Origin of the sequence: Tepidibacter sp. Z1-5, from assembly GCF_037844525.1 — a bacterium.
GTDB lineage: Bacteria > Bacillota > Clostridia > Peptostreptococcales > Peptostreptococcaceae > Tepidibacter_A.
In genome coordinates, this window is sequence record NZ_JBBMMD010000002.1 from 1 (window position 1) to 57,671 (window position 57,671).

Annotated in this window: 48 protein-coding genes and 1 riboswitch (1 of these 49 running past the window's edge); of the genes, 44 read left to right on the forward strand and 4 right to left on the reverse strand. The window is 27.2% G+C overall.

The window, feature by feature from the left end; genetic code table 11:
• The 5 genes from WJW32_RS00010 to WJW32_RS00030 form a co-directional block, all read left to right on the forward strand.
• Positions 1 to 1,847, forward strand: a 1,847-nt coding sequence (locus WJW32_RS00010) for a pre-peptidase C-terminal domain-containing protein (protein ID WP_340253109.1), incomplete at its 5' end; no start/stop codon positions are given.
• 85 nt (positions 1,848 to 1,932) lie between these two features.
• Positions 1,933 to 2,517, forward strand: coding sequence for a hypothetical protein (locus tag WJW32_RS00015; protein ID WP_340253112.1), 585 nt, complete (start codon positions 1,933 to 1,935; stop codon positions 2,515 to 2,517).
• Between the two features lie 245 nt (positions 2,518 to 2,762).
• Positions 2,763 to 2,984, forward strand: coding sequence for a hypothetical protein (locus WJW32_RS00020; RefSeq protein WP_340253114.1), 222 nt, complete (start codon positions 2,763 to 2,765; stop codon positions 2,982 to 2,984).
• 612 nt (positions 2,985 to 3,596) lie between these two features.
• Positions 3,597 to 4,235 (forward strand): CPBP family intramembrane glutamic endopeptidase, encoded by a 639-nt coding sequence (locus WJW32_RS00025; RefSeq protein ID WP_340253117.1) that lies wholly within the window; start codon positions 3,597 to 3,599, stop codon positions 4,233 to 4,235.
• 208 nt (positions 4,236 to 4,443) lie between these two features.
• Entirely contained in the window at positions 4,444 to 4,659 is a 216-nt protein-coding gene (locus WJW32_RS00030; RefSeq protein ID WP_340253119.1) for a zinc ribbon domain-containing protein, read from the forward strand.
• A 576-nt stretch (positions 4,660 to 5,235) separates the two neighbouring features.
• On the opposite strand, the gene WJW32_RS00035 is transcribed toward WJW32_RS00030, so the two are convergent.
• Positions 5,236 to 5,544, reverse strand: a complete 309-nt coding sequence (locus WJW32_RS00035) for a hypothetical protein (protein ID WP_340253122.1) — start codon at positions 5,542 to 5,544, stop codon at positions 5,236 to 5,238.
• A gap of 146 nt (positions 5,545 to 5,690) precedes the next feature.
• Here WJW32_RS00035 and WJW32_RS00040 point away from each other — a divergent pair, with 146 nt between their 5' ends.
• The 18 genes from WJW32_RS00040 to WJW32_RS00125 all read left to right on the forward strand — a co-directional run bounded on the left by WJW32_RS00040 (position 5,691) and on the right by WJW32_RS00125 (position 28,014).
• A complete protein-coding gene (locus WJW32_RS00040; protein ID WP_340253124.1) occupies positions 5,691 to 7,412 on the forward strand; it encodes a HAMP domain-containing methyl-accepting chemotaxis protein in 1,722 nt (573 codons plus the stop codon).
• Positions 7,413 to 7,514: 102 nt separating this feature from the next.
• Complete coding sequence (locus WJW32_RS00045) at positions 7,515 to 8,681, forward strand: class I SAM-dependent methyltransferase (protein WP_340253127.1); 1,167 nt, start codon at positions 7,515 to 7,517, stop codon at positions 8,679 to 8,681.
• 120 nt (positions 8,682 to 8,801) lie between these two features.
• Entirely contained in the window at positions 8,802 to 9,818 is a 1,017-nt protein-coding gene (locus tag WJW32_RS00050) for a Wadjet anti-phage system protein JetD domain-containing protein (RefSeq protein WP_340253129.1), read from the forward strand.
• On the forward strand, positions 9,809 to 11,317 hold the full coding sequence (locus WJW32_RS00055) for a hypothetical protein (protein WP_340253132.1): 1,509 nt from the start codon (positions 9,809 to 9,811) through the stop codon (positions 11,315 to 11,317). The genes WJW32_RS00050 and WJW32_RS00055 overlap by 10 nt, the downstream gene beginning before the upstream one ends.
• Complete coding sequence (locus WJW32_RS00060; protein ID WP_340253134.1) at positions 11,307 to 12,059, forward strand: DUF6063 family protein; 753 nt, start codon at positions 11,307 to 11,309, stop codon at positions 12,057 to 12,059. The genes WJW32_RS00055 and WJW32_RS00060 overlap by 11 nt, the downstream gene beginning before the upstream one ends.
• The gene (locus WJW32_RS00065) at positions 12,043 to 16,470 is read left to right on the forward strand and encodes a hypothetical protein (RefSeq protein ID WP_340253137.1); all 4,428 of its coding nucleotides are present in this window, start codon (positions 12,043 to 12,045) and stop codon (positions 16,468 to 16,470) included. The genes WJW32_RS00060 and WJW32_RS00065 overlap by 17 nt, the downstream gene beginning before the upstream one ends.
• A gap of 193 nt (positions 16,471 to 16,663) precedes the next feature.
• On the forward strand, positions 16,664 to 18,235 hold the full coding sequence (locus WJW32_RS00070) for a glycoside hydrolase family 26 protein (RefSeq protein WP_340253140.1): 1,572 nt from the start codon (positions 16,664 to 16,666) through the stop codon (positions 18,233 to 18,235).
• A 65-nt stretch (positions 18,236 to 18,300) separates the two neighbouring features.
• Positions 18,301 to 19,074, forward strand: a complete 774-nt coding sequence (locus WJW32_RS00075; protein ID WP_340253142.1) for a YwmB family TATA-box binding protein — start codon at positions 18,301 to 18,303, stop codon at positions 19,072 to 19,074.
• A 16-nt stretch (positions 19,075 to 19,090) separates the two neighbouring features.
• Positions 19,091 to 20,344, forward strand: coding sequence for a UDP-N-acetylglucosamine 1-carboxyvinyltransferase (murA, locus tag WJW32_RS00080; protein WP_340253145.1), 1,254 nt, complete (start codon positions 19,091 to 19,093; stop codon positions 20,342 to 20,344).
• 56 nt (positions 20,345 to 20,400) lie between these two features.
• Positions 20,401 to 21,378 carry a stage II sporulation protein D gene (gene spoIID, locus WJW32_RS00085; RefSeq protein ID WP_340253147.1) on the forward strand — a complete coding sequence of 326 codons (978 nt, stop codon included), beginning with the start codon at positions 20,401 to 20,403 and terminating at the stop codon, positions 21,376 to 21,378.
• An 85-nt stretch (positions 21,379 to 21,463) separates the two neighbouring features.
• Complete coding sequence (locus WJW32_RS00090; RefSeq protein WP_340253150.1) at positions 21,464 to 22,231, forward strand: peptidoglycan DD-metalloendopeptidase family protein; 768 nt, start codon at positions 21,464 to 21,466, stop codon at positions 22,229 to 22,231.
• Between the two features lie 94 nt (positions 22,232 to 22,325).
• Positions 22,326 to 22,589, forward strand: a complete 264-nt coding sequence (gene spoIIID / locus WJW32_RS00095) for a sporulation transcriptional regulator SpoIIID (RefSeq protein WP_340253153.1) — start codon at positions 22,326 to 22,328, stop codon at positions 22,587 to 22,589.
• Between the two features lie 100 nt (positions 22,590 to 22,689).
• Complete coding sequence (mreB, locus tag WJW32_RS00100; RefSeq protein ID WP_340253156.1) at positions 22,690 to 23,694, forward strand: rod shape-determining protein MreB; 1,005 nt, start codon at positions 22,690 to 22,692, stop codon at positions 23,692 to 23,694.
• A 98-nt stretch (positions 23,695 to 23,792) separates the two neighbouring features.
• A complete protein-coding gene (locus tag WJW32_RS00105; protein WP_340253159.1) occupies positions 23,793 to 24,893 on the forward strand; it encodes a flagellar hook-basal body complex protein in 1,101 nt (366 codons plus the stop codon).
• 16 nt (positions 24,894 to 24,909) lie between these two features.
• On the forward strand, positions 24,910 to 25,704 hold the full coding sequence (flgG, locus tag WJW32_RS00110) for a flagellar basal-body rod protein FlgG (RefSeq protein ID WP_340253162.1): 795 nt from the start codon (positions 24,910 to 24,912) through the stop codon (positions 25,702 to 25,704).
• Between the two features lie 13 nt (positions 25,705 to 25,717).
• Positions 25,718 to 26,020, forward strand: coding sequence for a rod-binding protein (locus tag WJW32_RS00115; RefSeq protein WP_340253165.1), 303 nt, complete (start codon positions 25,718 to 25,720; stop codon positions 26,018 to 26,020).
• Positions 26,021 to 26,115: 95 nt separating this feature from the next.
• On the forward strand, positions 26,116 to 26,547 hold the full coding sequence (fabZ, locus tag WJW32_RS00120) for a 3-hydroxyacyl-ACP dehydratase FabZ (protein WP_340253168.1): 432 nt from the start codon (positions 26,116 to 26,118) through the stop codon (positions 26,545 to 26,547).
• Between the two features lie 528 nt (positions 26,548 to 27,075).
• Positions 27,076 to 28,014, forward strand: coding sequence for an AEC family transporter (locus tag WJW32_RS00125; RefSeq protein WP_340253171.1), 939 nt, complete (start codon positions 27,076 to 27,078; stop codon positions 28,012 to 28,014).
• A gap of 34 nt (positions 28,015 to 28,048) precedes the next feature.
• On the opposite strand, the gene yyaC is transcribed toward WJW32_RS00125, so the two are convergent.
• From yyaC to WJW32_RS00140, 3 genes are all read right to left on the reverse strand, one after another.
• Positions 28,049 to 28,558 (reverse strand): spore protease YyaC, encoded by a 510-nt coding sequence (yyaC, locus tag WJW32_RS00130; protein ID WP_277732030.1) that lies wholly within the window; start codon positions 28,556 to 28,558, stop codon positions 28,049 to 28,051.
• Between the two features lie 119 nt (positions 28,559 to 28,677).
• On the reverse strand, positions 28,678 to 30,705 hold the full coding sequence (locus tag WJW32_RS00135) for a phosphodiester glycosidase family protein (RefSeq protein WP_340253182.1): 2,028 nt from the start codon (positions 30,703 to 30,705) through the stop codon (positions 28,678 to 28,680).
• A gap of 27 nt (positions 30,706 to 30,732) precedes the next feature.
• On the reverse strand, positions 30,733 to 31,449 hold the full coding sequence (locus WJW32_RS00140; protein ID WP_340253185.1) for a tRNA 2-thiocytidine biosynthesis TtcA family protein: 717 nt from the start codon (positions 31,447 to 31,449) through the stop codon (positions 30,733 to 30,735).
• Between the two features lie 203 nt (positions 31,450 to 31,652).
• Between WJW32_RS00140 and WJW32_RS00145 the strand changes: the two genes are divergently transcribed.
• The 21 genes from WJW32_RS00145 to WJW32_RS00245 all read left to right on the forward strand — a co-directional run.
• Entirely contained in the window at positions 31,653 to 32,096 is a 444-nt protein-coding gene (locus WJW32_RS00145; RefSeq protein WP_340253188.1) for a COG2426 family protein, read from the forward strand.
• Between the two features lie 69 nt (positions 32,097 to 32,165).
• Positions 32,166 to 32,271: riboswitch (SAM riboswitch) on the forward strand.
• Positions 32,272 to 32,438: 167 nt separating this feature from the next.
• Positions 32,439 to 33,623 carry a methionine adenosyltransferase gene (gene metK / locus WJW32_RS00150; RefSeq protein WP_340253191.1) on the forward strand — a complete coding sequence of 395 codons (1,185 nt, stop codon included), beginning with the start codon at positions 32,439 to 32,441 and terminating at the stop codon, positions 33,621 to 33,623.
• A 528-nt stretch (positions 33,624 to 34,151) separates the two neighbouring features.
• On the forward strand, positions 34,152 to 36,374 hold the full coding sequence (gene recD2, locus WJW32_RS00155) for an SF1B family DNA helicase RecD2 (protein WP_340253194.1): 2,223 nt from the start codon (positions 34,152 to 34,154) through the stop codon (positions 36,372 to 36,374).
• On the forward strand, positions 36,371 to 37,087 hold the full coding sequence (locus WJW32_RS00160; protein ID WP_340253197.1) for a ComF family protein: 717 nt from the start codon (positions 36,371 to 36,373) through the stop codon (positions 37,085 to 37,087). Before recD2 ends, WJW32_RS00160 begins: the two co-directional genes overlap by 4 nt.
• Positions 37,088 to 37,103: 16 nt before the next feature.
• A complete protein-coding gene (locus tag WJW32_RS00165; protein WP_340253200.1) occupies positions 37,104 to 37,496 on the forward strand; it encodes a flagellar protein in 393 nt (130 codons plus the stop codon).
• 71 nt (positions 37,497 to 37,567) lie between these two features.
• Positions 37,568 to 37,849 (forward strand): flagellar biosynthesis anti-sigma factor FlgM, encoded by a 282-nt coding sequence (flgM, locus tag WJW32_RS00170; RefSeq protein WP_340253203.1) that lies wholly within the window; start codon positions 37,568 to 37,570, stop codon positions 37,847 to 37,849.
• A gap of 1 nt (position 37,850) precedes the next feature.
• Entirely contained in the window at positions 37,851 to 38,339 is a 489-nt protein-coding gene (locus tag WJW32_RS00175) for a flagellar protein FlgN (RefSeq protein ID WP_340253206.1), read from the forward strand.
• A gap of 15 nt (positions 38,340 to 38,354) precedes the next feature.
• Positions 38,355 to 40,478, forward strand: a complete 2,124-nt coding sequence (gene flgK, locus WJW32_RS00180; protein WP_340253209.1) for a flagellar hook-associated protein FlgK — start codon at positions 38,355 to 38,357, stop codon at positions 40,476 to 40,478.
• Between the two features lie 13 nt (positions 40,479 to 40,491).
• Positions 40,492 to 42,105 carry a flagellar hook-associated protein FlgL gene (flgL, locus tag WJW32_RS00185; RefSeq protein ID WP_340253212.1) on the forward strand — a complete coding sequence of 538 codons (1,614 nt, stop codon included), beginning with the start codon at positions 40,492 to 40,494 and terminating at the stop codon, positions 42,103 to 42,105.
• 375 nt (positions 42,106 to 42,480) lie between these two features.
• Positions 42,481 to 42,906, forward strand: a complete 426-nt coding sequence (fliW, locus tag WJW32_RS00190; protein WP_340253215.1) for a flagellar assembly protein FliW — start codon at positions 42,481 to 42,483, stop codon at positions 42,904 to 42,906.
• A gap of 1 nt (position 42,907) precedes the next feature.
• Positions 42,908 to 43,129, forward strand: a complete 222-nt coding sequence (gene csrA / locus WJW32_RS00195; protein WP_340253218.1) for a carbon storage regulator CsrA — start codon at positions 42,908 to 42,910, stop codon at positions 43,127 to 43,129.
• Between the two features lie 122 nt (positions 43,130 to 43,251).
• Positions 43,252 to 44,076 (forward strand): flagellin N-terminal helical domain-containing protein, encoded by an 825-nt coding sequence (locus tag WJW32_RS00200; RefSeq protein WP_340253221.1) that lies wholly within the window; start codon positions 43,252 to 43,254, stop codon positions 44,074 to 44,076.
• Positions 44,077 to 44,184: 108 nt separating this feature from the next.
• A complete protein-coding gene (locus tag WJW32_RS00205) occupies positions 44,185 to 45,891 on the forward strand; it encodes a motility associated factor glycosyltransferase family protein (protein WP_340253224.1) in 1,707 nt (568 codons plus the stop codon).
• 47 nt (positions 45,892 to 45,938) lie between these two features.
• On the forward strand, positions 45,939 to 46,985 hold the full coding sequence (locus WJW32_RS00210; protein WP_340253227.1) for an N-acetylneuraminate synthase family protein: 1,047 nt from the start codon (positions 45,939 to 45,941) through the stop codon (positions 46,983 to 46,985).
• Between the two features lie 17 nt (positions 46,986 to 47,002).
• The gene (gene neuC / locus WJW32_RS00215) at positions 47,003 to 48,136 is read left to right on the forward strand and encodes a UDP-N-acetylglucosamine 2-epimerase (RefSeq protein WP_340253230.1); all 1,134 of its coding nucleotides are present in this window, start codon (positions 47,003 to 47,005) and stop codon (positions 48,134 to 48,136) included.
• Positions 48,137 to 48,149: 13 nt separating this feature from the next.
• Positions 48,150 to 48,851, forward strand: coding sequence for an acylneuraminate cytidylyltransferase family protein (locus tag WJW32_RS00220; RefSeq protein WP_340253233.1), 702 nt, complete (start codon positions 48,150 to 48,152; stop codon positions 48,849 to 48,851).
• 108 nt (positions 48,852 to 48,959) lie between these two features.
• Positions 48,960 to 50,009: a glycosyltransferase gene (locus tag WJW32_RS00225; RefSeq protein WP_340253236.1), complete on the forward strand. Its 1,050-nt coding sequence runs from the start codon at positions 48,960 to 48,962 to the stop codon at positions 50,007 to 50,009.
• Between the two features lie 19 nt (positions 50,010 to 50,028).
• Positions 50,029 to 51,267 (forward strand): flagellin lysine-N-methylase, encoded by a 1,239-nt coding sequence (gene fliB / locus WJW32_RS00230; protein WP_340253239.1) that lies wholly within the window; start codon positions 50,029 to 50,031, stop codon positions 51,265 to 51,267.
• 28 nt (positions 51,268 to 51,295) lie between these two features.
• On the forward strand, positions 51,296 to 53,416 hold the full coding sequence (locus tag WJW32_RS00235) for a glycosyltransferase (RefSeq protein WP_340253242.1): 2,121 nt from the start codon (positions 51,296 to 51,298) through the stop codon (positions 53,414 to 53,416).
• 67 nt (positions 53,417 to 53,483) lie between these two features.
• A complete protein-coding gene (locus WJW32_RS00240) occupies positions 53,484 to 55,235 on the forward strand; it encodes a radical SAM protein (protein WP_340253244.1) in 1,752 nt (583 codons plus the stop codon).
• A gap of 12 nt (positions 55,236 to 55,247) precedes the next feature.
• Positions 55,248 to 57,671 carry the 5' portion of a glycosyltransferase gene (locus tag WJW32_RS00245; protein WP_340253246.1) on the forward strand. It continues 186 nt past the right edge of the window, so 2,424 of the gene's 2,610 nt are visible here — the first part of the coding sequence; it begins with the start codon at positions 55,248 to 55,250; its stop codon lies off the right edge, out of view.

The following is a 57,671-nucleotide window of genomic DNA, read 5'->3' on the forward strand; positions in this document are numbered from 1 at the left end:
AAGGAAATCAAGTAACATATTCTAATAATAGTAGCATTAAATCAGAAAAGATAAATATTCCTTCATTGAAAGAAGGAACATATTATATACAAGTTTATGGTAATAAGTACTATGATGAAAAGCCATATACATTAACTTATAATATAAAAGTAACTAGAGATGGATACGAAAATAATGGCTCTCTTGAAAAAGCAACAGTATTAAATGACAAATCCGGTACAATCAAAGGAAACATACATCATCCAAATGATTATGACTATTATAAGATACAATTAAGTGAAGATAGTAAGGTGGAAATAGATTTAACAAATTTGCCACAAAATTATTATTTAGCATTATTGAATGATAAAGGAAATCAAGTAACATATTCTAATAATAGTAGCATTAAATCAGAAAAGATAAATATTCCTTCATTGAAAGAAGGAACATATTATATACAAGTTTATGGTAATAGGTACTATGATGAAAAGCCATATACATTAACTTATTGTATAGGAGATGGAATTGATTCTATTGATAAATATACAATAAAAAATATAATAAAAGTTAATTACAAATACAAAGGTGATGAACAGTCTGTATATTTTTTAAATTCAGGAATTGAAAATGGAAAAATTAAATTTTATGAAGATACCATAGTTAAGGTTCAAACGTCATTAACACAAGCTATACCATATGTTATATCAAATGGTACTCTAGTACAAGCATTGACATTAGGTACTAACATACCAACAGCAAGTGATATAACTAAAAATACAGGCTTAAGAAGAAGTAAAAGAAGTATAGATAACTTTGATATTTTTTCACTTGAAGTAGATCTTGATAAAGTTGAAATTATGATTAAAGATTTTGTTTATAATGAAGCTTTTGGAATAAATAGGAACGATTTCACAGAGAATGAAATTAGAATGATAAATACAGGAATAGTAGCTGCTATAGGTTCAGATTATACTTTTGGAATAACTGATTTAACAAGTAAGCTAGAAGGAGAGGTATTTGAATTTTTTTCTGGAGAAAATATTGTAGAAAATAATAGAAATGATTATTATTATTGTTATGGAGAAACGAAAGCACATATTGCTGTAATGATATTAGCAGATGCTGAAAATGAAGTGATTAAGAAAAACTATGATTGGGTTAAAGATAGAATCAATAACTTAAGAAATATCAAAATATCGATACCTAAAATAGATTATAATTCAGCAAGAGTAGCAGTTGCTGGTGGAGGAGGAGTATGGGCAACAAGTGTAAGCACTACTGAAGTAGCCATTGGTGAAGCTGGAGCAACATTTGCTACTGGTTTTTATTTAGCGTCTCAACTTGGAGGATATAAAGCGAGTAAGAATTTACCTGATTCTCAACATAGAATGAATCGTGCTTCTAAAAAAAGTAGTTCAGGAATAAAAGAAGTTGCTAATAATAGATCAGAACTTGGTGAACTAGCAAAAGATCGTAATGGACATATGCAGAAAACACATGTTCAAGTTAATGATGTAGATATTAAAAATAGAAGCAAAAATAAACCTAATAGACCTGCAACAAGATGGAAAAGTAAAGATACATTATTTGATACATTAGAAGATGTATTAAAAAACAATAGTGATGATATTGCAGATTGGATAGATGGTAAAAATGGAGACTTTAATAATAGAAATGTAAAATTTATAACAGGTAAAAATGGAGAACGTAGATTAAGAATACAGTTTAGAGAAAATGATTCCTTAGGTTTTGGTTATAGAAATGAGCAAATAATTCCTAAAGAAGAAATTAAAAATGCTATATTTATTTTACAAGAAAGTCCTAATAAATATGGATTTGAATTTATTACAGGATATCCTTGTAAATAATTTATATATTTAGACTACTATGAAAGCTATAGTTTAGCATCTCAAATTATAGTTTCCAGAATGTATTATTAAAAGGAGCTGAATTATGATAGAAAATTTAGATAATAGGAAAAATAGATTAATAAAAGATTTAAAAAGTATCAAATTTAAACCTATATTAATAAGTAATCATCCTATATTGAAAATTAAAGAAGAAATGGTTAATAAGGTATATCAAGATGAAAATGACGTTAGAATTAAATGTTTTGAATTTGATGACGACTTTATAAATATATTAATAAATGAGTCGTTTGATAAAATATTCATACAATCTTTATTTCATACAGAGTCTTTGATTAATTTTTTTGAAGATAAATTTGTTGACTATGAACATATAAATGAATGTTATTATGAAATAAAAACAAATGAGAAAGATATAAAAGACACTTTTATACATCATTTTGAAGTTGGGGGTGCTATGAAAATTTTAGAAACAGAAGAAGAGTCTATAGAACTTTCTGAAAAATTATATAATGTTATTTGTGAGAATACAAATTCAGATTTATATCTTTATTTCACACCAGGAATATGGAACGATTATTTTTTTGGAGTAGCATGGGACGTAACATATATAATAGTAAATCTTACTACAAGAAAGCTATGGGTTATGTGCTTTACAGATACAGATTAATATAGAGTATTATAATTACAAAATGATCAAACTTTTTTACAAAACTAAATATAATTAAAATAATAAAGAGCTAAATTTTGATCAAACTTTTTTTCAAAATTTAGCTCTTATTTTTACGAAGAATCAATGCTTCCAAGAATTATTATGATCAAACTTTTTTATAAAACAACAAATTATATACATTTTTGTATATAATTACATGCTTTTTTTGTTTTTGCGATTGTATTCTACTTAAGCGAAAAATAATGGCTATTAAAATATATAGAAGAAAAAAAGGGAAAAGAACCTTAAGGACTAAAGAGAATGAGAATACTGAATCTTATGAGATTGAAAATTACAATTTAAGAACTACAGCAGATATAGGTGGATTAGATCGAGCTAAAGGACGGGTTGAAGTTATAATAAGAGATTTACCAGAAGAAAAGAAAGATAAAAAAATTGTAAATTATTGTAAAGATATCCTTTAATTATCATATTTATTATATAATAAATATGATAATTAAGGAAATCTATCATAATGGAATTTGATTTTTAAGGGAGGTATTTAGAATAAGGGGTAGCTAATATGTGTTAAAGATGTATTAAATAAGAGTAAATAATTCATATGTAGAAATAGTTTACGTTTGAAGGGTTAAGCATTATATTAAATTCAAGACATAGAAGTTATTCAAAGTGAAGATTACGAAATTATAGTTAAAAAGATTGTAAGCAGTATTAATAACTATATAAAAGAACAGGAGAAGGTGCGGTTGATTATGTAAACAAAGCAGAATACTCATAAAAAAATATTTGAATATAAAAATAATAATGTGATGAGGTGTAAAATGAAAATAAATAATTTTATAAAAAAGATTATAGATAAAAGTGAATATATATTTATATCGATTGGTCTATTGTTTATATGTTTTCTGATACAGTTACTTACAAATGTAATCCAAATTTTTTTGGGGATGCCATCCTTAGAAAAATTAATTACAGCAATTACATTGTTAATATCCTTTATATTAGTAGGAAAAATATTTTTCAATATTCACTATAGTGGGTTATTTGAAGAAATTAAATTGAGTAGATATGACTGCATGGATAATTTATTAATTACACTATTTTTTTCTTCAGTGGCTGCATTTATTAGTGTTTTGATATATCAAATTGATTTTATGATTAATCCAGATGTAACAAAATCGATTGGTTATTTTATCAAAAAATTAAATGATGCTGGGGTTTCTTATAATGATGCTGGTGCTTCTTATATGGATAATTTTTTTGATGTTTTAATTTTTATGATTTGGGTTGCAATTGCAGTAGGAGCTGAGGAAATTTTTTTCAGATACACTTTATATAAAGTTTTTGTTAAGGAAAAAGAGGATGTAAAAATTTTTATTATATTATCATCAATAATATTTGGACTTTATCATTTCACCAGTATATCTAGAGTTTTTGCAAGTCTAGCTACATCTATTTTTTTAGGAATTATATATATAATGACAAAAAATTTGTTGTATCCTTTTATTGCACATATTTTATGGGATTATTTTGTTTCAATATCTGGAAGTTTTATTGGATATTTTGAGTATTTCAATAATGTCAATATAAGTAAAGCGGTTTTTATTTGTGGATTTACAGAAATAATTATACTTTGTTTGTTAATTTTATTAAGTGCGTATGCATATTTAAAAAGAGGACATATTTTACCATTAAAAACTAGAAATAAAATATAGAATGTAAAAAAATAATTCTTCCATAATGACCAAAATCGTTTTTGTTGATAGAACATAAATTCTATATTCTATCTCATTATATATATTGGAATCTTCATCCTTATTAATAGATAATTATTGTACATATAATTAATAGAATAATATTCCATATATTCAATATTATGATATAATCATTTTGAATTACCAAATTAGATTAGGAGGGATTTTGATGGGAAATAAAGAGAAAAAAATAGATTGTTTAAGATGCGGAGAAGATATGGAGTATCTTAAACAATATAAGTTTGATTCACAAGATAATAATAGAGGGTTATTGAGTTCCTTGTTTGATGTTGAAGAACACTTGATACTGGATGTGTATGTATGCCCTAAGTGTAGACATACAGAATTTTTATATGCTGGAAAAGATAAATGGCTTGATATGTAGATAAGCTTACTGTTTATCCAACAGCTTCGGTTCTTGAAAAAGATTCTTTTCTAGGAAATAAGAATAATTATGAGTTAGAATTTGATAAAGATATAGAATATAAAAATCCTATAACACTTACTGTAGATGATTATGATAATTTAATAAACAAGACTTTTAAAATTGAAGTCAAATAAAAAACATATTTTATATTAAACCCATGTGATTTTAGGATGAAATCATATGGGTTTTGTGTTGTTATAGTTATTTATAAATTTAATGATTATAAATGGTTAAAAAAGTTCAGAAAATTCAGAAAAACTATTTATCTTTTCTGAATTTTCTGATATAATAATATTAACAAATACATAAAGAACAGGGGGATGATACCACCAGAGATAATAGGCAGAAGTTAAATTGAAATTTATAGAAAGGAGCATAAAAAAGAATATATAAAATCAAAAATAATTGAAAAATATTATAAATAAAGGAGTGAGTCCACCAAAGAATGAATAGTTCATACGATTTAGCAACATAAAAAGCTAATTCTTAGAGATAGATTTAAGAATTAGCTTTTTATGTTGCTTATTTTTATTTTTAACCTAAAAATTCAGGATTTTGTATATAATCTGAGCGAATTGCTTTTTGAAGTATTGTAAAATCTATTTTTTCATGGTCATGTTCTAGGTCACATTTATATTTAGATTTGCATTTTTCACATTCAATGTATTGATTAGAATCAGTTTTATCCCTTGTATCGAATAAAAAAGGAACATTAGAAGATTTATTTATAGATTCAATATTATTTGTATCTATTTTATATACATAAACATACTTTGCTTCGTATTTTAACGAAAAATCTTTGCCATTACAATTTGGACAGGATATAGATTTATTTATATTCAAAAGATCACCACCTTTTTCAGTAGTATTCCCATAATAAATTAAAAAATTATAACTAACACGTAGAAAAAATCATTGAATATAATGAATTAAAGAATGATACAAGCTAAGAAATATATTTAAAAATAGATAATAGGGGTGAATTGATAATGAAATTAAGCATAAGAAATAGATTATTCATATGCTTTGGTTTAATAATTACAATGATGATAGGATTAGGTATTTTTTCAATAAGATCAATGGATAATATAAATAAGGATTCTAAAGAAATGATGGAGCTATGGTTTACTGGTCTGAATTGTGTACATTCAATAAATGGAGATATAGCAGACTATAGAGGGAAAGAATATAGGCATATTTTTCTTACTGACGAAAAGGATATAATAGAAGTTGAAAAAGAAATGAAAATTATAAAAGATAATATATTAATGCATTTTGAAGATTATATGAAAACTGTTTATCTTGAAAAAGACAAAATATTAATAGAAGAATTAAAAAAAGAGATCAAATTGTATTTGGAAATAAGTGATGAAGTTGTTCAGTTAAGTAAAAATTCAAAAAAACAAGAAGCAAATACAATTATTTTAACTGAATCACTAGATGAATTCAAAAAAATTCAAGATATAGGATTGGAATTAGTGAAATATAATGAATATAATGCTCAAAATGATCATAAAGAGAGTACGCCAACATATGATAGTTTTAGAAAAACATCATTAACATTTATGTTTATAATTATAATCATAAGTATAGGGTTAGTATTGCTTATAAGTAAAAATATAAATAATAAACTTAAAATTACTATGAAAAGTTTAAAGGATACTAATGATTTTGATTTGAAATTCAATAAAGAATTACATGATAAAACAGAAAAATTTAAAAATAAAGATGAACTTTCAGATACAATATATGGATTAGCTGAAATGAGAAAATCTATTAGAAACATTATTATAAAGATAAAAGATTATTCAAATACTGTAGAAAATAATGCAAAGAATATGTATAACCGTATCAAAGAGACTTCAATAAGCTTTCAAGGCATAGCGGATGCAACTGATGACTTAGCAAAAGGTGCAACGGATCAAGCTATAAATGCAGAGCAAGCCGTATTAAAACTTGATAATCTTTCAAAAAATATAGAAATAACAGTGGAAAATTCAATTCAAATAGAAAAATATATAGATGAAATAAATAAAGTAAACGAAGAAGGTAATAAAGCCGTTGTAGGATTAAAAAAATCTATATCTGATAATATTAATATATTATCACAAGTAGTATCTCAAGTTGATACTCTTGATAATGAATCGAACTCAATAGGACAAATAACAGAAACTATAAAATCTATTGCAGATCAAACTAATCTATTAGCTTTAAATGCAATGATAGAAGCGGCAAGAGCAGGTGAAGCTGGAAAAGGATTTGCAGTAGTTGCACAAGAAATAAGAAAATTAGCAGATCAAGTTACTGATAATGTTGATAATATAGAAAAGACTATCAATAGTATTAAAATAGAAATTCATAGTACAAAACAAAAAATGTATGATTCAAAAGAGATAGTTTTAAATACAGAAAAAACATCTAATATGACTGAAGAAAAATTTGAATCTATCAGTAAGGCTATAACCCATATAGTTAAACAAATAGATAATTTAGTAAACAATATACAAAAAATAGACAATGATAAAAATGTAGTTGTAAACTCAATACAAGAAATATCGGCTGTTACAGAACAATATAGTGCGTCTACGCAGCAGATAAGCGCATCAATACAGCAACAAGCAGCTATAATAGAAGAAATATCTAATTCTTCAGATGAATTAGAACAAATTGCCAAAGAATTAAAAAATATAGTTGGTGAATTTAACCTATAATATTAGAAGTATTTGTACAACTCAATATGTTTGTACTTTAATAAATAAAATGATACTATATCATATATGAATACATTAAGATAAAGAGAAAGAGGATATGTTATGAATGCTAATGATTTAATTAAAGACATTATAGATAAGAAAGAACTTATTCAATTAGTTCTTAGTAATAAAAGAAACAAAGAACTAGAGTACAACAAAATAAACATAAGACCTATACAAATAAAGGATAACTTTATGTATCAGTTTACTTATGTATATTCTAATAAAGAAATACACAAAAATTTATCGCCTGAAGAAGCTAAAGATGAAATAATAAATAATATAAACGGAAATTTTAAACAAGCTCAGATGTATTGTGTTAATAATGACTATCAAATACTTGTAAATAAAAAACTAAAGGCTTCTGTATTAAAGAAAAAAGCAACTAAAAAGGCAGTTGATATATCTCATAACAGAAAGAAAAAATATATATTAGAAGAAGATGTTCCTTGTGATTTTCTTCAGTATCTTGGAGTTATGAATGAAAATGGAAATATTAAAAAACAAAAGAGAGATAAGTTTAGACAGTTAAATAGATTTTTGGAGATGGTCAAAGATGTAGAATCAAACTTTGATAAAAATAAGAAAATAAAAATTGTAGATTTTGGTTGTGGGAAGTCTTATCTTACATTTGCAATGTATTATTATCTTGTGAATATTGCTAAATTTAATGTAGAAATAGTAGGACTTGATCTTAAAAAAGATGTTATTGAGTATTGCAATAAGGTTGCTAAAGAGTTAAATTACGAGAATTTGAGCTTTCAGATAGGCAATATATCTGATTTTAATGAGTTTACAGAGGTAGATATGGTGGTAACTCTTCATGCTTGCGATATAGCTACTGACATGGCATTGTTTAAAGCTATTTGCTGGAATAGCAAGGTTATATTATCAGTTCCATGCTGCCAGCATGAATTAAATTCACAGATAAAAAATGATTTATTAAGTCCTATGTTAAAGCATGGAATAATAAAAGAGAGGTTATCATCTCTTGCAACGGATTCAATAAGAGCAAATCTTCTTGAAATACTTGGATATAAGACTCAAATATTAGAATTTATAGAAACGGAGCATACTCCTAAGAATCTTTTAATAAGAGCGGTTAAGTCTAAAGATGAAGTAGATAAATCTCTTGTAGATGAGTATAAAAAATTCAAGAAATTTTTAAATGCAAGTCCTTATTTAGAAAAGTTACTTGTAGAGAATGATGTAATATCGATAGATTAATAAATATAGAAAACACCCCCTTTGCTGAGAATTTCAGAAAAGGGGGTGTTAATATTTTTGTTTATAAATATAAATGATATAATTAAATTATGACAAAACTTAAAAAATTAGGTGATAAAAATGAATGAAAAAATACTATCTTTTCTAAGGTTGTGTAAAAAAACAACTATTTCTCTTAATGATTTTGAAAACTTATTTTCTGGAAGTATATCTTATGAAGAATTTGCCAAAGAAGTGTTAGAATTTGAAGAAAAGGATATAATTAGAGAAGTAAAAAAACACAAAAGAAATAATAAACCTATTTCTTTGGCTAATACTTATCGAATAAATAAAAGCTTTTTCAAAGAAAAGTTAATCAATGAGATTCAAGAATTTCAATTATATGCACATCCAAAAATTCAATTAAAAACATATCTATCTTTAGATGAATTACAGTGGGAAAATGATTTGAAATATATTATAAAAGTAGATAATTATTTAAAGGAAAATGGATTTCCTTTTGAGACAGTAACTCCTCCTGAGAGGTCTTTTCAAATTAGTGGAGATGAAAAATGGATTGATGAAAAGGGTGGTAAAAAAATCCTTGAAAGAATCGAAGTATGGGATGGTCTAAAAATAAGTAGTGTACCTGATCCTTTAATGATTTCAGTTAATCCATCTAATTTTTCTAAACCTGAACACATTCATTTGATTGTAGAAAATAAAGCAACTTATTATGCAATTTTAGAGGTTTTAGAAGAAACAAATTTAACTAGCTTAATATATGGATGTGGATGGAAAATATTATCTGGTATTCATATGCTTGAAAAACAACTATCATTACAGAAACATAAGCATAAATTATATTATTTTGGAGACTTGGACTTTGAAGGAATATCTATTTGGAATGGACTTAATGAAAAAAGGTATGTGAATTTGGCAGTTGATTTTTATAAATGCTTATTAAAAAAAGATTGTTCAAAAGGTAAAGAAAATCAGCAAAAAAATGAAGAGGCTATTTGTAATTTTATAAAGTTTTTTGATAAACAAGAACAAGAGAAAATTATATTTATTTTAGAAAATAAGGGATATTATCCTCAAGAAGCACTTACAAAGGAAGAAGTTCAACATATTTGGAGGAAAGGGATATGGATTTAAAAGGTATTACAGAAAATTATAGAGAACGAATTCAAAGAATTGCTTTATTTGATCCACTTTTTAAGCTTGAAAATAAAAAAGGAAAAGACAATAATGGAGATCCTATTGATTATTTTAGTTTAGGGTTATTAACACTTCTATTCTTTTTTGAAAATATGTTAATGAGAAATAAAAAAACTGGAGTTAAAGAGCTTGCAGAGTTTTTTAAAGAAATCAACAAAGATGAGATACATGTTGATAACGATGGTTTTGAAAAAATTGCTAGAAGTATAATTGAAATATTTCGTCCTCTTAGTGGTAAAAGAAATTCTAGAATATTTTATAATTGGGAAACTAGAAAAGAAGAAATTATACAGTATTCTATTTTAAAGGCAGATAAATCAAACACAAAGATGAATACTCAATATTATACTTTGGATGAGCAGGGGTTAGAGTTAATATTTGCTACAAAAGAATATTTTAGTGATTTTCAGCTATCTATAAATCAACTTATATTAAGAAAGCAGTTAGAAAAAGGGGAATTTGTAGGAGCACTTCGTCAGATTAATGAAATGAGAATAGATGTGAAAACATTACAAGATAGAATAATGAAAATAAAACATGAAATTCAACGTAATATCATCTCGGATGAAACTTATGAAAGATACAAAATGATTATAGAGGATGTCAATATAAGGCTTAGCAGAGAAAACGAAGAATTTGAAGAACTTCAGGCATTTGCAAGAGAAACAAAAGAAAAATTAGGATATGAATTATCAAATGATAAAGAGATTAAAGCTTATGAACTTATTATAGAAATTGAACGTGAATTAGGAGAAGTTCATGATGAGCATAGAAATCTTTTTAAGGAGAGTATTATATTAAAAACTAATGCTCTTCAAGCTGCTCAAGAATCTTTATATTATGTAGGAATAGACTCTTTTAATTTTGAACAAGAAATAGTAAGTAGGTTAATGTCTTCACCTCTTCCGGTTCAGTCCTCTAGATTATTAATTGAACCATTTTTACATTTGGAGAGAAAAGTAATCTGGTCTCCTTTTATGGTTTTTTCAAGTCAAATGATAGAAATAGAAGATAAGAAGAAAAAAGTTAAAGAGTTTTTATATATTTCAGATGAAACAAAAAATAGAGTAGATTTAGAAATTCAAAGAAAAAATTTTAAAAGTGTAATGGAAATTATATTGAAAGTGTTAGGTGATAAACAAGAAACCACACTAGAAGAAGTTGTTTTTTATATTAAGGAGAATGGTTATGAATATTATTTAAATAATAGATCATTTTACGATTTTTGGATTGTTTTACACCATCGTTCTCCTTTAAAAATTGAAATTATAGAAGAAGACGTAAATGAGCATTTATTTGATGAAGTAATAAGCTTATTGAAAAATAAAGCTGATATTTTATCAGTTGTAGAAATAAATAAAATAGTTAATGTAAATGAACGTTATAGTATAAAAAATATGAAGCTTAGATTGGAGGCAAAGACAAGTGATATATAATCAGGAACAAGTTATACAAGCTTTTAAGATATACTCTAAGTTAGCTGTAAATGGATATGGTGATACGGATGAATTAAGATTATATTTAGCAGATGATGCTATTAGGGGTTTGGTAGAGCAATTTGCTAAAGAGGTAGACTGTACTATTTTTGTAGCAGGAGATTGTATATACTTAATTCCTATTTCAATGAGCTCTCCATTTCATATTTCTAATGAAAATATAAAGAAAACATATTTACCGTCAAAGGCTACTAATATTGATATATATGTAATGTATGTAGCAGTAATTATAATGTTTGGTGAATTTTATAATAGCTATCAAACAATTGAGCCAACACGAGATTTTTTATCAATAGATGATTGGCTTTTAAGAGTAAATGATAGGATTCTATCATTAAAGGCATATGACAAGGAAGAGTTAAAGGAATTAGAAAAAGAATATGAATATAATTGGATATCTATTGTTGAAAAATGGGATGCCATGGATGACTTAAAAGAAAAAGTTAAAACTCAAGATGCAAGAGTTAGTAGTAGATTAAGTTTTTTAAATACTGTTAAAAAGTTTTTGGAGGCTCAAGAATTAATAGTTGATATTGGGAATGATGAGCTTGAGCTAACTCAGAAGGCTAAAACTATTGTACAGAGATATTATATGGAACATGAATATAATAGAGGAATATTAGAGTTTATGTATAAGCTTGAACAAATGAAGGGAGAAAAAGAAGATGCCGGCCATTTCTAAAATACGTTTTACAAATGTTATATATGAAGGCGGAGAAAAGCGTTACAATGATGAAATATTTCAATTTGATGGACATAATGGCGCTATTTTATTAGAAAATGGAGGAGGAAAAACAGTTTTTATACAAACTGCAATACAAGCTGTTTTACCTCATAGCGATTTGGGAGAAAGAAAAATAAAAGATACTCTTTTACTTGACGGGGACTCGGCTCATATTGCAATTGAATGGATATTAAATGAAAATCCAAGACGTTATGGACTTACAGCTGTAACTTTATTTATAAATAAAAGAGGGTTAGATTCATATAAATATGTTTATGAGTATGAGGCTGGGGACAAGCACTGTATAGAAGAATTGCCATTTGTAAAGAAAAATATAAGTGGGAAAAATCGTCCTTCGAGCAAAGAAGAAATAAATGAATATTATCAATATATGAAAAGCCAGAATATTAGAGCTAAAACATTTGATACAATTAAATCATATCAAAAATATATAGAAGACTATTTTAAAATAATTCCTTCTGAGTGGAGAAAAATTGCATTAATAAATGGAGCTGAAGGTGGAGTTGAAGAATTTTTTAATGGTTGTAAAACTACTAGTCAACTTGTAGATAATCTTTTAATACCTGCAGTTGAGGAAGGGTTAGCTGGAAATGCAGAAAAGAATTTTGTTGATACATTTGAAAAACAAAGAGAGCGTTTTAAAAAACACAGACAGCTAAAAGAGAGAATAGAAGAAAGTAAAATGGTAGAGAATGAGATTAAATTTTATGTAGAGGTGTTTACAGATTTATACAATAAAAACCAAGAATTTATTGCAGAAAAGGAAAAGGCAAAGTCTGTGTATAAATTTACAAAAGAAGAACAAGACAATATAAATGATCAACTTGAAGATAATAAAAAGCAGCAACAAGATTTAATTGATAGAAAAAAAGAACTTAATAGAAAAAAAGAATCTTATAAATTAGCAATTTTAGAAAAAGAAGTTGATGAATATAAAAAGATGTTAGAGGACTCAAAAACAAATTATAATTTGGTAAATGATAGGTATCAATTAAAAAATAAGAGACTTAAAAGTCTTGAAATAGCAGATCTTAAAAATAAAATAAAAGAAAAAGAAGATAAAATTAGTATTTATGAAGAGCAATTAAAGCTTTTAGATTCTGATGAAGCTGTTTTTGAAATTGAAGAAAAATTAAATAAAAACACATCACAGTTAAAAGGTTATTTTATTGAAGAAGAAGAAAAGTTAAATAATCAAAAAAGTTTTATCAGTAGCCAAATTAGAAGATATACTGACGATACTAAAGATAAAAAAGATGAATTAAATAAACTTGAATATAATAAATTAGAAGCTGCTAATGAAAAAATAAGAATAGAAACAACTATAAAAAATATTGAAGATGATATGCAAAAAATTTCGAATAAGATATTAGATAATCCTATAAATGAGAAGGTTGAAGAGCAGTTAAGTAATTGGAAAAAAAGAATTATAGATATTGAAAAAAATAAAGAGCTTTATAGAAAGTGTATATATAAGATTAAAGAAGAAAAAATAATTTTAAATAAAGAACTACCTATATTAAGTAAGAAATTTAAAGAACTTTCGAAAAAAGAAAGTGATATAACCAATAACATAAATATTGTTTTACAAAATGAAAAGGATATATTAATAAAATTAAAGGAATTTAATGCTAATTGGGATTTTATCAATTCTTTATATTTAAAGCAACCTACAATTTTGCAGTATACTGAAAACAAAATAGAAAAATTAAGAAAAGAAAAAGAAGAACTTTTATTAAACGAGCGTTTATCACATAGATTCTTTGATGATTATAACGATAATGAACAATTTACTGCAGATCCAGTGATTCAAAAGTGGATAAATAGTTGGAAAAATCAGTTTGGTTTTGTTGAAACAGGGGTTACATATGTTCAAAGAGCAGCAAAATCTTTAGGGAAGGCTGAAGAATATTTTTATAATAAGTATAAGTATTGGCCTATTGTTTTAGTTACATTAGAAAATGAAGTTGAGAAGCTTATGAATAAAATAAATCAGCGATTAGATAAGCTTATGCACCCTGTATTTATTATAACTGATAAAGAAGCTAAAGATTTATTAAATAATAATACAGTAAAAAAAGAAAGATATGTTTTTCCTATGTATTGGGGTACAAATTTAAATCAAGATTATTTTATTAAATGGAAAAATGAGATAAAATTAATTGCAAAAAGATCAACTGAAAAGCGTCAAGAAAAAGAAGTTGAATATAATAGATGTAGTGAAATTTTGAAGCATACAAGAACTTTTTTTGAAAAATATCCATATGAGTATTATCAAAAATTACAAGATCAGAAAAAGAAAATAAAAGATGAAATACAAATTTTAGAAAAAGAAATTAAAATAAAAGAAGATACACTGATTAAAACAGATAATGAATTATCAAATAATCAAGTTAAATTAAGTAGTATTGAACAGGAAACTCTTATTGTAAGCAACAAAATTGAACAAGCTACAGAATATATAGCAAAGAATAATAATAAGGAAAGTAAAATTTCTAAAAAATACAAAGTTATAGAGAAAATAAATCAATTAGATTATGAAATTAAAAAGATAAATAATGAAATTGAGATATTAGAGAAAACATTAGAAGATATAAAAATTGATTTTAGAGATATTGATTATAAAATAAACCATTTAAAATCTGATGATTTATATATGGAAGTTAGTAAAGCTAAACCAATTTATACGTCTACTAGTAAAAAAGTTCTTGAGGAATATAGAAAAGAGCTTAAAGATAATTTAAATAATAAGCAAAAGGGTCGTAGAGAATTAGAAAATTCTATAAATATATATGGAGAATATAAAGATAGTTTAAATAAGGATTTAGAAAATAAACTTAAAAAAGTTGAGTTTGATATTGAAGACATAGAATTTCCTTTACATGGAGATAAGGAAATAGATAATTTAATAGATGAAACGAACAACATAAAAAATAAACTAGATAGTTTAACTATTAACTTTAATAAAGCTAAAGAAAATTATAATGATAAATATAAAGAATACTCTATTAGAGAAGAAGATTTTTATGATGAATTTGATGAGAAGATATTATTTAATATATCTATGAAACAAGTAAATGATAATATCGAAAAAGAAAAAAATGAAATCATAAATCAAGATGAATATTTGACTTTGAGAGAGAAGAAGTTATGTAAAGAAAAAAAAGATATAGAACAAGTTATTTTTGAACTTAAAAGTAAAAATGAAAGATATGAATTTTTACTAGAAGAAGTAAAAGAAATAGTTATTTCTGAAGAATACAAACAAGAGTTTCCATATAACAAAAAAATGTTTATAGAAAAAATAATAAACAAATTAGATGAACTACAAAAAGGTGTTAATGTATTTAAAGATAGAGTTCAAAGTAAACAAGATACATTTGTAAAATTCTGTGATGACAATATATGTGATGTGAAGTTAAAGAAAATGGTAGTGTCAGGGATTAAATACAAAAAGGATTATGATGATGTTTTGAAGTGGCAGAACAAAATGAGTAATAGAATTTCTAGAACAATTAAAATCGCTGAAGAAGATATGAGAGAGCATGACAAAGAATTACAGCAATACATTAATCATCTTCATACCCACTTGTGTCAAGTAGCTCAAGAAATTAAAATAATACCAAATAAAACAAGAGTGAAAGTAGACAATAGTTGGAAGGCAATTTTTACATTCTCTATTCCAGAATGGAATGAGCAAGAGGGGAAGGAAGAGCTTAGAAAGCATATTGATTGGATGATTAAACAATTAGAAAGTCATCAATTTAAAGATGAAGCTGGAAATGAAAATGATATACTAGTTAAAAAATCTATAGAAAAGTGGCTTCAAACGAAACAATTACTTCAAAATGTTATGAAACAAAATAATATTAAGATAAAATGCCGTAAAGTGACTAATAATGGAAAGGTAGATAGTGTACCTACTTCATGGGAAAAATCTAATAATTGGTCTGGAGGAGAAAAGTGGAGTAAAAATATGACTTTATTCTTGGGAATTCTTAATTATTTATCTGAAAAAAGACATCATATATTAAAAAGTCAAAAAAGTAATCGTATTGTTATTGTAGATAATCCATTTGGAAAAGCATCGAGTGATCATGTTTTAGATCCTGTTTTTTTTGTTGCACAGCAGTTAGGGTTTCAAATAATTGCATTAACAGCTCATGCAGAAGGTAAGTTTATAAGAGATTATTTTCCTATTGTTTATAGCTGTAAATTAAGAGCATCTACTAATGGTGATAACCTTATTTTGACAAAAGAAAAAGAAATAAGATATACTTTTTTTAAAGATAATGACCCTCAAGCACTAATGAGACTCGGGGATCAAGAGCAACTAGCATTATTTTAATAAATATCATTATCAGATATCTCCTAGATTATTAGTTTTTGTAATATCATTAGTATTCTTAGGATTATGGTATCTGATTTACTTTTTGGGTAAAATGAATGATATTATCAAAAAAAAGATATATATAGTTTAAAAAAAACTCTAATTAAGTTATAATATAGTGGATTAAATAGGTCAATAGGGGGGGAATTTGATGAAGAAAATATCTTTATATGCAATTATATTTATTTTTATATTTAGCATTAATATAAAGACAACATATGCTGTAGAGTATGGAAGAGAAAATGCAGTCAACATACTAAATGGACAGGCATCGGATACGAATCAATTTAATGAAGGTGATGACTTTCATCAATTAGTTAAGATAAATGAATATACTAATGATTACATAAATTACCCAAAGGGATATTCAATACAGTTTGCAAATTATATGAACTTGGATATAAGTGAGTCTTTATACAAGACTAGCTGTACAGATGGAAATAGTATAATGGATATATATTATGATAAGGTCAATTTTAATGTATACACTAATTACAGCAATAAATTTTTATATAATAGAGAGTATCATAATTTAGAAACTGACAAACGAGTTAATATTAACGGTAATAATGTCAGAATCATAAAGTGGAGTAGAAAGAAGCTTGAAAGACTTAATAAAGATTATAATTACTACGCCAGTGCTGAAATAAAGAAAAATAATAATGAGGTTTATACAGTAATTTTAAAGTCTCAACAGCCTATACAGTATTTTGAATCTCTTATTGGGACAATGAAGTTCTTTGAGCCAAAGGGAACTGCTAGAATAAACAAGATGTACGATAATAAACATAAGAACTGGAATAATTCTACTAAAGAGTTTTATAAGAAGTATTTAACTAGTACTGATAAAGTGAGTTTTGGAATATTTGAACCTACAGCTCCAACGGATATGAATTATTTACATAGTTTAGAGGATAGATTAGGTTATGATTTTTCTGTTTTGGTAAAATATCAGAGTTTAGATTCGAAACTAGATATAGAAGAACTAAAAAGGGCTTATGATGATAAAAAAATAGTTGAGCTTACACTTCAAACAGCAAAAGCAGATTTAAGTCTTCCAGTTAATAAAAATATTAGCTATGATATATTAGATGGAGAGTATGATCATTGGCTGAAAAATTATGCTAAAAATATTAAAAAGTTTGGAAAGCCTGTTTTATTTAGATTAAATAATGAGATGAATGGAGATTGGTGCACGTATTCTGCATATTATTATTCAAAGGATACATTAATATTTAATGAACTTTGGAAATACGTATATAAGATATTTGAAGATGAGGGAGTAGACAATGTAATTTGGGTATGGAATCCTAATGACAAATCTTTTCCTAACTTTTCTTGGAACCATTATTTAAACTACTATCCAGGAGATGAATATGTAGATGTTATAGGTCTTACAGGTTATAATACAGGTAATTATTATAAAGGAGAGGTTTGGAGAGAGTTTGATAGTATATATACTCCTGTATATGATGAATACACTAAACTGTTTAAACAACCTTTTATTATAACTGAATTTGGGTCTAATGATGTTGGTGGAGATAAGATAAATTGGGTAAATAATATGTTCAATACAATACAAAATTACCCGAGAATTAAAATAGCTATATGGTGGAATGGAATAGATTGGGATAGAAATGGTAACCCAGCTAGAACATATAGATTGGATACGAATGAAAATTTAATTAATTCATTTAAAAATGGATTTCAAAAAATAAAATAATAAGTGTATATCCCCTTTTAAATTGTCAATAATCAAAATAGATACAATTTAAAGGGGGATTTATTATGAAAAGAATATTTGCATTTATAATAATATTAGTTTTATTTTTTAGCATGATATCATCAGCTGAACAAATCAATGTAGAAGATAATCAAAAGGATAGAAATGATTATGAACTTATATTAAATTCTTTTGAAAAGACTGGTTCTGCTTTTGATAATTACAAGATAAATGGTCATGCTATGATGGATAATAAATTTTTAAGTTTTGAAGAGATGGATAAAATTCTAGAAGAGCTTATGATTAAATTTGATATTGATAAACAAACTATAGAATACACAAGAAGTGAACAAACGGATTTTAGGCAGATACACATATGTGACAAAAATAGACAAAATAAAGCAGATAGATATATATCTATTATAATTGATAGCGAAAGATGTAAAAGTATGGAACAAACTCATATTATAGTTGACATTGACACGAATCAAGTGTATAAAGATATAGTAGAGGATTATGTTCAACTTAAAAATAATTTAAAAAAATATTCAAAAAATATAGATATATATTCTTGTATATGTGCTTTTTTTGAAGGAAAAATAGATGAAAAATGTTATAATAATATAGTTGATAATATATTATATAGTTTGGATGCCCAAAAAAAGGATGAAATGAAGGATGTTAATATATTGTCAACAACAGGATATACTGAAAAAATAAGTGATTATATAAAGTACGGTGAAGAAAAGATAAATGTAAATGCGTCTGTCAGATATAGTGAATATGATGACAAGACTTTTGTTTACATAGGAACACCTCTTATAACATTAGAATATTAGGAAAGGACTGAACCCAGTGTCGAAGATAGTAGTTAGAAAAAGCCAGCCTTTAAAAGGAACAGTAAAAATAAACGGAGCGAAAAATGCAGTGCTTCCAATTATAGCAGCAACACTTCTTGCAAAAGGAAAATCAGTATTAAAAGAAGTGCCAAACTTAAGGGATGTACATGTTATATCAGATCTTTTAAGACATTTAGGTGCTAAAGTTGAATTTAATGAAGATGTACTTACTGTAGATGCAACTAATATAGATACATGTGAGGCTCCTTATGAGCTTGTAAGAAAGATGAGAGCATCATTTTTAGTAATGGGTCCTTTACTTGCTAGATTTCAAAGCTCTAAGATATCAATGCCAGGAGGTTGTGCTATAGGAACAAGACCTATAGACCTTCATCTTAAAGGATTCAAATCTTTAGGAGCTCATATTGAAATGGACCACGGTTTTATAGAAGCTAAAGCTGATAAATTAATAGGAACAAAGTTATATCTTGATTTTCCATCTGTTGGAGCTACTGAAAATATTATGATGGCAGCTGTATTTGCAGAGGGAACTACTATAATAGAAAATGTTGCAGAAGAACCTGAAATAGTTGATTTAGCTAATTTCTTAAATGAAATGGGAGCAAATGTTAAAGGCGCAGGAACTAATACTATCAAAATTAAGGGTGTAAAGGAGCTTAAAGGAGCTACTCATACTGTAATACCTGATAGAATCGAAGCTGGAACTTATATGGTAGCAGCAGCTATAACTAAAGGTGATGTAGTAGTAGATAATGTGCTAATAGACCATTTAAAACCTACTATTGCAAAACTTAGAGAGGCTGGATGTGAGGTTCATGAAATGGACAATGCTGTAAGAGTTATAGGTCCAGATGAAATAAAACCTACTGATATAAAGACTCTTCCTCATCCAGGTTTTCCAACTGATATGCAATCTCAGTTTATGGCACTTTTAAGTGTTTCAAAAGGAACTGGTGTAGTTATAGAGACTGTATTTGAAAATAGATTTATGAATGTACCAGAGCTTAACAGAATGGGTGCAAATATAAAGATAGAAGGAAGAAGCGCAGTAGTTCAAGGTGTAGAGCAACTTCAGGGATCTACTGTTAATGCAACTGATTTAAGAGCAGGAGCTGCTTTAATACTTGCAGGACTTGTATCTGAGGGTGAAACTATTATAGGAGATACATATCATATATTTAGAGGGTATGTAGATATAGATAAAAAGTTAAATGCTTTAGGTGCTAATATAGAAATTATAGAGGAATAATAATATGAGGGTTTTCATAGACTTTATTGATAGAGATAATCAAAGGAGGAAGGTCTATGAAAAACCCTTTTTTAGTTGTTATGTATACTTTTTTAGTTATAGTAGTTTTACCTGTAATATTAACTATTGGAATATATAAGGACGATATATTCAAAAAAGAAATTGTACAAACTAAAATAACTAGTTCTATTAATATAAAAGTTTACAATACAAAAGTAGACAAGGTAGAAGATATGGATATAGAGGAGTATTTATATAATGTAGTTGCATCTGAAATGCCTGCAAGTTTTGATGAAGAAGCTTTAAAGGCACAGGCTATAGCTGCAAGATCTTATGTTTTTCATAAAATAGAAAATGGAGGAGATAAAATACCTCAGCATAAGGGAGCTGTGGTTTGTACAGATCACAAACATTGTCAAGAATATCTAGATACAAATACGCTTGAAAAATTACATAATGAAAAGTGGATGAGTGAATCCTGGCCTAAAATAAAAAAATCAGTAGACGATACTAGGGGAATGGTATTGACATTTGATCAAAGAACTATACAACCTCTATATCACTCAACTAGTGGAGGTAAAACGGAAAATTCTGAAGAAGTATTTAGTTCTAAGTTACCTTATTTAAGATCGGTTGAAAGCCCATACGAAGAAGAATCACCGAAATTTAGAGCAAATATGAAGATAGGTAAGAATGATTTTATAAACAAATTTAAGGGCGTTGGAATTATATTATCGGACAATGTTGACGAAGATATACAAGTTATATCTAGAAGCGAAGGTGGTTCTGTAAAAGAAATAAGAGTAGGGAATAAGGTTGTAAAGGGAAGTGAAGTTAGAAACATACTAGACCTTAATTCCTCAGATTTTGATATAAAAGTAGATGGTAACTTCCTAAACATAATGACGAAGGGGTATGGACACGGGGTAGGAATGAGCCAATGGGGAGCAAATGGAATGGCTCATAAAGGTTACAAATACGATGAAATATTAAAACATTACTTCAAAGGAGTAAGTATAGAGAATAAGTATTGAAGGACTAAATAAGTCCTTCTTTTTTTTGTTCTTGAAAAGTATATAATTTAGGAATTCGGTAAGAATATAAATGGAGGTGAAATTAATGGATAACAAAAAAAATAAATTTAAAAAATTATTGGAGAAAGATGGGTTTTATTTAGTGCTATTTGTATGTGTATGCTTAGTAGCTTTAACTGCTGTATGGGTTACTAAAAACAGTATAGACAATATAGCATCTGAGAATGGATTTGTTAACTACGAACAAGGAGAGTTAATAGATGATGACAAAGTGGCTAGTAATGAGGATGATGAAATTCATCTTATAAAAGAAGATGACCAAGCTGTACCTACAGCAACAGATTCTAAACAAAATTTGGCTAAGGCAAAGGAAAAATTAAAACAAGAAAATGAAGCTAAAAAAGACCCTGATACAGAAGTTGCAAATACAAATAGTAAAAAAATAAAAGCTATTATGCCGGTACAAGGTAAATTAGGAAGAGATTATTCTGATAATAAACCTACTTATTCTGCTACATTAGAACAATGGGAGTTACATAAGGGAATAGATATACAAGCTAAAGAAGGAACTCCTGTAAGTGCTATTATGGACGGAGAAGTACTAGAGGTATTAAAGGATAGTGTACAAGGTATAACAGTTAAATTAAAACATCAAGATAATATAGTGAGTGTTTATAGTAATTTATCTTTAGACACTAAAGTTCAAAAAGGTAAAATGGTAAAGTGTAAAGATATTATAGGTAATGTAGGAAACACGTCTATAATAGAAAGCAAAGAAGGACCACATTTGCACTTTGAAGTTTTAAAAGACAATAAAAACATAGATCCTTTATCTATAATAAATTCTAATTAACAGGCTTAACCTTTTAATAAGGTTAAGCCTGTTCTATTTTTTGCACAAAACACATATATATGAATAAAGAGTATTCCTTTAAGGAGGGGGACCGTTGAAGGCATATATAGAAGAAAGAACTGTAACGATAGCTAAATATATAATAGAAAAAAAAACTACAGTAAGAGAAACTGCAAAGAAATTTGGAGTGAGTAAAAGTACAGTACATAAAGATATAACAGAAAGGTTAGAATCTATAAATTCAGCGCTTGCTGAAGAAGTAAAAAATGTACTAGATAAAAACAAATCAGAAAGGCACATAAGAGGAGGACTGGCTACAAAATTAAAATATGAAAGTACTAATAAAAATACAGGATAAATGTACCTGTATTTTTTTCTTGACGAAATCCAAAATTTTGTATATTTTTGTAGAAGGGAGAAATGTAGAATAATTCAAGCGAAAGGTAGGGACATGCTTAATGGTTAATCCAAACATAGGAATAGACTTGGGTACAGCAACGGTTCTTGTTTATGTAAAAGGTAAAGGAATAGTTTTAAAAGAACCGTCTGTAGTTGCTATAGAGAAAAGAACAAAAAAAGTTTTAGCTGTTGGAGAAGAAGCTAGAAGAATGATTGGAAGAACACCTGGGAATATAGTTGCAATAAGACCTCTTAGGGATGGAGTTATATCTGATTATGATATTACAGAAAAAATGCTTAAATATTTTATAAATAAAGTTATAGTAAAAAAAGGATTCTTTAAATTCTTTAAACCAGAAATAGTTGTATGTGTTCCGTCGGGAGTTACAGAAGTTGAAAAAAGAGCTGTTGAAGAAGCTACAAAGCAAGCAGGAGCAAGACATGTAGATTTAATAGAAGAACCAACAGCTGCAGCCATAGGTGCTGGTCTTGATATATCTCAAGCTCAAGGTAATATGGTTATAGATATAGGTGGAGGAACAACTGATGTGGCTGTAATATCATATGGTGGAAATGTTGTAAGTACTTCTATAAAGGTAGCTGGAGATAAATTTGACGAAGCTATAATAAAATATATGAGAAAAAAACATAGTTTACTTATAGGGGAAAGAACAGCAGAAAATATTAAAATAAATATAGGAATAGCATATCCTAAAGAGCCTCAGGAAACTATGTCTGTAAGAGGAAGAAATTTAGTATCAGGACTACCGACTACTATAGAAGTAACTTCTAATGAGATGCTAGAGGCTTTAAATGAATGTATAGTACAAATAGCAGATGCAGTACATCGTGTACTAGAAAAAACACCTCCAGAATTATCTGCCGATATAAGTGATAAGGGTATAGTGATGACAGGTGGAGGATCTTTGCTTTGGGGACTGGACAAATTAATATCTCAAATAACAGGTATAGATGTACATATAGCAGATGATGCTGTATCTTGTGTAGCTAAGGGAACGGGAGAAGTTCTTAATTCTGGAATATTAAAGAATATTAGAAAATAAGTCTAAATTATTATATAGCATAACAAAATTTAATTAAACTTTTTTATTAGTTATGCCGAAATATAATACCAGTAAAAAACTTTTTTTGGAGTGATATTATGTTTAGAGGTCTTTACACAGTGACATCAGGGATGCAGACTAATCAAAAAAAACTAGATGTTATTAGTAATAATATAGCAAATGCTAATACATCGGGATTTAAAAAAGATGTGGTAATTTCAGAAGCTTTTCCAGAAATGTTAATAAGCAAGATAAATGGTAAATTGGAAAATGATCTAAACAACACATATAATAACCCTCAATTAGATATTCAAAGAGATGGGGAAGGATTTTACATTAAATCTAATAAAGGTTTTTTTACTGTGGATAGTCCTATGGGGACAAGCTATAATAAATCAGTAAAATTTAGTGTAGATGATGAAGGATATTTAAAAACATATACTAGGGACATAAAAAAAGGAATAGATACAAGTACGGGATTTTATGTATTAGATTCTCAAAAAAATAAAATAAAAGTTGAAAATAAAGATATTACAGTTGACGATAAAAGTGGAAATGTAATATCTAATGGAAAGGTAATAGCAAATCTTATCTGTACTCCTTCTAAAAATGTTATAGGAACTATAAACGGAGGGTTAAGACTTGATAGAATTCAAACTAACTTTATTTCAGGACAGATGAAACAAACTGATAATAAATTAGATTTTGCTATAAAAGGTGAGGGATTCTTTAAAGTACAAAGTGAGGATGGAACTAGATACACAAGAGACGGTTCTTTTTTATTAAATGATAAAGGAGAACTAATAAATTCAAATGGAAATTATGTTCTTGGAAAAAAAGGGATAATAACTCTTGATAAAGATTTTAAGGTAAGTGAAAATGGTGAAATATATATAAAAGATGAAGACTATGGCACATATGAATACTATGACACTATAGACACCGTAAATGTATTGAATGTCAATGCACTTAGAAAAGAAGGGAATAATCTTTATAAGGTAGAAGAAGGAATAAATCCAAATGAACAAAAATTCGATGGACAACTTCTTCAAGGATTTATTGAAACTTCTAATGTAAATTCAATAAATGAGATGGTAGATATGATTACTGTGTTTAGAGAATATGAAAGTAATCAAAAAGTTGTAAAAGCTTATGATGAGATAATGGGAAAGGCAGTAAATGAAATAGGAAAAGTTTAAATAGAGGGGGTAGATTATGAGAGCGTTATGGACTGCTGCTAGTGGAATGAAAGCACAACAACTTAATATAGATAATGTTTCTAATAACTTAGCCAATGTAAATACTACAGGTTATAAAAAACAAAGAATAGAGTTCAAGGATTTGTTATATGAAAATATTAAAAAACCTAATTTAATAGAAGGACAAGGGAGCCCATCAAATTTACAAATAGGACATGGTGTTATGACATCTGCTACTAGTAGAATATTTGAAAATGGAAATCTTGAAAGAACAGAAAATCCAACGGATTTAGCTCTTGATGGACAAGGTTTTTTTGCAATACAAAATCCTAATGGTCAAAAGCTATATACTAGAGATGGATCGTTTAAATTAAGTGTAGATGAAGATACTAAAAAACTTGTTACAACAGAAGGATATACAGTTTTGTCTACAGATGATGATGAAATAATAATAGAGAATGGACAAAAAGATTTTAATGTAGATGAAAGAGGTTACGTTACTGTTAAAAATTCAGATGGAGAAACTGAAGAACTAGGTCAAATTAAGGTTGTTCAGTTCTTAAATCCAGCAGGTCTTGAGGCTACAGGCAAAAACTTCTATAAGGCTACAGGTGCATCTGGAGAAGAAATAGTTCTTGATGAAGAAGATGCAGAAACTGGTATAAATCAAGGATTTTTAGAGACTTCAAATGTACAAGTAGTAGATGAAATGATAAAGATGATAACAGCTCAAAGAGCGTATGAGATGAATTCAAAGTCGATACAAACAGCAGACGATATGATGCAAATGGCTAATAACCTTAGAAGATAGGTTGGTGATTTAAATGAATGTTACCAATAATTATACAAACTTAGATATATTAAAGGACAAGGTTAATAATACTAAAGAAGATGATAAAAAGCTTATGAAAGCTTGCGAAGATATAGAAGCTGAATTTTTAAAAATAATGCTAAAAGAAATGAAAAAAACTATTCCTAAGGATTCTTTGTTTGAGAAGTCTCAAGGAAGAGAGATTTTCGAAGATTTATATGTTGAAGAACTTGCAGTTAAATCTTCAAAGGGTTCATCTTTAGGACTAGCTAAGAGTATATACGATCAATTTAATAAAACATATATAAAGAAATAGCCATTATCTATGAGATATAGGCTATTTTTTTGTATATTTTTTATGGTATACTAATTATAAAATTAGTACTAGATACTATAAGGAGGTTTTAAAATATGCTTAATGTAGACGAAATAAAAAAGATAATTCCACATAGATATCCTTTTCTGCTGGTGGATAAGGTAGTTGAGTTAGAAGAAGGGAAAAGAGCAGTTGGAATAAAGAATGTAACTGTAAATGAGCCATTCTTTCAAGGTCATTTCCCTGATTATCCTTTGATGCCGGGAGTTTTAATCGTTGAAGCTATGGCTCAAGTAGGTGCTGTTGCTATGATGACAGTAGAAGAAAACAAGGGGAAATTAGGAGTTTTTACAGGAATAGATAAAGTTAGATTCAGAAAAGAAGTAAGACCTGGAGATACTCTAAAAATGGAAGTTGAAATGATAGCTATGAGAAGAGGAATAGGAAAAGCAGAAGCTAAGGCTTATGTTGGAGATGAATTAGCTTGTAGTGGAACTTTGATGTTTGCATTGGTGGATAAGAACTAAAAATTATAATTTAAGTGGATATATTAGTGCTTAATCCAAAAATGAAGCTCATTAAAATAACGATACTTAATTAATATTTTAATAAAACTAAAGACAGCGTCTTATTAAATACCCTAAAACTCCATAAACTCACTATGTTCAAACAATGAAGTTTTTAACGGGTATTTAAACGACGCAGTCCAAGTTTTATAGAAAAATATTAATCAAAAGTATCTAACATTTTAATAAGCTTCATTTTTAATTAGTATTTAAATTGCACTATGATTGTCTTATGCAAAATATAGAAAATTTAATATAAATAAAAACTCTTTCAAGTTGTGGTTGCTCATTGAATTATATGCTAGCATATTTATAATCGAGTTAAAAGATCTTTTGTTTTATCTTATATGTTTCCAGTGATTTTTAAGGAAATAGTATATTATATAAAGTGGATATAAGGATTAAACCTATTATAAATAAAAATTCATAGACAAAATTTCTTTAAATAGTATATTATATAAGATAACAAAAAATTAATGGGGGTACACTATGAACTTTATGTCTACATTTAATCAAGTATTTATGTTGTTTGCACTAATATTAATAGGATATACAGCGAATAAGAAAAAGCTTATAACTCAGAATCTCAATAAAGAGCTTAGTAATGTGATTTTGTATATAACACTTCCTTGTTTAATAATAAAATCTATGCAATATGAGTTTTCGATACAAATGCTAAAAAGTAGTATAGGGATAATAATAATATCTATAGCTATGTATTTAGTTTCTATATTAATATCTTTTTTTGTTATAAAAAACATGGATGTTAAAGGAAAGGTCAAGGATATACTGCAGTATTTGATTATATTTCCTAATGTAGGATTTATGGGGTATCCTGTTATAAGTGCTATTTATGGAGATTCTGGAGTTTTTTATACAGCCTTATTTAATATGCCTTTTAATATATTGGTGTGGAGTTTTGGGGTTATGATAATGTCTAGACATTATGAAGAGTCAAGTGGGATGAACTTAAAGAAGATAATTTTTAATCCTGGAATGCTTGCTATAATAACTGGATATACTTTATTTTTATTATCTATAAAAATACCTACTCCAATATACAATATATTAAATGTTCTTGCAAATACGACAACACCTATGTCTATGATATTAGTGGGGTCGATACTAGCTCAATCTAGTATAAATGATGCTATTAAGAATAAATATTTATTAATAGTATCTTGTCTTAGACTGTTAATTATTCCATGTATAGTGTATTTTACACTTAGTAATGTATTTCATTTGAAAGGTGTATTATTAGGTATACCATCTATCGTATCTGGAATGCCAAGTGCTGCAAATTGTGCTATATTTGCAACTAAATACGATAATGATCATATACTAGCATCTCAAGGTATATTTATAACTACGCTGTTATCTGTAATAACAATACCGTTAATCGTATTCCTTATGAACAGTAAGATATAAAATTTTGAGTATATGCGTTAGTATAATACAAATTCTACGATGAGAGTATGATAGAAGTTGCTATTAACTCTGACATTTGGACGATAAAACTAAGACGTATGTTATTAAATGCAAATTTACTGTTTTCATCAATTTCATCAACTATGGCGACTATCGAGTAGTCACCTATTTTAGGAAGTGTTTTTCCAACTCCTTTTCCGGGGAGAATAGGGCCTTCTCTGATTTGAATATTGCCTATGTTGTTAACTTCTCCTAAACAAGCATCTATAGCTACGAAATTAGCTTCAGGATGTTTGTTTTTTATATAATTTAGTGATTCGTTAATATTCAAGGCATGAATAGGATCATCTAAAGTTCCGTAAATAGGATATTTATAATCGCTGTTCTTTAGCATAGTTCCAACTAGGGGACCTAGAGAATCGCCTATGCATCTATCTGTTCCTATACAAATTATAACCGTGTTATCGTTGATTATAGTTGTTAAGATTTCTTTTAAAACACAAATGACATTTTCTTCTTTATAATTTGCCTTAGCCAAATACACAGATAGCACCTCCTAATTAATTATATGGAGAAAATAAAAAAATATGAGAAAGTTTAAATCTGCACTTCCTCATATTACATACTATGCTGAAAACTATGATATGGTTCTTGTTAAATTTTTTAAAGGAAGAGTTTTTTATAAGTGTATTTTACATCTGTTCCATTTACGTTAATTAAAAGATATCTGAAATCATTTGAGAAACTATTTTTATATACATTATTGTAATCTGGTATACTTATAAATCTTACATTGTCTTCTAATATTTGATTAAATGCATCACCTCTATAAATAACATAGACATTTTTGTCTTTTGAAGCTTTATGTAAAGATTTTTTGAATTCAAGTGCTTCCTCTTTTATTTTTAATGATTCTTTAGAGTTAAGAACTATGAATATATTATCCGCTGTAGTATTTAGTGAATTTCTAAAAAAGTCCCATTGACCAGCTGATTTAAAAAATCCTCCATTTGAACTATTAAGATTTATTATAAGGTTATTGTCTACAGTTTGACTTGCATAAGATTGGTTAAAGTTGTAGTGTGATTTATTTAGTTTTTGTTCAAATACTGTATTTGAATTAGACAATAAGAATAAATTATCTGCATTTTTTTCTATATCCTGTCTATATTTTATATGAATTAGATTATCAAGTAGAGTACTTACTTCATTCATATCACTTAAAAATGCTATATTTATGCCTTCTTCTCCTAGTTCATCTACTAAATTAGGGTCTGTATTAGATTTTCCAATTACAGTTATAGGGATAGAAGCATCTGTACCTCCGTATTCTACATGGATAATACCGTCTCCTGCACTAGTTGGAGTAAATATGTTTTTATTGAATGTACCATTTATTCCTGATACACTAAAATGCATATTTTCAATAGGGATATTAAGTGGATCAAGGTCTGCATCAAATGTATTTATAGTAAGCTTGAATTTATCATTAACATATCCAAAATCATTGTCTGTGAATGCTTGTATAGATGAAAATTCATCTTTTTGGGCTGTTGATTTGATAGCTAAAGAATCAACTATTCTTCTTTCAGCTCCATTTACGAGATTGTTTACTATAGTATCGTTTACTATAAGATCAGTAGATCCTCCTCCGTCAAAAAGCATAGCATCCTTGCAACCTAAAGATTTCATGTAATTAGCAACATCTTCTTCTTGCATTCCTATAACATTAGGAAGTCTTCCGTCTGCTGCAAATAGGATAAGTTTATTATCATAAGTTATACCTAATGCAGACCTTTGGCTTTTACCAGGAACTTTTTGTGTTGGAGGATATAATTGTCCGTCTTTTAATATTAAACTTCCGCCTCCTACTGCAAGGTCTATATTATTTGCATAATCAAGGCTAAATGCAGAATTTAGTTTTAGCTCATCTCCTACACTTAAAGAATTTCTAAGTGTTATACCGTTATTTCCAGCAGCTAATAATACATAACCATTGTCTGGTATTGCAACTGGAGGTTGTCCATATCTTATATCTGTAATGATATTATCTATTACAAGCACTTCGGTAAGGTCGTAGTATGTATCGTTAGCTCCTGGGGAGTTTTTGAAGTATTCATTTGTGTACATTACTATGTTCGCATAATTTTTACTAGGCTTATTTATAGCGGCTATTGGTAGCTGAGTATTTTTTGTTACATCTGATATACTAACATCTGGTTTTATGTAGGTAAAAAATGTGTTTCTATTTTTATCAAATAAGAATGTAGAATATTTATTTGGTTGATAATGAGGGTTTGATAAAACTTTTCCGTTTTTAACCATAGGACCAAGTGAAAATGCCGGATTTGACATACTAAAAAAGTCTGCATTTATAGCCGCCAGTATATCCTCGTTATTTCCATTTGAAGAATCATTTTTTACCATATCGCTAACCTTCTGAGTTTTACTGAATCCATCTTTGTTGAATAATAAATCTAATTTTATATCAGGATTGTCCAAATCTATGCAAACTAGATTTACATTTTGGATACCACTTTCTGTGAAAGAGTATACATTTTTATATGTTACGCCTTTAGCAAGCATCATTTCTTTTTGACTTTCAGTTACCACTGAGTTTGCAAATATATTAGTTGAAGATGAAAGCATAAAAAAACTTGCCAACATAAAGCTTATAAGTTTTTTGTTCATGAAAAATCACTCCTTTATTTATCATATTTAAGGTTTAAACCACAATTGAATTTGTTCTTTATTTTGCATAGCTTTAAGCATTCTCTTTCTAAAATAGGGAACTTTATTTGCGATATCATCTACAATGCTATTTGCAAATTCTCTTTTTGTCTTGCCATCAACAGGGCAAGGGCTTTTGAGAACTGGTAGATTATTATTTTTTACTGATTCTATTATAATGTCCTCTGTTATATATATTAAGGGTCTAATGGTAGTGATATCTATTCTGTCTAGGTATGTAACTGGTTTGAATGTATTAATTCTTCCTTCGTAGAACATACTTAAAAATAGAGTAGATATTCCATCATCAAGGTGATGTCCTAGTGCTATTTTATTTATACCTCTTTTTTTTGCTTCTTCATTTAAAGCTCCTCTTCTCATCTTGGAGCATAATGAACAGGGGTTAGATTCTTTTCTTTCATCGAATACTATTTTAGATATTTCTGTTTTGATTATAGTGTATGGAACATCTATTTCTTTTAAAAATTCTTTAGCAGCATCTAAATTCATATTATCAAATCCAGGGTCTACTGTTATAGCTTCTAGTTCGAATTTATTAGGAGAAAATCTTTGGAATAGCTTAAGTGCGTATATAAGAGCTATACTATCCTTTCCTCCAGAAAATCCTACTGCTATTTTATCGTTATCCTGTATCATGTTGTAATCGTCACAGGCTTGTCTTACTTTCCCGATTATTTTTTTCATTTTGATTCTCCTCTATATGTACTTTCATTCAAGAACTTACCTTATAAAGAATATAATGTAAGTTAAAGTTTTTACTATGTATACAATATTTAAATCCATACAATGAGTTTATATTAAAAATAATAGAAATTCAATTACAATAAGATTAAATTTTAATATATAATAAAGGTATTGAATTTTGTGAATGAGGAGTGACAGTATAAATGATTTCAGAATATATTTATCTAATGATTATATCTATGGTTCCTATAATTGAGCTTAGAGGTGCTATACCTATTGGAATAGTTAAGAACCTTAATCCATTATATGTGTACATAGCATGTGTTATAGGAGCTATAATTCCAGCTCCGTTTTTGATAATGTTTTTTAAGGATTTACTTAAGTGGCTTAAGAAGAACCGATATTTTAAAAAGCTTGGAGATTTCTTAGATAATAAGGTAAATAAGAATAGTGACAAAATAATGAGAAGAAAATTATTGGGCATAATACTATTTGTTGGAATACCTCTTCCGACTACGGGAACATGGACAGCAGCCATGGTTGCCTCTGTTTTCAACATGAGGATTAAAGATGCTGTACTGGGAATTGTTATAGGTAATATATTATCTGGAATAATAGTTTCATTTATTACATTAACTTTTACTTAAATAATGATTGACAAATAAATTTCAAAATAGTATTATGAACTAAGTCAGTTAATTGAATAGAATCTTAATACCTTATTAAGAGAGGTGGAGGGAATAGGCCCGATGAAACCCAGCAACCATCCAGTAATGGAAAATGGTGCTAATTCCTACAAGGCGAAGCTTTGGAAGATGAGGTCTAATTTAAATATAAATTAGTTTCTTCTTTGCGGAAGAAACTTTTTTTATTATAAAAGAATATAATCCAGAAGCTATTAAGTTCTTATCTATAGATTTAATGGCATAGAGTTTTAGAATTTATAGCTTTAGGGCAAAATATATAAATAAAAAATTGGAGGTATTAAAATGGCTAAAAGATTATTTACATCAGAATCAGTTACAGAGGGGCATCCAGATAAAATATGTGACCAAATATCGGATTCAATATTAGATGCATTACTTGAGAAAGATCCTAATTCAAGAGTTGCTTGTGAGACATCAGTTACTACAGGACTTGTTTTAATATCAGGTGAAATATCTACAAATGCTTATGTTGATATTCAAAAAGTTGTTAGAAATAGAATTAAAGAAATAGGTTATGATAGAGCTAAATATGGATTCGATGGAGATACTTGTGCAGTACTTCTTGCTATAGATGAGCAGTCTTCAGATATTGCCATGGGAGTTGATGAAGCACTAGAGAGTAAAGAAGGAAAGATGAAAGATGAAGTTGAAGCAGTAGGAGCAGGAGACCAAGGCATAATGTTTGGATTTGCTTGTGATGAGACAGAAGAATTAATGCCTATGCCTATATCTTTATCTCACAAATTATCAAGAAGATTATCAGAAGTCAGAAAAAATAAAACTTTAGGTTACTTAAGACCAGATGGTAAAACTCAGGTTACAGTTGAGTATGATGGAGATAAGGTTGTAAGAATAGATACTGTTTTAATATCAACTCAACATAGTCCTGATGTGACTAGAGAGCAAATAGAGAAAGACTTAATAGAGCATGTTATAAACCCTGTTATACCAGAAGAATTATTAGTTGATACTAGAATATTAGTTAATCCAACAGGAAGATTCGTTATAGGAGGACCTTGTGGAGATGCAGGTCTTACAGGAAGAAAGATAATAGTAGATACTTATGGTGGATACTCAAGACACGGTGGTGGAGCATTCTCAGGAAAAGATGCTACTAAGGTTGATAGATCAGCAGCTTATGCAGCAAGATATGTTGCTAAGAACATAGTTGCAGCAGGACTTGCTAAAAAATGTGAATTAGAACTAGCTTATGCAATAGGAGTTGCAGAGCCTGTATCTATAATGGTTGAAACATTTGGAACTGGTAAAGTTTCGGAAGAAATACTAGTAGAGCTTGTTAAAAAGCACTTTGACTTAAGACCAGGAGCTATAATAAGAGATTTAGATCTTAAAAAGCCTGTATTCAGACATACAGCAGCTTATGGACACTTCGGAAGAACTGATTTTGACTTTGCTTGGGAGAGAACTGATAAGGCTGAAATACTTAAAAAAGAAGCATTACAATAATATAATTGTTTTATGAAAGAGGCTTGAATAAGCCTCTTTTATTTTTATATGCTTAACCCAAAAATAAGGGTATTAAAATAATTCTTTCTTAGATTATATGTGGGTTATCAAAACTATCTATAAAAATAACGCAAATACAACGATATTTTGAATATAACTAAGCTTTTATCTTATTAACAATCCTAAAATTTACGAACTCCCCTACGGTCAGACACGCAAATTTCTTAACGTATTATTAAACGCTAAAAACTAAGTTATATTAGTCAAAATATCTAAAAATATTTACTAACATTTTTATAGACAGTTTTGAGTATTAATACTTATATCATAAATTCAACCCTACCCCTCTATTAAAATAAAAAAAAATTTTTGCTTAAATACATGAATTTTATTTTGTGTAACATATCTATAAATACAAGATTATAGAATTAAAATTTATGGATAACATGATAAATAAAGAAAGTAAAATATTAAAGCGTGAATTTTTTGATATAATAGTAGTATTATAACTGTTTAGGAGTAGATGCTATGGAGAAAATAAAGGGAATGGTAGTTGAGATTGTATTTAAAAACGATGATAATGGATATACAGTAGCCGCCCTTGAACACTCAAATGATGAAGTTACAATAGTAGGATGTATGCCTACTATAACAGTAGGTGAGACTATTGAACTTGATGGAAAGTGGATAAATCATAAAATGTATGGACCACAGTTTGAAGTGAGTTCATTTATTCCTTGTACACCTGAATCTGAGGAAGGAATATACATATATTTATCATCAGGAATGATAAAAGGTATAGGCCCTAAAATGGCTAGGAAAATAGTAGAGACATTTGGACTAAATACACTGGATATAATACAAATGAATCCCGAAAAACTGACTCGAGTTGATGGAATAGGAAAGAAAAAGGCTGAAACAATAGGAAAGAGCTTTCAAGATAATAGAGAACTTAGAAACTTAATAATAAATTTATCAAAGTATGGGATAACGCCTAATTACTGCCTAAAAATATATAAAAAATATAAAAATAAATCTATTCAGATAGTAGAGACAAATCCATATAAACTAGCAGAAGATATAAGAGGGATAGGATTTAAGCTTGCTGATAATATAGCAACAAAAATGGGTATTGATCCTTATTCAAAAGATAGAATATCGCAAGGTATAATATATACACTAACTCAAAGTTTAAGTGAAGGACATACCTACTTGCCTAAGAGTAAACTGATAAAAGAAGCTTCCAAATTACTCGAAATAGAAGATGAATACATAAAAGATATTGTATTTAAGCTTGCACTAGATCAAAAAATTCAAATAGAAAAGGGTCCTGTAGAAGACAATATATATTTGATTCCATATTATATAGCCGAAAACGGAGTTTGCAAGAAATTAATAGAGATTTCTCAATATGAATTCGATGACTTAAAGTTAGATATAAATAAAGAAATATATTCAATAGAAAAAGAAGACAATATAACTCTTGCGAAAAATCAAAAAGAAGCAGTAACGCAAGCTTTGCAAAAAGGAGTTTTGGTAGTAACTGGAGGTCCTGGAACTGGAAAGACTACTACAATAAATACTATAATAAAGATATTTGAAAACTTAAAAATGAATATATATTTAGCAGCACCAACTGGAAGAGCTGCAAAGAGAATGAGCGAGACAACTGGCAAAGAAGCTAAGACAATACATAGACTACTTGAAATGGGGTACTCATCAGAAGATGAAGAACTAATATTTATGAAGAGTGAAGATGATCAACTTGATGCAGATGTTGTTATAATAGATGAGGTATCTATGGTAGATATTTTACTTATGTATAACCTTCTTAAAGCTATAAAAGCTGGAACAAGAGTGATTTTAGTGGGTGATTCGGACCAGCTTCCATCAGTTGGAGCGGGAAATGTATTAAAGGACATAATAGATTCTAATATAATAAAGGTTGTAAAGCTTAACGAAATATTTAGACAAGCAAAAGAAAGTATGATAGTAGTTAATGCACATAAAATAAATAAGGGTGAAAAATTAGATCTTAACGTAAAGGGTAAGGATTTTTACTTTATTCCAAAGTATGAAAAAGAAGATATATTAAAAGAAATAGTAACTCTAGCACATAAAAGACTTCCTGACTATTATAAAATAGATAATTTAAAAGACATACAAATATTGTCTCCTATGAGGAAGGGAGATATTGGAGTATTTAATTTGAATTTATGCCTTCAAAATGTTCTAAATCCAAATGACAAATTTAAAGTAGAAGAAAAGTTTCAGAAAAGGACATTTAGAGTAGGCGATAAAGTAATGCAAATAAAAAATAATTATACAAAGAAATGGAAAAATGATGATGAGACAAAAGATGGTGAAGGCGTATATAATGGAGATATAGGATATATATATCATATAGATAAAGAAGAAAAAATAGTATATATATTATTTGATGAATATAAAATTGCACAATACGATTATAATGAACTAGATGAAATAGATCATAGTTTTTGTACTACAATACATAAAAGTCAAGGAAGTGAATTTCCTGTAGTAATAATACCTATAACATGGGCTCCTCCTATGCTTTTAACTAGAAATCTTTTATATACAGCGGTTACAAGAGCTAAAGAATTAGTAGTTTTAGTTGGAGATATTAAATACTTGGACTATATGGTTAAGAATAATAAAATATATGATAGATACTCAAACCTTAATATTAAGCTTTCGAGATTTAAAGATGAAGGATTATTAGTAGAATGATAAGTGATTTTATAGATTATATATACCCTAGAAATATAAAATGTATATTATGTAAAAATCCAATAGCAAAGAATAACTCGTACTCTCTTTGTAAAGATTGTTTTTATAAATTAAACTTTATAAATAACGGATGCTTAATTTGTGGGAAACCATTAACTGATTTTTATAAAAAAAATATATGTTCAAATTGTGAAACTAATGAATATATTTTTACAAGAGCTTTATCGTGTGTTGAATACGATGACAATATTCATAAACTTATATATTCGCTAAAATATGGAGCAAAAACTTATCTAGCATATAATATTGCTGAAATTATGAATGATAAGTTAAAATATGAAGGTATAGACTTTGATTATATTATACCTGTACCACTTCATAAGAAAAGGTTGAGAAAAAGAGGATATAATCAATCACTGCTTATATCTAAACAATTATCAAAAATTAATAAAAAAGAAGTATTAGATATAGTTATTAGGAATAAGAATACTCAATTTTTATCAAAGTTGTCCAAGAAAGAAAGAATAAAAAAACTAAAAAATATATTTACCTTAGATGAAAATACGAATAAAATATATAAAAAAGATTTATTAATAGTCGATGATATATTTACAACAGGTACTACAGTTAATGAAATATCTAAAAAATTATTAAATTCTGGAGCGAATAGAATATATGTAATTACATTTGCAACAGGTAAAAATATATATTAAAAAGGAGGAATATTAAATGAATCTTATAAATTGCAAAGAATGCGGTAGAATGTTTGGAAGTCAAAATGGAGAACTTTATTGTTCTAAATGCAGAGTTGATGATAATGCTGATTTTAAAAAAGTAAGAGAGTATTTATATGATAATCCAGGTGCAACTGTTCAAGAGGTTGCAGAGGAAACTGGAGTATCAGAAACACTTATAATAAAATTTTTAAAACAAGAAAGAATAGAAATAATTGAAGATGGAAATGCTATACTTTTATGTGAAAGATGTGGAAAAAGCATAAGGTCAGGTAGATATTGTGAAGTCTGTAAGGCGGAAATAAAAAAAGAACTTGCCCAAGCAGCTAAATCATTACATGAAAGCAAAGGACCTAAAGTTAAATATCATTCTCATAATAATAAATAAAAATTTATATAAAGAAAACACTCCTTTTAGTCGATAATAGTAGCATAAGATTAATCAAGGGGTGTTTTTTTATGAAAATAAATGGTGTTAATAACATACAAAAAGTTATGAATGCATATAAAACTAATAAAACTCAAAATGTAAATAAACTTTCTTTAAAAGAAGACAAAATAGAGATATCTCAAAAGGGTAAAGAATATAAATTTGCAATGGATTCATTAAAAAATGTTGAAGATATAAGACAAGACAAGGTAAATGATATAAAAATAAGAATAGAAAATGGAACTTATACAATCGATAAGGATAAGCTTGCAAAATCTATGATAAAAGAAGATTTGAATTGGAGAGGTTAATATGAGATCGATAGACTCATTTATACAAGTTTTAAATGAAGAATTACTTATTAACAAAAGTCTTTTAGAAATATCTATAAAAAAGAAGGACCTTATAATAAATAATAATGCGAAAGAACTGTCTAGCTTGATGATAAAAGAACAGAATTATGTTAAGAGAATAATAGAACTTGAAAAGTTAAGAGCGGGACTTACTCTTAATATACAAAAAGAACTTGGCATAGAAAAAATAGATAATATAAAAGAAGTTATAAAAGGTATAGATAAAGAAAAAAGTGTAGAAGTGGATTCTATAGCTAATGAGCTAAGATCGGTATTAAAAGAGCTTGATCATAACAATAGCCTCAATAACAAGCTTTTAGATATTACACTTGAATACTTAGACCTTAATATAAATCTTTTAACATCAAGGGCGGAACCAAAAATATATGGAAAATCTGCAAATGAACAAAAAAATAAAGGTAATAATTTTTTTGATACAAAGTATTAAAAGGAAGGTGTAGTTATGTCTAGTTTTTTCGGATTAAATATAGCAAAATCAGGATTATTTGCAGCTCAAAAATCATTAAATACTGTTGCTCATAATATATCAAATGCAAATACTCGTGGATATAGCAGACAAAGAGTAGAATTAATAGAGAGTAATCCTTTAAGCTCTCCAGGTGGATCGGGAATGATAGGAACTGGAGTAGACTCAAAGCATGTTACTCAAATAAGAAATGAATTCTTAGATATAAAATACAGAGGTGAAAATACAGTATACGGACAATGGGATTGTAGAAGTAAATCTCTTGAAGAAATAGAAGCAATAATGAATGAACCGGGAGATAGTGGAATAAGAAAGGTTATGGATGATTTTTTTAGTTCATTTGAAGAATTATCAAAAAATTCCTCATCAATAACAACTAGAACAGTGGTTAGAGAAAGAGCTATAGCATTCACTAATTCAATAAATCATATGCACTCCCAATTTGAAAACATGTTAAAAGATGCAGATTCAACTATAGAATATACAGTAAATCAAATAAATGGTTATGCAAATGATATAGCGCGTCTTAATGATCAGATATATCAAGCTGAAATGGGAGGTTCTAATGCGAATGATTTAAGGGACCAAAGAAATGTTCTATTAGATGACTTATCAGAACTTGTAGATGTAGAGATAACTGAAGTTAGTCAAGGAAATGATAATCTTTCTAAAAAAATGAGAATAGCTATAAATGGACAACCACTAGTAGCTCACGACAAAGTAGATCCTATTATTATTCAAAAACAGCCTCATAAATATAAAGATGAATTAGGCATAGAATTTGATGTTAGAAATATAGCTTTTAAATCAGGATCGCCTATTAATACAGATAATATAAAAGGAATTTTAAAAGCTCAAATAGATATGAGAGACAATCTTAATGATGTAGACGGAGCTAAAGGAATACCTTATTACATGAAAAAATTAGATGAATTCGTAAATAGATTCGCAGCAGAACTTGATGTTCAACACTTTGCAGGATATGGACTAGACTCAGCTGGAACGGGGAATCTATTCTTTAAAGATAGAGACATATCTAAAGATACAAGTGATACTAGTTTATTTACTGTAAATGAAAAATTAGGACTTAATCAAATACATGATCCTAGTATGAGAACACCTGCTGAAATTAATGGATCTAAGATTGATTTAACTAAAAATTTAGATGGTACACCACCTATTTCAGGGGATGAAAAAGTAACTATAAATGTAGATGGAGAAAACTATGTAATAGATAACACAGCGTTAAAAACCTTAAATGGAACTCAAGATAAAAATAAGGTCAAAGAAATATTTGAAAATGCTACAATTGTTATGACTCCGCCAACTGTACCACCTAGTACCAAAAAGCTGAGTGAGGTAGCAAATATAGTGGTAAACGATAATGGTGGAATATCTATAAAATCAAAGTCTATAGGATCAACATCATCTGTTAAAGTGACTATAGAAGGAACTGATGCTGATAAGGTAGAAGAAGCTATAGGGATGAAATCTACACCAACTGCTATAAATGGAACAGATTCACCAATAATAGCAAACTCTATAAAAGACTACATACAAAAACAAAAAGAAGCAGGAAAAACAGAGAGTGAAGCTATAGAAAAGTGGGAAGATACATATAAAGGATATACTCTAGCATCTGATGATGAGGGAAATTGGTATGAAGTAGAGAAATTATCAGCTAAAGACCTACAAATATCATCAAAAATAGAGAATGATGTAGACTATATAGCAGTTGCAAAAAAACATACTGATGATGGTAAAGGTATAGCAGGAGATAATTCTAATATAAATGCTATTTGGGATTTAAGACATGATGATGGTATGTTTACATGGGGTTCTCCAGATGATTTTATTAAGTCATTAGTTTCAAATCTTGGAGTAGAATCACAGGAGGCCCAGAGGATGGTTAGTAATCAAGCAGTTCTTGTTAGTCAAATAGATAATACAAGACAATCTATATCTGGAGTATCTATAGATGAAGAAATGTCTAATATGATTAAATTCCAACATGCATATAATGCTTCGGCTAGAATGATAACTGCAGTTGATGAAATGATAGATGTTATAGTTAATAGAATGGGAAAAGTAGGTATGTAGGGGGTAATATAATATGAGAGTAACCAACTCTATGATGGTAAATAGAATGATGATGAATATGAATAGAAATTTAAATAAGATGGACAAGCTGTATGAAAATTACTCTACAGGAAAGAAGATACACAGACCTTCTGATGATCCTGTAACTGTAGCTAGAAGCCTTAAACTACATACTGATATAGCGGAAAATGAACAATTTAAGAAAAATATAAACGATGCTTATTCAATGTTAGATAAAACAGAAACATCTCTTAATGAATTAAATTCTGTATTATTGAGAGTAAGAGAACTTACAGCACAAGCATCAAATGGAGTTTTAACAAAAGAGGATACCATAAATATTAAAGCTGAAATAGATCAACTTAAAGAGCAGATAACTAAAATATCTAATGATACATACGTTGGGAGACATATATACTCAGGTTACAAAACAGATAAACCATATATGAATGAAAATGGAAGCTATAATTTAAATATGGAAAAACAAATAAAAACAGATAATTTGAAGTTTCCTCTAACAATAGATGCAACTAATAATACATTTGAAATGGATATAGCTGGACTTAAAGGTGAAGATGGAATTAAGTATACAGGCAAATATGAAGTTAAATTAAATCCTACAACGTACTCTAGTATAGAGGACCTTCAGCAAGAAATAGAGACTAAATTAAATTCATCTATAGGAAGTAAAGGAATAACGAGTATAACAGGTCCTACAACAGGGAACTCTAAAATATCAGCAGGAGAATCTGTAGAAATAAAATTTGATAAGGAACTAGATTCTTCAAGTGAGAATATAATCCAATCTAAAATAGACAAATTGTTTGGAGCAGGAAAGGCAATTGTAAAAATAGACGCTACAGACGCAAGCAAGATTACTATAACTGCTAATTCAGGAGAAGAGTTAGATTTAACTAATGGAAAAGATATATTGTTCAAGGAACATGAATTAAATTTTGAAGATGGAACTAACAACTTAGAAAGTATAGGCATAAGACTTATGAATGCAAAAACTACTATTGGAGATGAAGATAATAACAGTTACTTTAAAGTAAACATAGACAATAAAAGCCTTGTAATCGAAAATAGGAATATGCAAGACGACCAAAAATTTGCATTAAAAATAGATAGCAAAGAACTTAAAGATCAATTAGCTCTTGAAAAATTAAATATAGCTGAAAGCAATGAAAAAGTGAAATACAATATAGGAGTATCTGCTGATTTGGAGATAAATGTAAGGGGAGATCAAGTATTTGGAGCAGTTCTTGATACTGATGATGATGGTATAGGAGATAAAACCCTTATGGACACTATGAATGATCTTATAAGTTATCTTGAAAATGGAGATACAGACAAAATATCTGGAATATTAGATGAAGTAGATGGACATAGAGAAAATATATCCATGTTAAAGAGTGAAATAGGGGCTAGAACAAATACAGCAGAAACAATAAAAAATAGAATAGAACAAACAGAAGTTAACTTCACAAAGCTGCTATCGGAGACAGAGGATACAGATATGGCAGAAGTATCTATGCAGTTTATGACTATGCAAAGCATATATCAAGCATCTCTTAATGTAGGAGCAAAGATTATACAACCAACACTTGTAGATTTTGTAAGATAAATTAATCCCTAAATACTATTTTTAGTATTTAGGGATTCTTAATAACTATATAGTGTTTTAGCGAAAAATGATATTCATTGAAATAATGCTACTTAGTCACGTTTTATAAAACTAATAGATTATGCTTTATAAAATATCCTAAAATTTCTTAAACTCCCTATGGTCAGACAAAGAAGTTTCTTAATGGGTATTTTAACAGCATAATCTAAGTTTTATTGAAAAATACTAACAAAAAAGTAGCTAACATTTCAACGAGCATGATTTTTTTAGATATAGTATTCTTATAATTATGTTAAACCACAAGAATTAGAAATATTAACCATACATTATCATAAAGAAAATTTTAAAAAATAAATTTCGGACGAGGTGATTTGATTGAAACTAAGTACTAAGTATTTTGGTGAAATTGATATAGATGATAGTGAAATAATAAACTTTGAAGGCGGAATGCCTGGGTTTGAATATTTGACTAAATTCATAATAATAAGAGAAGAAGGATCAGCTATAGATTACCTTCAAAGTATAAAAGAAGACATAACTTTTCCTATAATAAACCCATTTTTAGTAAATAAAGAGTATGAATTTAAAATACCTGATAATACTATAAAAAAGCTAGATATAGAAAAACAAGAAGATGTAGAGGTATATACAATAGTTGTTATACCAGAAAATATAAAAGAGATGAGAACGAATCTTCAAGGCCCTATTATTATAAATAATAAATCTAAAAAAGGAAAACAATTAATATTAGATGAAAGATATCCTTTAAGATATATGATATTTGAAAAGGTAGGTGAGTAGTATGCTCATACTTGGAAGAAAATTAGATGAAAGTATAATAATAGATGAAAATATAGAAATAAAAATAATTGGAATATCTGAAGGAAAAGTTAAAATAGGTATAGATGCTCCTAAAGATATTCAAATACTTAGAAAAGAAGTTAAAGAAGCTGTAGTTAATGAAAACAAGCAAGCGATTAAAGAGATAAATATTGATATGCTAAGAAACTTAAATAAAAAGTAAAAAAATTTCAAAAAAACTATAAAGTATTTCAAATAATATTCGATATATAATTTGTAGATAACAATCTATAAAATACATAATTAAAGCAAGGATGCTTTATTAAATTCAAGGAGGAATTTATTATGATTATCAACCACAATATGAATGCAATGAATGCACACAGACAAATGGGTACAGCAACAAGAGCTCAAGGTAAATCTATTGAAAAATTATCTTCAGGACTTAGAATAAATAGAGCTGGAGATGACGCAGCAGGACTTGCTATATCTGAAAAAATGAGAGGACAAATTAGAGGACTTGATCAAGCTTCTAGAAACTCTCAAGATGGTATTTCGTTAATTCAAACAGCAGAAGGAGCTTTAAACGAGACTCATGCTATTCTTCAAAGAATGAGAGAACTTGCTGTACAATCATCAAATGACACAAATGTAACAGCAGATAGAGCTGCATTAAACGATGAATTAACTCAGTTAAAATCGGAAATAGACAGAATAGGAAATAACACACAATTCAATGAACAAGATGTATTAAAAGCTGACTTCAGTGCTAAACTTCAAGTAGGAGCTAATAAAGGTCAAGCTATTACATTATCTTGGAAAAAGCAATTAAAGACTGCTTTAGGAGAAAATGGTGTAGATATAAGTGCTCAAACAGTAACTACAAAAGCTGGGGCTTCTGCTGCTATAGAAAAAATTAACAGTGCTATTGTATCTGTATCTAAATCAAGATCTAAGATGGGTGCACTACAAAACAGATTAGAGCATACTATATCAAATCTTAATAATGCATCTGAAAACTTACAAGGTGCAGAATCAAGAATAAGAGATGTAGATATGGCTAAGGAAATGATGGCTCAAAGCAAGCAAAATATTTTATCACAAGCTTCTCAAGCAATGCTTGCTCAAGCAAATCAACAACCACAAGGAGTACTTCAATTACTAAGATAATTTCAAATGAGCTAAATAATAAATCTCCGAGAATATCTCGGGGATTTATTATTTTAAAATGGGTATAATTTAAATTATAAATCCTTATGTTGAAAAGGAGCAAATTTTATGGATATTATAACAAAAGAATCTTTGAACAAGTTGAATGATTATAAATATGAAGAAGGAATTAAAATAGATTTTAGTAAAGATGAAAAAAGTATTAATAAATTTATTTCTTGCATTGGCAAAATAAACATAGATACATTAATTATTGTTTTTGGATTAGGTACAGGAGAACACATACTTAAATTGATGGATAATATTGGTAAATTCAACAACGTATTAATTATAGAACCTGATATCAGGATATTTAATGCATTCTGCAAATTAGAATATGCAAATCAAATATTAGAAGATAAAAGAATTTCTTTATTTTTATTTGATGAAAAAAGTTTAGAAGATACTTTAATTTATTTTATATCCGAAAGTCAATATGATAATTTAATTTATTTAGACTATGGAAATTATGTTGATTTATACATAGATGAATATAAATTTTTTTTAAAATCGCTTAAAAATGCTTTGTTTTTACAAAAAACAAATGTAATTACAGAGAAAGTTCATAAAGATAATTTTTTTAAAGCCTATATAAATAATATAAAGCATATAACAAGAAGTCAATCTATAAACTTTTTTAAAGATACATTAAAAGGATTGCCAGCCATAATTGTTTCAGCAGGACCATCTCTAGAAAAAAATATAGATAGATTAAAATATATAAAGGACGATTTTGTAATAATATGCGCCAATAGAACCTTTAGTTCTTTAATTGAAAGAGGAATCAAACCAAATTTTGTTTGTTCAATTGATTGCAAAGACGGAATTTATGAAATGATGAAAACTAACATTAATTCAGATGTACCTTTAGTTTTTACAGAAACATCTAATATAAAATTGATGAATGAATATAAAGGAAAGAAAATATTTTTCAAAAATGCTGCTATAGATACTATGGTAGATAGATTGATAAATACTAAGATAGATAGCTTATATGCAGGAGGTTCGGTTGCACATACTTGTACAGATTTTGCTGTTCATTTAGGTTGCAATCCAGTAATATTTATAGGGCAAGACTTTGCATATACTAATAAAAAACAATATGCATCTATGACAAAGACAGAAATAGATATAGAATATAATGAGTTTATTGAAGTAGAAGATATAAATGGAGAAAAAGTTCTAACAACTTATTTTTTGGATAATTTCAGAAAACTAATGGAAGATTATATTCATAAAACCAAAGATGTTTTATTTATAAACAGTACCGAGGGCGGTGCAAATATAAATGGGACAAAAGTAATGGATTTAAAAAATGCATTAAACCAATATAAAAAAGATTTAACCATAGGGAACAAAATTTTCAATACATTAGAAAAAAAAAATAATATAGATAAAAATTTGGTGAAATTAAATTTATATAAAATTTTGGATGAATTAACTTATCTTAAAAATAGATTGAATGAAGGATTAGAATACTGTAAAGAAATATTACAAAATGAAGATACAGTTTTTATAAAAAATCTTCTTTTAAATATATATAAAATTAATAATGAAATAGAAAATAAAGAAGAATTAGATTTTATTAATTTTTTGACATTAGATGTGTTTAATGATGCAGCAAAAAAATTCAGATATATAGAAGAAAAAGATGAAAATAGTTTAGAAGGTACAAAAAAATTAATAATAGGTTTTGAATATTTATATAGAAATTTACTAATTGAAATAGAGAAATCAATTCCTTTAATAAAAGTATGTATAAAAGAAGTTAAATAATATAAATAATGGCTATATGAAAAATTTTCCACTAGGAGGAAAGAATAATGAATAAACCATTTATTCAAATAGGAGATAGAAAAATAGGAGAAAACTATAAACCTTTAGTTATTGCTGAAATAGGTATCAATCATGAAGGTAGTTTGGAAGTTGCAAAAAAAATGGTAGATTCAGCTTATAGTTCGGGAGCAGAAGTTATTAAACATCAAACTCATATAGTAGAAGACGAAATGAGCAAGGAGGCTAAAAAGGTTATTCCAGGTAATACAGATGTATCTATTTATGAAGTCATGGAAAGATGTGCATTAAATAAAGAAGATGAAACTGCATTAAAAGAATATGTAGAATCTAAAGGAATGATTTATCTAAGTACACCGTTTTCAAGGGCAGCTGCAGATAGGCTTGAACAAATGGGAGTGCTGGCGTATAAAATTGGATCAGGGGAATGTAATAATTATCCTTTGATTGAGCATATAGCTTCATTTGGTAAGCCTATGATCGTATCAACAGGAATGAATAATATTGAAAGTATAAGAAAAACAGTTGATATTTTAGAAAAGCATAATATTCAATATGCATTAATGCATACTACTAATTTATATCCAACTCCTTCACATCTAGTAAGGCTTGGAGGAATGCAGGAATTAAAAGAATCTTTTCAAAATGCAGTAATTGGATTATCTGATCATACAGTTAATAACAATTCTTGTTTGGCGGCAGTTGCTTTAGGTGCTTCTATTTTAGAAAGACATTTTACTGATTCTAAAGATAGACAGGGTCCTGATATTATATGTTCTATGACTCCGATAGAGCTAAAAGATTTGATTCAAGGAAGTTTTGAAATTTCACAAATGAGAGGCGGCAAAAAAGAAGCAGCAAAAGAAGAGCAAGTAACGATAGATTTTGCTTTTGCTACTGTAGTAACAATTGATAATATTAAAAAAGGAGAAGTTTTAACAAAAGAAAACATTTGGGTAAAGAGACCAGGAACGGGAGAAATAAAAGCAGAGCATTATAATTCTTTATTGGGTAAACGAGTAAAAAATGATATTTTTAATGATCAACACTTAAAGTGGGAAGATATACAAGGATAATAATAGGGAGTAAACTTATGAAAAGAATATTGTTTCTTACAGGTACTAGAGCCGATTATGGTAAAATAAAGTCTTTGATGAGACGAGTTGAACAAAATAGTGAATTTGAATTAAATATATTTATTACTGGAATGCATATGTTATCTAAATATGGATCTACTTGGAAAGAATTAAAAAAAGATGGATTTAAAAACATATATAGGTTTATAAATCAAAAAGAAAATTCACATATGGATATAGCTTTAAGTAATACTATTATAGGTTTAAGCAACTATGTACACGAGCTAAAGCCAGATATTATAGTAGTCCATGGTGATAGATTAGAAGCACTTGCAGGAGCTATTGTAGGTGCTTTTAATAATATCAAAGTAGTTCATATAGAAGGTGGAGAAATATCAGGCACAATAGATGAATCGATAAGACATGCAGTAACTAAATTTTCACATATACATATGGTGAGTAACGAAGAAGCTAAGAAGAGAATTATTCAATTAGGAGAGAAAGAAGATAGTGTTTTTGTTATTGGCTCACCAGATGTAGATATAATGATTTCGGATAACCTTCCATCTTTAGAACAAGTCAAGGAAAGATATGAAATAGATTTTGAAAATTATTCTATATTAATGTACCATCCAGTTACTACAGAACTTGAAAAATTAAAAGAAAATGTTACAAACTTAATAGATGCTGTAAAGAAATCTAATAAAAATTATATTGTAATTTATCCTAATAATGATGAGGGTAGTGAGATTATACTAAATGAATATAAACAGATTGAATATAATTGTAATTTCAGAATATTTCCTTCTATAAGATTTGAATATTTTTTAACATTATTAAAGCATTGTGATTTTATGATTGGAAATTCTAGTGCGGGAGTAAGAGAAACTGGGGTATATGGTATACCTTCTATAGATGTTGGAAATAGACAACGTGGAAGATATGATATTAATAAGCTAAACAATATATTTCATGTTAATGAAAATAAAAATGAAATAGTACAAGCTATTGAGAAAATAGAAAAAACAGAAGTAATTCAAAACAAAGTTTTTGGCTACGGAGAAAGTGATAAAAAGTTCATAGAAATATTACAAGGTGAAAAGATATGGAATTTACAGATTCAGAAGAAATTTATTGATATTGAATACTAAGGAGATAGAACATATGTATAAAGGAAAAACATTTTTAGGAATTATTCCAGCTAGAGGTGGAAGTAAAGGAATTCCTAGGAAAAATATAGTGAATATAAATGGGAAGCCACTTATACAATATACTATTGATGAATCAAAAAATTCAAAATACCTAGATAGAATAGTTGTTTCAACAGATGATGATGAAATTGCAGATATATCAAAGAAATGTGGGGCAGAAGTTCCAGTTTTGAGACCTAAAGAACTAGCTACAGACAAGGCTAAAACAATAGACGCCGTAATTTATACTATAGAAAAATTAAAGAATCATAATAGTGAGTATGACTATGTAGTTTTATTACAACCTACACAACCTTTAAAAAAAAGCTGGCATATAGACGAAGCAATCGTGAAAATAGTTGATAGTGATAGAGAAAGTTTGGTAAGTATTTCTAAAGCAAAAGAACATCCAATTCTGATGAGAACTTTAGAAGACAATGGTGAAGTGAAAAAATTGATAAAAGTAAATAGCACTATTAGAAGACAAGATTTTCCATTAGTTTATAAAGTAAATGGAGCGATATATATTAATAAGATAAATGATAATTTTACTAAAGATATAAGTCTAAATGATAATAAATTAGCTTACATTATGGATGAAAAATATGATTTAGATATTGATGAACCTATTGATCTGAAAAAATTCGAACTTTGCTGTTCGTTAAATAGTTTATAAATGAAATATATTGATTTGTTTAAAGAAGAATTTAATTAAAAAGTAATTTTTAATAAAAAACAAAGACGATAACATTAATGTAATTACATATTGACTAGGGGGGATTGTATGAATATAAGCTTATGCATGATTGTAAAAGATGAAGAAATGAATTTAAAAAAGTGCTTACAAAGTGTAGTATCTTTTGTAGATGAAATTATTATTGTAGACACAGGATCAACTGATAAGACAAAGGATATAGCTAAGGATTTCACAGAAAAAATTTACGATTTTGATTGGTGTAATGATTTTGCAAAAGCTAGAAATTTTTCATTAGAAAAAGCAAATAATGACTGGATATTAGTTTTAGATGCAGATGAAGTAGTTGCTGATTTTAAGAAGAAAGAATTAGCTAAATATATAGGGGGTAATGATAGGACTGTAGGGAGAATAAAAAGAATAAATATTTTTGAAGATAACATCGGAAGTAAGAGGTATATAGAAAGAGTAAATAGAGTATTTAATAAAAAACATTATCATTACGAAGGAATTATTCATGAGCAAATTATATCTAAAAATAAACAAAACTATAAAATTATAAATGTAGATATAATTGCAGATCATATTGGATATACGAAAGAAGTGATAAAAAATACAGATAAAATCAATAGAAATTTAAAATTATTGAAGGAAAGTATTAAAAAAAATGATAAAGATCCTTATTTATATTATCAATTAGGAAAAACATATTATATGGATAAAAGATATGAAGATGCTTATGGTAATTTTGTTAAAGCATTAAATTTAGATATAGATACAAAGTATGAATATGTACAGGATTTGGTTGAGTCATATGGACATGCTTTAATCAACACAGAAAGATATAAAAAAGCTTTAGAACTTGAAACATATGATTATTTCTATAAAGAAATAATAGATTACAAATTTCTAATGGGATTAATTTATATGAATAACGGATTATTTGAAAAATCGGTGAATAGTTTTATATCTTGTATAGGAGATAAAGAAGGAAAAATAGAAGGGCTTAATTCTTATTTAGCTTATTATAATATAGGAGTAATCTATGAATGTTTGGGATTTATAGAAGAAGGAATTTATTATTATCAAAAATGTGAAAATTATGAACCAGCTAAAAAAAGAATTGATAATTTAAAGTAAACTAAAGGGGATAAAATAAATGATAAGAAAAATGACGTTGAAACCACATAATATAAGAAATTTTTCGTGCATAGGACCAGAGTGTGAAGAACACTGCTGTTATGGCTGGGGAATTTCTATTGATAAAAAAACGTATGAAAAATATAAAAGTGTTAAACAGGCTGATCTAAAGGATTTGATGAAGAAAAATATAAAGCGTAGCGGCGATAAAAAAAATAAACAAAACTATGCATTTATAAAAAAAGATGAAAGTAAATTATGCCCTTTTTTAAATGAAGAGAGACTATGTAATATTCATAAACAATTAGGAGAAGAATATCTTTCAAATACGTGTAGAACTTATCCAAGAAATTATAATATTGTAGATTATGATTTGGAAATATCATTGCTACTTTCTTGCCCAGAAGCAGCAAGATGCATTCTTTTAAATGAAAACAAAATGGAATTTGATAAAGAAGAAGATGTGATTTCGTTACAAACTTATGCAGGAACAGCAATATATCCTATGGATTTGGCACAAGAGAAGGATTCTATAGAAAAGTACTTTTGGAATCTTAGAATATTTACAATAGAGGTTCTTCAAAATAGAGAATATTCATTATGGGAGAGATTAATTATTTTAGGGTTATTTTATGAGAAAGTACAGAAATACTTAGAAGAAGATAATATAGGAGAAATTATAAATTTAATTGATTATTATAAGGAATTACTTTCAAAAATGATGATAAAAGATTCATTGCAGACAATAACACCTAATTATATTGTTCAAATTAGATTGATGAAAACTATTAGCGAATTTAGAGAAAAACTTCCTATTATAAGTGAATCATATAAAGAATGTATAAATGAATTTGTAGAAGGGATTAAATATAGAGAGGATATAGATATTGAAGAAGTAATTAAAAATTATAATGAAGGAGTAGAATTATATTACAAACCATATGTTAAAGATTATGAATATATTTTTGAGAATTATTTAGTTCATTATGTATTTACTAATTTATTTCCACTAAATAATAACAATAATATTTTTGAAAAATATTGTATGATGGTTATTCATTATTCATTAATTAAAATGTATTTAATTGGTATGGGAAATTATCATAAAAAAATAAATAATGAAATTGTTATTAAGCTAATTTATTCTTTTACGAAAGAAATGGATCATAATAATGAATTGCTAGAAATAATTTCAAATGTATTAAAGAAGAATAATTATTTTACAATGGGATATATGGCGATTTTAATTAAAAATTAATTATTAAAGTAGAATTGGAGAGGTTATATTGAAAACAAGTATAATAATCTTAACATATAATAAATTAGATTATACTAAAAAATGTATTGAAAGTATAAGAAAATATACTAATAAAAATGATTATGAGCTTATTATTGTAGATAATAATTCAACAGATGAGACTGTAGGTTGGTTAAAGAAACAAGATGATATAAAGTTAATTTTAAATAAAGAAAATTTAGGATTTCCAAAAGGGTGTAATCAAGGTATACAAATATCTAAAGGGGATAATATACTTCTTTTAAATAATGATGTTGTAGTAACTCCAAATTGGCTTGTAAATCTGAAAACGGCATTATATAGTTCTGATGATATAGGAGCGGTAGGACCTGTATCTAATTCTTGTCCTTATTATCAAACTATTCCTACCGATTATAAAAATTTAGATGAAATGATTGAATTTGCAAAAAAATATAATCTTTCAAATGAAAACAAATGGGAAGAAAGACTAAAACTTATTGGATTTTGCATGTTAATAAAAAAAGAAATAATAAATAAAGTAGGTTTTTTAGATGAGATATTTACTCCAGGAAATTATGAAGATGATGATTATTCAATAAGAATAAAAAGAGCTGGATATAAGCTTATTTTATGTAAGGATACATTTATTCATCATTATGGAGGAACTTCTTTTAAAGTAAGTAAAGGATATAGTGAACTACTTAAAGATAATGAAATTAAGTTTAAGAAAAAATGGGGATTCACATCAAGAGAAAATATGAATATATATTTTGAACTTGTTGATTTAATTAATGAGGATAAAGAAAAAGATTTCAAGGTATTAGATATAGGGTCTGGATGTGGAGCAACTCTTTTATATTTAAAAAATAAATATAAAAATGCTAAAATTTATGGAATAGATAAAAATGAAAAAGCAATAAATAAAGCAAAAGATATTACAAAAACTTATATAGGAGATATAGAATCAATACACTTAGATTCAAACGAAAAATTTGATTATATAATTATGGGTGATTTAATTCAAAAATTAAAAAATCCTTTTGATACGTTAAATAAATTAAAACTATATTTAAAAAATAAAGGAAAAATATTAATTAGCATTCAAAATGATAAGTATATTGACAGAATATACGATAATATTTATGAAAACGAAAAAATAATAAAACAAAATATTCAAATAGAAGATTTATTAGTTCTTATACAAAAATGTGGATACAAAAACATTGATGGTACAAAGATAAAAGTTGATATAAGCGATGAACAGAAAAATATAATTTTTAATATAAAGGACAGCATTTCGCACATAAACAAAGAAGAACTTTTAATAAAAAAATATATTGTTTGTGCAGAAAAGGAAGAATATACAATGAATGAATATTTATTAAATATAGATAATGAAATTAATATTGAACAAAATATAATATCAATTTTAAATATTTTAAAAGAAAATCCAAAAGAAAAAGATAATTTATTACAGATTGTTGATAAAGAAATAAATAAGAAAGTTGAAATATTAAATATTATTGCTACAAAATGCTATGAAAATGAAATATATGACTGCGTTATTCCGCTTCTCCAAAGAGCTTTTGATTATGATAACAGTAATGAAGATATTTTAATTAATTTGGGATTAGTTCTTTATAATATAGGAGAATATGAACTTTCATTATTTTATTTAGAAAAGATAAACAATAAAACTGAAGAAATTATAAGTATAATTGAAGAAATAAATTCAAATGTTATCATTCCAAAACAAAATAAAGAAAGAAATTTAAAGTTTTTACTTAGAAGAATAGAAAATGATATAGAAGTAGAGGAAAGTATAAATAAAATTTTAAATGAAGTAATAAATAAAGAACTAGATTATGAAGAAATTATAGAAAGTATAACGACTAATATAATAGAAAAAGAAAAACTTTTAAATCTATTAGGTATAAAATGTTATGAAAATGAATTATACGACTGTATTATTCCATTTCTTGAAAAAGCTTATGAAATAAATAGTGAAAATATAGATACTATTTACAATTTAGGATGTGTGTTATATAACTTTGGTGAAAAGAAAGTGGCTCTTGAATATTTAGAAAAAATAGAAAATATAGATGATGAGATAGATATGTTTATACAAAGTATAAGGAAAATAGTATAAATCATTTTGTAATTGATATGAAAAACATATAGAAGAATATATAGAAAAATAAAGGGGAAATTTAATTATGAAATTAACAAGAAATTGCTTAGATCCATGGAGTAATGTCATGATTTATGCTAATGGAGATATTGCCTTATGTTGCGCTGCATCTTCTATAGATAATATATATAAATATAACTTAGAAGATTTAGATTTGAATAAAATTTTAAATAGTGATAAGGTTTTTGAATATAGAAATTCATTGTTGACCGGAAAATTAAAAGAAAGTTGTAAAAACTGTACACATAGAAATATGGTTTCTATTAAAAAATTAAAGGAAGAAATAGACAGGAGATATATGAATAATAAACAGGAAGATGAGGGGGATAATTCAACAGAGCATGCTTTCATAGAAATTACTCCAAAATGTAATTTTAGATGCATATATTGTTCACACAGCAATAAACAATTTAGAATAGGACAAGATATGGAGTATACGGTTTTAGATAAAGTTGTAGATCAGTTAGTAAAAAGGAATATAAAAGGATTAACAATGAATGGTTATGGAGAGACAACTACATATAGAGGGTGGCATAAAGTATGTAATAATATTATGAGTAAAATTCCTGAAATAAAGCTTAATCTAATTTCAAATTTTGGTAAGGAATTTAACGAAGATGAAATTGATACATTGTCTAGATTTAATCGAATATCAATTAGTTGTGATACATGCAATCCTAACCTTTATAAAAAATTGAGAAAAGGTGGAAAGCTAGAAAGTCTTATTTCAAATATTGAAAAAATAAAATCAAGATCTTTAGAGAAAAAAAGAAAAAGACCATATTTAGCATTTAGTTGTGTTGTATCAAATTTGAATATTAATGAGCTTATAGATTTTGTGAATTTTGGAATTGAAATAGGAATAGATGCTTTTGAGTTTTGCAATTTAGTTATAGTTCATGGGTCAACAGGAGAAAAAGAGTTATGCAAAATATCAGACCTTACAGATGCTGAGAAGCTTAGAGCAAGGGACACTCTTTTAAAAGTAAAAGAAAAACTAAATAAAAATAAAAAAGGGTGTTATTTTTCAGGTGACTTATATTATCTTTTAGATAAAAAGTGTAGAGAGTTCACTTTTCATGATTTTATGCCTAATAATGAAGATATAGTATATAAAGAAATTTTTATGAACAACCCAAAAGGGTCACAAGAAGTTCATTTAGAACGTTTTTATGAAGGGTTGGATGTTTATTATGGCATTTTTATAAAAACTGGATATGAGCTTCATGTTAATCTTCCAAAAGGACTTTATAAAATGAAGTATAGAGAACTATATAGTGAAAATGAGAATGGAGAAAAAAATATTTTTAAAAGTAAAATAAATGAAATTGACATTTCTAATAATATTACATTTTCATCAACAAAGGGAGAATATACAATATTTGAAGTACTAGAATGTAGACATATAACAGATAACAATATAGATAATAACTATTCTGAAATTATAAATTATGTTATACAATTGTCTGATGTTATAGAAGAAGCATTAATTTATATAAAACAAAATGTTAATAATACAGAGTCTTATGAAGAAATAAAGACTATATTAGAAGATTTAAATATAGCTATAAACACAATTGATAACTCTATGAACCCTATTTATGAAGATATAAAAAATAAAACAAATAAAGATTTGATAATAAACTTTAGTGAAAAGTTAAATTTATTTATTAAATATTTTAATTTAAAAGACTTTAAAAACTCATGTGAAGTTTTAAACAATGAAGTTATAGTTTCTTATTTAAATTGGAAAAATAATATGGAAGATGTTTTATAAAGGAGAAAATTTATGAATAATAAAAAAATATGTTTTATATCTTGCGTAAATGATGAGGAAATGTATAATGAATGCCTTAAATATATAGAACATTTAAATGTTCCAGATGGATATGAAATACAAAATTTATCTGTAAGGGATGCTAAAAGTATTACTAGTGGATATAATGAAGCAATGAAAGCTTCAGATGCTAAATATAAAATTTATTTACACCAAGATGTATTTATAATAAATAAAAATTTTTTATTTTATATATTAGACATTTTTAAAGATGATCAAGTAGGGCTTATAGGTGCGGTAGGAGCTAAAAAAATTCCGACGAATGGTATTTGGTGGGAGTCTAATCATAAATATGGTAAGGTTTATGAAAGTCATACTGGTAAAATGGAACTTCTAAAATTTAAAGATATAAAAAGTACATATGAAAAAGTAAAAGCTATTGATGGTTTTATAATGGTAACACAGCATGATATTCAGTGGAGAGAAGACATATTTGATGGATGGGATTTTTATGATGTATCACAGAGTGTAGAGTTTAGTAAAAAAGGGTATGAAGTAGTAGTTCCAACACAGGATAAGTCATGGTTTATACACGATTGTGGATATGTAGATACTGGAGATAAATATGAAAAATATAGAACAATATTTTTAGATGAATATTCTAAGGAAATATATCCTTTGGTCAGCGTTGTAATACCTTCGTATAATAGACCATATTATTTAGAAATAGGTTTAAAGAGTGTACTAAATCAAACGTATAAGAATATAGAAATTGTAATATCTGATGACAGCACAAATGATGAAGTGTACAAAATGTTAAAACCTTATATAAATAAACACTATAATATAAGATATTATAAAAATACGCCTAGCCTAGGTGTGGTAGGAAATTTTAAGAGATGTTTTGAATTAGCCAAAGGGGAATTTGTAAATTATTTAATAGATGATGATATATTTCATATAGAGAAAATTGAAAAAATGGTTAACTATTTTTTAGAGAATGATGATATTACACTTGTAACTTCTCATAGACAAACTATAAATGATAAAGGTGATTTTATACAAGGAGTATTTGCTACTGAAAAGTTATTTGACAAAAATACTATAGTAGAAGGGAAAATGTTGAAGAAGCTTATAGCTAGAACAAATATTAACTTTATAGGAGAACCTACTACTGTTTTATTTAGAAAAAAAGATTTAGATATAAAAGATTTTGGAGTATATGGAGGAAGGCGTTATAGGACAAATACAGATATTTCCATTTGGTTTAACTTATTATCTAAAGGAAAAGCTGTTTATATATCCGATACATTAAGTTATTTTAGAATACATGATGGACAAGATCAAAAAAATAAATTCACAATTGTAGAAGGTATAAAAGAGTTATTTTATATAATGAAGCAAGCGTATAAAGAAGGAATATTAGAAAGTGAAGAAGAATATAAAGAAGCTTTATATCCTTGGTTTAAAAGTATACTTATGATTAAGCAAATTAATGATGATTTAGAAGATTTTACAAATGAAAAAGGAAACTTGAAAGAATTATATGATTGTTATGATGAAGCTATAAAGGAATTATTAGATATAAGAAAATATGAAGATATTAATTTGCTAAATTTAAGTTTAGAGAATATGGTTTGTAATGATATAGATATATTGGATAGAGATAATATTCAAAATGATGACCATATAGATACAAATCCATTAGTAAGTGTACTAATTCCAGCTTATAACAGACCTCATTATCTTGAAATAGCACTTAAAAGTGTTTTAAATCAAACATATAAAAATATAGAGATAATTATTTGTGATGATAGTACAAATGATAAAGTGAAAAATATGATACATCCATATTTAAAAAAATATAAACATATAAGATATTATAACAATGGTGGCCCGTTAGGAGGTTATGGACTTAATAATGTTAGAAAGTGCTTAAATTTAAGTGAAGGTAAATTTATTAACTTTTTAATGGATGATGATGTTTTTCATGAAAGTAAAATTGAGACTATGATTAAATATTTTATTGAAGATAAGCATGTTTCTCTTGTAACTTCATATAGAAAAAGAATAGATGGAAAAGGTAATTATCTAGAAGATGAAGAAGCAACAAAAAAGCTATATGATAATGTTACTGTAGTTGATGGAAAACCTTTCATTGAATTCATTTTAAAGAAAGGTTTTAATTATATAGGTGAGCCTTCAACTGTACTGTTTAAAAAATCTATGGTAGAAAAAGGAATGGGTGTTCTTTTAAATAAGCAATATATGAACTTAATTGATGTTGCGACTTGGATTGAGTTGCTTTCTAAAGGGAAAATGATTTATATTCCAGAAGCATTAAGTTATTTTAGAATACATGAAGGACAGAATCAAAATAATAAATTAATTGGATATAAAGGAATTATCGAGTGGTTTAAATTGATTAATGATTCA

Excerpts from the sequence above, each read along its gene's own strand:
- WJW32_RS00015 (WP_340253112.1), top strand. The coding sequence starts at position 1,933 with ATGATAGAAAATTTAGATAATAGGAAAAATAGATTAATAAAAGATTTA.
- WJW32_RS00020 (WP_340253114.1), top strand. The coding sequence starts at position 2,763 with ATGGCTATTAAAATATATAGAAGAAAAAAAGGGAAAAGAACCTTAAGG.
- WJW32_RS00025 (WP_340253117.1), top strand. The coding sequence starts at position 3,597 with ATGGATAATTTATTAATTACACTATTTTTTTCTTCAGTGGCTGCATTT.
- WJW32_RS00030 (WP_340253119.1), top strand. The coding sequence starts at position 4,444 with ATGGGAAATAAAGAGAAAAAAATAGATTGTTTAAGATGCGGAGAAGAT.
- WJW32_RS00040 (WP_340253124.1), top strand. The coding sequence starts at position 5,691 with ATGAAATTAAGCATAAGAAATAGATTATTCATATGCTTTGGTTTAATA.
- WJW32_RS00045 (WP_340253127.1), top strand. The coding sequence starts at position 7,515 with ATGAATGCTAATGATTTAATTAAAGACATTATAGATAAGAAAGAACTT.
- WJW32_RS00050 (WP_340253129.1), top strand. The coding sequence starts at position 8,802 with ATGAATGAAAAAATACTATCTTTTCTAAGGTTGTGTAAAAAAACAACT.
- WJW32_RS00055 (WP_340253132.1), top strand. The coding sequence starts at position 9,809 with ATGGATTTAAAAGGTATTACAGAAAATTATAGAGAACGAATTCAAAGA.
- WJW32_RS00065 (WP_340253137.1), top strand. The coding sequence starts at position 12,043 with ATGCCGGCCATTTCTAAAATACGTTTTACAAATGTTATATATGAAGGC.
- WJW32_RS00070 (WP_340253140.1), top strand. The coding sequence starts at position 16,664 with ATGAAGAAAATATCTTTATATGCAATTATATTTATTTTTATATTTAGC.
- WJW32_RS00075 (WP_340253142.1), top strand. The coding sequence starts at position 18,301 with ATGAAAAGAATATTTGCATTTATAATAATATTAGTTTTATTTTTTAGC.
- spoIID (WP_340253147.1), top strand. The coding sequence starts at position 20,401 with ATGAAAAACCCTTTTTTAGTTGTTATGTATACTTTTTTAGTTATAGTA.
- WJW32_RS00090 (WP_340253150.1), top strand. The coding sequence starts at position 21,464 with ATGGATAACAAAAAAAATAAATTTAAAAAATTATTGGAGAAAGATGGG.
- mreB (WP_340253156.1), top strand. The coding sequence starts at position 22,690 with ATGGTTAATCCAAACATAGGAATAGACTTGGGTACAGCAACGGTTCTT.
- WJW32_RS00105 (WP_340253159.1), top strand. The coding sequence starts at position 23,793 with ATGTTTAGAGGTCTTTACACAGTGACATCAGGGATGCAGACTAATCAA.
- flgG (WP_340253162.1), top strand. The coding sequence starts at position 24,910 with ATGAGAGCGTTATGGACTGCTGCTAGTGGAATGAAAGCACAACAACTT.
- WJW32_RS00115 (WP_340253165.1), top strand. The coding sequence starts at position 25,718 with ATGAATGTTACCAATAATTATACAAACTTAGATATATTAAAGGACAAG.
- fabZ (WP_340253168.1), top strand. The coding sequence starts at position 26,116 with ATGCTTAATGTAGACGAAATAAAAAAGATAATTCCACATAGATATCCT.
- WJW32_RS00125 (WP_340253171.1), top strand. The coding sequence starts at position 27,076 with ATGAACTTTATGTCTACATTTAATCAAGTATTTATGTTGTTTGCACTA.
- WJW32_RS00135 (WP_340253182.1), bottom strand. The coding sequence starts at position 30,705 with ATGAACAAAAAACTTATAAGCTTTATGTTGGCAAGTTTTTTTATGCTT.
- WJW32_RS00140 (WP_340253185.1), bottom strand. The coding sequence starts at position 31,449 with ATGAAAAAAATAATCGGGAAAGTAAGACAAGCCTGTGACGATTACAAC.
- WJW32_RS00145 (WP_340253188.1), top strand. The coding sequence starts at position 31,653 with ATGATTTCAGAATATATTTATCTAATGATTATATCTATGGTTCCTATA.
- metK (WP_340253191.1), top strand. The coding sequence starts at position 32,439 with ATGGCTAAAAGATTATTTACATCAGAATCAGTTACAGAGGGGCATCCA.
- recD2 (WP_340253194.1), top strand. The coding sequence starts at position 34,152 with ATGGAGAAAATAAAGGGAATGGTAGTTGAGATTGTATTTAAAAACGAT.
- WJW32_RS00160 (WP_340253197.1), top strand. The coding sequence starts at position 36,371 with ATGATAAGTGATTTTATAGATTATATATACCCTAGAAATATAAAATGT.
- WJW32_RS00165 (WP_340253200.1), top strand. The coding sequence starts at position 37,104 with ATGAATCTTATAAATTGCAAAGAATGCGGTAGAATGTTTGGAAGTCAA.
- flgM (WP_340253203.1), top strand. The coding sequence starts at position 37,568 with ATGAAAATAAATGGTGTTAATAACATACAAAAAGTTATGAATGCATAT.
- WJW32_RS00175 (WP_340253206.1), top strand. The coding sequence starts at position 37,851 with ATGAGATCGATAGACTCATTTATACAAGTTTTAAATGAAGAATTACTT.
- flgK (WP_340253209.1), top strand. The coding sequence starts at position 38,355 with ATGTCTAGTTTTTTCGGATTAAATATAGCAAAATCAGGATTATTTGCA.
- flgL (WP_340253212.1), top strand. The coding sequence starts at position 40,492 with ATGAGAGTAACCAACTCTATGATGGTAAATAGAATGATGATGAATATG.
- csrA (WP_340253218.1), top strand. The coding sequence starts at position 42,908 with ATGCTCATACTTGGAAGAAAATTAGATGAAAGTATAATAATAGATGAA.
- WJW32_RS00200 (WP_340253221.1), top strand. The coding sequence starts at position 43,252 with ATGATTATCAACCACAATATGAATGCAATGAATGCACACAGACAAATG.
- WJW32_RS00205 (WP_340253224.1), top strand. The coding sequence starts at position 44,185 with ATGGATATTATAACAAAAGAATCTTTGAACAAGTTGAATGATTATAAA.
- WJW32_RS00210 (WP_340253227.1), top strand. The coding sequence starts at position 45,939 with ATGAATAAACCATTTATTCAAATAGGAGATAGAAAAATAGGAGAAAAC.
- neuC (WP_340253230.1), top strand. The coding sequence starts at position 47,003 with ATGAAAAGAATATTGTTTCTTACAGGTACTAGAGCCGATTATGGTAAA.
- WJW32_RS00220 (WP_340253233.1), top strand. The coding sequence starts at position 48,150 with ATGTATAAAGGAAAAACATTTTTAGGAATTATTCCAGCTAGAGGTGGA.
- WJW32_RS00225 (WP_340253236.1), top strand. The coding sequence starts at position 48,960 with ATGAATATAAGCTTATGCATGATTGTAAAAGATGAAGAAATGAATTTA.
- fliB (WP_340253239.1), top strand. The coding sequence starts at position 50,029 with ATGATAAGAAAAATGACGTTGAAACCACATAATATAAGAAATTTTTCG.
- WJW32_RS00240 (WP_340253244.1), top strand. The coding sequence starts at position 53,484 with ATGAAATTAACAAGAAATTGCTTAGATCCATGGAGTAATGTCATGATT.